The organism is Terrabacter sp. Soil810, from assembly GCF_001429645.1.
Classification (GTDB): Bacteria; Actinomycetota; Actinomycetes; order Actinomycetales; family Dermatophilaceae; genus Terrabacter.
Genome location: NZ_LMSW01000011.1, coordinates 1,139,765 through 1,196,354, shown reverse-complemented (window position 1 = coordinate 1,196,354; position 56,590 = coordinate 1,139,765). Strand labels below are relative to the sequence as shown.

The 56,590-nt window shown below is 71.4% G+C and carries 58 protein-coding genes and 1 pseudogene (2 of these 59 cut by a window edge); 29 read left to right on the top strand and 30 right to left on the bottom strand.

All coding sequences use genetic code 11. The features are described from left to right. The 4 genes from ASG96_RS11460 to ASG96_RS11445 all read right to left on the bottom strand — a co-directional run. Window positions 1-298, bottom strand: the 5' portion of a protein-coding gene (locus ASG96_RS11460; RefSeq protein ID WP_057587985.1) for an aldo/keto reductase. Its footprint begins 740 nt before the window's first position; 298 of the gene's 1,038 nt are visible here — the first part of the coding sequence; the start codon lies at window positions 296-298; its stop codon lies beyond the left edge, outside the window. A 65-nt stretch (window positions 299-363) separates the two neighbouring features. Next, window positions 364-759, bottom strand: coding sequence for a MerR family transcriptional regulator (locus ASG96_RS11455; protein WP_056758323.1), 396 nt, complete (start codon window positions 757-759; stop codon window positions 364-366). A 490-nt stretch (window positions 760-1,249) separates the two neighbouring features. Then, entirely contained in the window at window positions 1,250-2,464 is a 1,215-nt protein-coding gene (locus ASG96_RS11450; RefSeq protein WP_082591740.1) for an aromatic acid exporter family protein, read from the bottom strand. An 84-nt stretch (window positions 2,465-2,548) separates the two neighbouring features. Next, window positions 2,549-3,646, bottom strand: coding sequence for a YihY/virulence factor BrkB family protein (locus ASG96_RS11445; protein ID WP_056758329.1), 1,098 nt, complete (start codon window positions 3,644-3,646; stop codon window positions 2,549-2,551). Between the two features lie 202 nt (window positions 3,647-3,848). Here ASG96_RS11445 and ASG96_RS23795 point away from each other — a divergent pair, with 202 nt between their 5' ends. Then, entirely contained in the window at window positions 3,849-5,621 is a 1,773-nt protein-coding gene (locus tag ASG96_RS23795) for a serine/threonine-protein kinase (RefSeq protein WP_057587983.1), read from the top strand. A 137-nt stretch (window positions 5,622-5,758) separates the two neighbouring features. Here ASG96_RS23795 and ASG96_RS23235 read toward each other — a convergent pair whose 3' ends face one another. Next, window positions 5,759-5,941, bottom strand: a complete 183-nt coding sequence (locus ASG96_RS23235) for a hypothetical protein (RefSeq protein WP_157610805.1) — start codon at window positions 5,939-5,941, stop codon at window positions 5,759-5,761. 249 nt (window positions 5,942-6,190) lie between these two features. Here ASG96_RS23235 and ASG96_RS11435 point away from each other — a divergent pair, with 249 nt between their 5' ends. Further along, complete coding sequence (locus tag ASG96_RS11435; protein WP_056758926.1) at window positions 6,191-6,637, top strand: hypothetical protein; 447 nt, start codon at window positions 6,191-6,193, stop codon at window positions 6,635-6,637. Between the two features lie 39 nt (window positions 6,638-6,676). Beyond that, window positions 6,677-6,913, top strand: coding sequence for a hypothetical protein (locus ASG96_RS11430; RefSeq protein ID WP_056758334.1), 237 nt, complete (start codon window positions 6,677-6,679; stop codon window positions 6,911-6,913). Here ASG96_RS11430 and ASG96_RS11425 read toward each other — a convergent pair. From ASG96_RS11425 to ASG96_RS11415, 3 genes are all read right to left on the bottom strand, one after another. Continuing rightward, window positions 6,910-7,305, bottom strand: coding sequence for a nucleoside 2-deoxyribosyltransferase (locus ASG96_RS11425; protein WP_057587982.1), 396 nt, complete (start codon window positions 7,303-7,305; stop codon window positions 6,910-6,912). The two genes, ASG96_RS11430 and ASG96_RS11425, sit on opposite strands and share 4 nt — an antisense overlap. Then, complete coding sequence (locus ASG96_RS24220) at window positions 7,302-7,706, bottom strand: ANTAR domain-containing protein (protein ID WP_057587981.1); 405 nt, start codon at window positions 7,704-7,706, stop codon at window positions 7,302-7,304. Before ASG96_RS24220 ends, ASG96_RS11425 begins: the two co-directional genes overlap by 4 nt. A 64-nt stretch (window positions 7,707-7,770) precedes the next feature. Further along, window positions 7,771-8,547 carry a metalloregulator ArsR/SmtB family transcription factor gene (locus ASG96_RS11415; protein ID WP_157610801.1) on the bottom strand — a complete coding sequence of 259 codons (777 nt, stop codon included), beginning with the start codon at window positions 8,545-8,547 and terminating at the stop codon, window positions 7,771-7,773. A gap of 256 nt (window positions 8,548-8,803) precedes the next feature. Between ASG96_RS11415 and ASG96_RS11410 the strand changes: the two genes are divergently transcribed. The 6 genes from ASG96_RS11410 (at window position 8,804) to ASG96_RS11385 (ending at window position 19,730) form a co-directional block, all read left to right on the top strand. Next, window positions 8,804-12,580 (top strand): nitrate reductase subunit alpha, encoded by a 3,777-nt coding sequence (locus tag ASG96_RS11410; protein WP_056758345.1) that lies wholly within the window; start codon window positions 8,804-8,806, stop codon window positions 12,578-12,580. Continuing rightward, window positions 12,580-14,271: a nitrate reductase subunit beta gene (gene narH / locus ASG96_RS11405; protein ID WP_057587979.1), complete on the top strand. Its 1,692-nt coding sequence runs from the start codon at window positions 12,580-12,582 to the stop codon at window positions 14,269-14,271. Before ASG96_RS11410 ends, narH begins: the two co-directional genes overlap by 1 nt. After that, entirely contained in the window at window positions 14,268-14,957 is a 690-nt protein-coding gene (gene narJ / locus ASG96_RS11400) for a nitrate reductase molybdenum cofactor assembly chaperone (RefSeq protein WP_056758351.1), read from the top strand. The genes narH and narJ overlap by 4 nt, the downstream gene beginning before the upstream one ends. Further along, window positions 14,954-15,703: a respiratory nitrate reductase subunit gamma gene (narI, locus tag ASG96_RS11395; protein WP_057587978.1), complete on the top strand. Its 750-nt coding sequence runs from the start codon at window positions 14,954-14,956 to the stop codon at window positions 15,701-15,703. The genes narJ and narI overlap by 4 nt, the downstream gene beginning before the upstream one ends. Window positions 15,704-15,755: 52 nt before the next feature. Then, window positions 15,756-16,988, top strand: coding sequence for an MFS transporter (locus ASG96_RS11390; RefSeq protein WP_056758356.1), 1,233 nt, complete (start codon window positions 15,756-15,758; stop codon window positions 16,986-16,988). A gap of 447 nt (window positions 16,989-17,435) precedes the next feature. Beyond that, window positions 17,436-19,730, top strand: coding sequence for a fibronectin type III domain-containing protein (locus tag ASG96_RS11385; RefSeq protein ID WP_057587977.1), 2,295 nt, complete (start codon window positions 17,436-17,438; stop codon window positions 19,728-19,730). A gap of 138 nt (window positions 19,731-19,868) precedes the next feature. On the opposite strand, the gene ASG96_RS11380 is transcribed toward ASG96_RS11385, so the two are convergent. The 3 genes from ASG96_RS11380 to ASG96_RS11370 form a co-directional block, all read right to left on the bottom strand. Further along, the gene (locus tag ASG96_RS11380) at window positions 19,869-20,819 is read right to left on the bottom strand and encodes a hypothetical protein (RefSeq protein WP_157610799.1); all 951 of its coding nucleotides are present in this window, start codon (window positions 20,817-20,819) and stop codon (window positions 19,869-19,871) included. Between the two features lie 144 nt (window positions 20,820-20,963). After that, window positions 20,964-21,410, bottom strand: coding sequence for an SRPBCC family protein (locus ASG96_RS11375; RefSeq protein WP_056758364.1), 447 nt, complete (start codon window positions 21,408-21,410; stop codon window positions 20,964-20,966). Then, complete coding sequence (locus ASG96_RS11370) at window positions 21,407-23,005, bottom strand: NAD(P)/FAD-dependent oxidoreductase (protein WP_235509144.1); 1,599 nt, start codon at window positions 23,003-23,005, stop codon at window positions 21,407-21,409. Before ASG96_RS11370 ends, ASG96_RS11375 begins: the two co-directional genes overlap by 4 nt. Between ASG96_RS11370 and ASG96_RS24550 the strand changes: the two genes are divergently transcribed. Next, complete coding sequence (locus ASG96_RS24550) at window positions 22,917-23,456, top strand: helix-turn-helix transcriptional regulator (RefSeq protein ID WP_082591737.1); 540 nt, start codon at window positions 22,917-22,919, stop codon at window positions 23,454-23,456. The genes ASG96_RS11370 and ASG96_RS24550 overlap by 89 nt on opposite strands. A gap of 98 nt (window positions 23,457-23,554) precedes the next feature. Next, a complete protein-coding gene (locus tag ASG96_RS11365; RefSeq protein ID WP_056758368.1) occupies window positions 23,555-23,965 on the top strand; it encodes a hypothetical protein in 411 nt (136 codons plus the stop codon). A 27-nt stretch (window positions 23,966-23,992) separates the two neighbouring features. Here ASG96_RS11365 and ASG96_RS11360 read toward each other — a convergent pair whose 3' ends face one another. After that, window positions 23,993-24,604 (bottom strand): STAS domain-containing protein, encoded by a 612-nt coding sequence (locus tag ASG96_RS11360; RefSeq protein WP_057587975.1) that lies wholly within the window; start codon window positions 24,602-24,604, stop codon window positions 23,993-23,995. 278 nt (window positions 24,605-24,882) lie between these two features. Here ASG96_RS11360 and ASG96_RS11355 point away from each other — a divergent pair, with 278 nt between their 5' ends. The 4 genes from ASG96_RS11355 to ASG96_RS11340 all read left to right on the top strand — a co-directional run bounded on the left by ASG96_RS11355 (window position 24,883) and on the right by ASG96_RS11340 (window position 28,192). Further along, window positions 24,883-25,626, top strand: a complete 744-nt coding sequence (locus tag ASG96_RS11355) for a GAF and ANTAR domain-containing protein (RefSeq protein ID WP_200962675.1) — start codon at window positions 24,883-24,885, stop codon at window positions 25,624-25,626. A gap of 215 nt (window positions 25,627-25,841) precedes the next feature. Next, window positions 25,842-26,921 (top strand): acyl-CoA desaturase, encoded by a 1,080-nt coding sequence (locus ASG96_RS11350; protein WP_157610795.1) that lies wholly within the window; start codon window positions 25,842-25,844, stop codon window positions 26,919-26,921. Between the two features lie 106 nt (window positions 26,922-27,027). Continuing rightward, window positions 27,028-27,525, top strand: coding sequence for a pyridoxamine 5'-phosphate oxidase family protein (locus tag ASG96_RS11345; RefSeq protein ID WP_057587973.1), 498 nt, complete (start codon window positions 27,028-27,030; stop codon window positions 27,523-27,525). 52 nt (window positions 27,526-27,577) lie between these two features. Continuing rightward, window positions 27,578-28,192 carry a maleylpyruvate isomerase N-terminal domain-containing protein gene (locus ASG96_RS11340; RefSeq protein WP_057587972.1) on the top strand — a complete coding sequence of 205 codons (615 nt, stop codon included), beginning with the start codon at window positions 27,578-27,580 and terminating at the stop codon, window positions 28,190-28,192. Window positions 28,193-28,446: 254 nt separating this feature from the next. Here the strand turns inward: ASG96_RS11340 and ASG96_RS11335 are convergent, their stop codons facing one another. After that, a complete protein-coding gene (locus tag ASG96_RS11335) occupies window positions 28,447-29,610 on the bottom strand; it encodes an acyl-CoA desaturase (RefSeq protein WP_057587971.1) in 1,164 nt (387 codons plus the stop codon). 57 nt (window positions 29,611-29,667) lie between these two features. Next, entirely contained in the window at window positions 29,668-30,798 is a 1,131-nt protein-coding gene (locus tag ASG96_RS11330) for a ferredoxin reductase (protein WP_057587970.1), read from the bottom strand. Between the two features lie 85 nt (window positions 30,799-30,883). On the opposite strand from ASG96_RS11330, the gene ASG96_RS11325 reads away from it, so the two are divergent. Next, window positions 30,884-32,116, top strand: a complete 1,233-nt coding sequence (locus tag ASG96_RS11325; RefSeq protein ID WP_056758390.1) for a helix-turn-helix domain-containing protein — start codon at window positions 30,884-30,886, stop codon at window positions 32,114-32,116. A 22-nt stretch (window positions 32,117-32,138) separates the two neighbouring features. Here ASG96_RS11325 and serA read toward each other — a convergent pair whose 3' ends face one another. After that, on the bottom strand, window positions 32,139-33,338 hold the full coding sequence (serA, locus tag ASG96_RS11320) for a phosphoglycerate dehydrogenase (RefSeq protein WP_056758393.1): 1,200 nt from the start codon (window positions 33,336-33,338) through the stop codon (window positions 32,139-32,141). 268 nt (window positions 33,339-33,606) lie between these two features. On the opposite strand from serA, the gene ASG96_RS22665 reads away from it, so the two are divergent. The 11 genes and pseudogenes from ASG96_RS22665 to ASG96_RS24645 form a co-directional block, all read left to right on the top strand. Then, on the top strand, window positions 33,607-34,689 hold the full coding sequence (locus tag ASG96_RS22665; protein ID WP_082588767.1) for a sigma-70 family RNA polymerase sigma factor: 1,083 nt from the start codon (window positions 33,607-33,609) through the stop codon (window positions 34,687-34,689). Beyond that, the gene (locus tag ASG96_RS11310) at window positions 34,682-35,596 is read left to right on the top strand and encodes an STAS domain-containing protein (RefSeq protein ID WP_235506686.1); all 915 of its coding nucleotides are present in this window, start codon (window positions 34,682-34,684) and stop codon (window positions 35,594-35,596) included. Before ASG96_RS22665 ends, ASG96_RS11310 begins: the two co-directional genes overlap by 8 nt. 26 nt (window positions 35,597-35,622) lie before the next feature. After that, window positions 35,623-36,009 (top strand): STAS domain-containing protein, encoded by a 387-nt coding sequence (locus ASG96_RS11305; protein WP_056758933.1) that lies wholly within the window; start codon window positions 35,623-35,625, stop codon window positions 36,007-36,009. After that, a complete protein-coding gene (locus ASG96_RS11300) occupies window positions 36,006-36,311 on the top strand; it encodes a phosphatase RsbU N-terminal domain-containing protein (RefSeq protein WP_056758395.1) in 306 nt (101 codons plus the stop codon). The genes ASG96_RS11305 and ASG96_RS11300 overlap by 4 nt, the downstream gene beginning before the upstream one ends. 216 nt (window positions 36,312-36,527) lie before the next feature. Further along, on the top strand, window positions 36,528-37,079 hold the full coding sequence (locus tag ASG96_RS11295; RefSeq protein ID WP_200962674.1) for an ABC transporter substrate-binding protein: 552 nt from the start codon (window positions 36,528-36,530) through the stop codon (window positions 37,077-37,079). 161 nt (window positions 37,080-37,240) lie between these two features. Next, window positions 37,241-37,570 (top strand): hypothetical protein, encoded by a 330-nt coding sequence (locus ASG96_RS11290; RefSeq protein ID WP_057587969.1) that lies wholly within the window; start codon window positions 37,241-37,243, stop codon window positions 37,568-37,570. Between the two features lie 361 nt (window positions 37,571-37,931). Beyond that, window positions 37,932-38,996 (top strand): acyl-CoA/acyl-ACP dehydrogenase, encoded by a 1,065-nt coding sequence (locus tag ASG96_RS11285; RefSeq protein ID WP_056758401.1) that lies wholly within the window; start codon window positions 37,932-37,934, stop codon window positions 38,994-38,996. Beyond that, entirely contained in the window at window positions 38,993-40,342 is a 1,350-nt protein-coding gene (locus tag ASG96_RS11280) for a bifunctional PIG-L family deacetylase/class I SAM-dependent methyltransferase (protein ID WP_057587968.1), read from the top strand. Before ASG96_RS11285 ends, ASG96_RS11280 begins: the two co-directional genes overlap by 4 nt. A 35-nt stretch (window positions 40,343-40,377) precedes the next feature. After that, window positions 40,378-41,067: a glycosyltransferase family 2 protein gene (locus ASG96_RS11275; protein WP_235509142.1), complete on the top strand. Its 690-nt coding sequence runs from the start codon at window positions 40,378-40,380 to the stop codon at window positions 41,065-41,067. Window positions 41,068-41,226: 159 nt separating this feature from the next. Further along, on the top strand, window positions 41,227-41,724 hold the full coding sequence (locus tag ASG96_RS11270; protein ID WP_056758407.1) for a hemerythrin domain-containing protein: 498 nt from the start codon (window positions 41,227-41,229) through the stop codon (window positions 41,722-41,724). Between the two features lie 497 nt (window positions 41,725-42,221). Next, window positions 42,222-42,800: pseudogene (locus ASG96_RS24645) on the top strand (hypothetical protein); the annotation flags it as partial. Between the two features lie 36 nt (window positions 42,801-42,836). On the opposite strand, the gene ASG96_RS24210 reads toward ASG96_RS24645, so the two are convergent. The 9 genes from ASG96_RS24210 to ASG96_RS24200 form a co-directional block, all read right to left on the bottom strand. Continuing rightward, a complete protein-coding gene (locus ASG96_RS24210) occupies window positions 42,837-43,238 on the bottom strand; it encodes a hypothetical protein (protein ID WP_057587966.1) in 402 nt (133 codons plus the stop codon). Between the two features lie 508 nt (window positions 43,239-43,746). Next, the gene (locus tag ASG96_RS11245) at window positions 43,747-44,364 is read right to left on the bottom strand and encodes a DUF3618 domain-containing protein (protein WP_057587965.1); all 618 of its coding nucleotides are present in this window, start codon (window positions 44,362-44,364) and stop codon (window positions 43,747-43,749) included. Beyond that, a complete protein-coding gene (locus tag ASG96_RS24640; protein WP_082591735.1) occupies window positions 44,361-44,951 on the bottom strand; it encodes a phage holin family protein in 591 nt (196 codons plus the stop codon). The genes ASG96_RS11245 and ASG96_RS24640 overlap by 4 nt, the downstream gene beginning before the upstream one ends. Continuing rightward, window positions 44,951-45,769, bottom strand: a complete 819-nt coding sequence (locus ASG96_RS11235) for a hypothetical protein (RefSeq protein WP_057587964.1) — start codon at window positions 45,767-45,769, stop codon at window positions 44,951-44,953. The genes ASG96_RS24640 and ASG96_RS11235 overlap by 1 nt, the downstream gene beginning before the upstream one ends. A 297-nt stretch (window positions 45,770-46,066) precedes the next feature. Further along, window positions 46,067-46,747, bottom strand: coding sequence for a GPR1/FUN34/YaaH family transporter (locus tag ASG96_RS11230; RefSeq protein ID WP_056758425.1), 681 nt, complete (start codon window positions 46,745-46,747; stop codon window positions 46,067-46,069). Continuing rightward, window positions 46,744-47,226, bottom strand: a complete 483-nt coding sequence (locus tag ASG96_RS11225) for a hypothetical protein (RefSeq protein WP_057587963.1) — start codon at window positions 47,224-47,226, stop codon at window positions 46,744-46,746. Before ASG96_RS11225 ends, ASG96_RS11230 begins: the two co-directional genes overlap by 4 nt. Continuing rightward, window positions 47,223-49,637 (bottom strand): molybdopterin oxidoreductase family protein, encoded by a 2,415-nt coding sequence (locus tag ASG96_RS11220; RefSeq protein WP_057587962.1) that lies wholly within the window; start codon window positions 49,635-49,637, stop codon window positions 47,223-47,225. The genes ASG96_RS11225 and ASG96_RS11220 overlap by 4 nt, the downstream gene beginning before the upstream one ends. Window positions 49,638-49,767: 130 nt before the next feature. Beyond that, window positions 49,768-50,229, bottom strand: coding sequence for an HAD family hydrolase (locus ASG96_RS11215; protein WP_255359592.1), 462 nt, complete (start codon window positions 50,227-50,229; stop codon window positions 49,768-49,770). A gap of 15 nt (window positions 50,230-50,244) precedes the next feature. Further along, window positions 50,245-50,418, bottom strand: a complete 174-nt coding sequence (locus tag ASG96_RS24200) for an HAD family hydrolase (RefSeq protein WP_235509141.1) — start codon at window positions 50,416-50,418, stop codon at window positions 50,245-50,247. Between the two features lie 409 nt (window positions 50,419-50,827). Between ASG96_RS24200 and ASG96_RS11210 the strand changes: the two genes are divergently transcribed. Then, window positions 50,828-51,571 (top strand): GAF and ANTAR domain-containing protein, encoded by a 744-nt coding sequence (locus ASG96_RS11210; RefSeq protein WP_056758434.1) that lies wholly within the window; start codon window positions 50,828-50,830, stop codon window positions 51,569-51,571. A gap of 59 nt (window positions 51,572-51,630) precedes the next feature. On the opposite strand, the gene ASG96_RS11205 is transcribed toward ASG96_RS11210, so the two are convergent. The 4 genes from ASG96_RS11205 to ASG96_RS11190 all read right to left on the bottom strand — a co-directional run bounded on the left by ASG96_RS11205 (window position 51,631) and on the right by ASG96_RS11190 (window position 54,562). Then, window positions 51,631-52,545 (bottom strand): NAD(P)H-hydrate dehydratase, encoded by a 915-nt coding sequence (locus ASG96_RS11205; RefSeq protein ID WP_082591734.1) that lies wholly within the window; start codon window positions 52,543-52,545, stop codon window positions 51,631-51,633. Window position 52,546: 1 nt separating this feature from the next. Next, entirely contained in the window at window positions 52,547-53,329 is a 783-nt protein-coding gene (locus ASG96_RS11200) for a histidine phosphatase family protein (RefSeq protein WP_235509140.1), read from the bottom strand. Window positions 53,330-53,639: 310 nt separating this feature from the next. Beyond that, complete coding sequence (locus tag ASG96_RS11195; protein ID WP_056758440.1) at window positions 53,640-54,023, bottom strand: hypothetical protein; 384 nt, start codon at window positions 54,021-54,023, stop codon at window positions 53,640-53,642. Beyond that, complete coding sequence (locus ASG96_RS11190) at window positions 54,020-54,562, bottom strand: hypothetical protein (protein WP_057587961.1); 543 nt, start codon at window positions 54,560-54,562, stop codon at window positions 54,020-54,022. The genes ASG96_RS11195 and ASG96_RS11190 overlap by 4 nt, the downstream gene beginning before the upstream one ends. Window positions 54,563-54,779: 217 nt before the next feature. On the opposite strand from ASG96_RS11190, the gene ASG96_RS11185 reads away from it, so the two are divergent. Further along, window positions 54,780-56,024, top strand: coding sequence for a threonine/serine exporter ThrE family protein (locus tag ASG96_RS11185; RefSeq protein WP_057587960.1), 1,245 nt, complete (start codon window positions 54,780-54,782; stop codon window positions 56,022-56,024). Between the two features lie 27 nt (window positions 56,025-56,051). On the opposite strand, the gene ASG96_RS11180 is transcribed toward ASG96_RS11185, so the two are convergent. Both ASG96_RS11180 and ASG96_RS11175 read right to left on the bottom strand, forming a co-directional pair. Beyond that, window positions 56,052-56,417, bottom strand: a complete 366-nt coding sequence (locus ASG96_RS11180; RefSeq protein ID WP_057587959.1) for a hypothetical protein — start codon at window positions 56,415-56,417, stop codon at window positions 56,052-56,054. Between the two features lie 108 nt (window positions 56,418-56,525). Continuing rightward, window positions 56,526-56,590: the end of a hypothetical protein gene (locus tag ASG96_RS11175; protein ID WP_057587958.1), read on the bottom strand. 535 nt of this gene lie beyond the right edge of the window; the window shows 65 of its 600 coding nt (coding positions 536-600); its start codon lies off the right edge, out of view; its stop codon occupies window positions 56,526-56,528.

Here is a 56,590-nt window from a genome sequence, read left to right as displayed (position 1 = left end):
CGAACTTCGTGGCGAGGACGACGTCCTCGCGGCGACCGACGAGAGCCCGCCCGACGAGTTTCTCGTTGGTGAAGGGGCCGTACATGTCGGCCGTGTCGAGGAAGGTGACGCCGAGGTCGACAGCGCGGTGGATGGTCGCGACGGCGTCGCCCTCGTCACCGGTCCCGTAGAACTCGGACATCCCCATGCAGCCGAGGCCGATGGTCGAGACGACGAGCGGCGACGTCGTGCCGAGGGTGCGGGTGCCGAGCGGTGCTCGTGCTGCGCGGGTGGTGGTGGTCTCGTGTTCGTGGGTCATGTGACCGAGTCAAACCCTTCGAGCGCGCTCGAGGTCAAGACGTGGGGCGCCAGCAGGCGCCACGGTCAGGACTCGGTCCGCTCGAGCGTCGACTGGTAGATCCCGATCTTGTTGTCGATGGCACCGAGGTGCTCGGTCACCTCGGCGAGCTGCGCGAGGACCCGCGCCCGATGGTTCTGCAGCAGGGCGAGGCGCTCGGTCTCGTTCCCGTCCCCCTGCCGGCAGAGGGCGGCATACGCCTTGACCTCGCGGATCGGCATTCCCGTGGCGCGTAGGCGCGTCAGCATCCGGACCCAGGTGAGGTCGCGCTCGGTGTAGACGCGGTGACCCGAGCTCGTGCGGCCGACGCCGCGCAGCATCAGCCCGTCGCGCTCGTAGTAGCGCAAGGTGTGCGTCGTGAGGCCGGTGCGCTCGGAGGCCTCGGCGATGGTCAGGCCCTGGGGCGGTGCGATGACGGTCACTGCACCATGCTGACGCTTCGAGCGCACTCGAAGTCAAGCGGGAGGACTGCTGTCCTGCTCCCGGCCACCCGCCACCGGCCGGCAGACGGCCGCTCGGAGCAGCCGCTGCCGACGCCGGCCGACGCCGCGCGCCGGGGTGAGACGCCGCTGCTGTGCGGCCGGCCACGTCCAGCACTCCCAGCTGGAGCCGCTGCGCTCCGAGCACCCGTCGCGCCTCACCGGACACCCCCCGAAGAAGCGACGGGACGATGGTGTACGCGTGGGGTCGGCGTCCGCGTCGAAGCGGCGTCGGGTGGGAGGTCGGGTGGGAGGCCGGGGGCGAGCTGGGTCGCTGCAGGCACGGGGCGCTCCTCTCCTCGGCGGACGACCGGACGGTGGGTCCCCCGACCCCGCACGGGCCGCGGGCGACCGTGCTGGACGCGGACCTCGTGGCCACGTGCTCTGGGAACGAGACGACACCCCCGGGGGTTACGCGTCGGTAGCCCTGGTGTCAGGAGCGGTGCCCTGCCCCGCGTCGGAGTCGAGCCCATACGCCGGACCCGGACGCCGGGGGCCGCAGCGACGCGGTGTCGCCGGGGACGACCGCCGACTCCCGCGCCGACTCGAGCTCGTCGACGGCCCGCAGCGAGTCACTGATGAGCGAGCCGTAGACGGGCCACTGCTCGGGGTCCTCCAGGGGCGTCGTGCGCACCTGCTCGCGCAGCGTCGTGAGGACCTCGCGGGCCTTCGCCGTCCCCGCGTCGAACCTCGTGGTCGCGTCGTCGTCGTGTCGGCCGAGCTGCGAGACGGCCTGCGCCATGCCGTCGAGCGCCACGGCGTACTCCGCGACGAAGGTGTCGGACGGCGCCGGCCCGCGACGTCGCTCGTCCGCGGCGTCGACGAGGGTCCGTGCGATCCCCGTGACCTCCCAGACGGTCCGCCGCAGGGTCGTGACCGTGCGTTCGTAGCCGTCCCAGTCGACGTCCGCGGGACGGAGGTTCTCGCGCAGGTTGAAGCGCGTGCTCTCACGACCCGTGTGGATGTCGTCGACGACGTACGGCGCCTTGTCACCGATCTCGGTGCCCCGGCGGTACCACCGCCGAGCCGTCTGCTCGTCCCAGTCGCCACGCAGTCCCTCGGCCATCTCCTCGAGGAGCTCGCGCACCTGCCGAGCCAGGGCGGACACCCGCTGGCGCGGCTTGGTGAGGTGGAGCGGTGCGAACACGATCGCGTTGGTCGCGACGCCGATGACGCCTCCGGCGACCGTCTCGACGATCGTCAGGTAGGTGAACTGCTCGTCCGTGCCTCCGACCGTGATGAGCGACAGGAGGACCATGGCCGGCACCTGCATGCCGTGCTCCCCCAGTCGCGACCACCGCCCGATGACGAGCGCGACGAGGATGACCCCGAACATCGTCCACCACGTCACGCCGAAGACCGTCGCGACGACCCACGCGACGCTGAGCCCCAGCACGACGGCCGCGATCCGCTGGGCGCTGGCGGACAGGGAACGCACCATGGTGCGGTCGACGACGAGCAGGGCGGCCATCGGCGCGTAGAACGGGACCGGGCTGTCGAGCACCCGCACCGCGAACTGCCAGGCGAGAACGGTCGCGATCGCGGCCTTGACGAGGAGCAGGAGGGCGTCGCGCTCGGGGCCGGGCTGGTGGAACGCCCGTCGTAGGGCACGCACCCGCTGTCTCGTGTCGTCACGCCACTGGCTCATGCGGGATCACCCCTGCGGGGCGCCGGTCGGACGGCCGGGGGCGTGCGTCGTCTCCCACCCTTCGCACTCTACGGGGCAGGAGGTTCAGCTCGACCTGCGTTCGGAGGCCTCGGCCACGGCCCGCTTGTCGATGTCGTCCATGGCCCGGGTGTCTCGAGGTTCTGCAAACGGCTCGAGGTCCTCGGGCACGCCCTCGGCGATCGCCCGGCTCCGGTCGAGCTCGGCGTTGACCTCGGCACCGAGCAGGATCGCGATGTTGGTCAGCCACAGCCAGACGAGGAAGATGATCACGCCGGCGAGAGACCCGTAGGTCTTGTTGTAGGACGAGAAGAGGGCAACGTAGAGCGCGAAGAGACCGGAGACGACGAGCCAGATGACCACGGCGATGATGCCCCCGGGGCTGACCCACTTCACGCCACCCTGCTTCGCGTTCGGGCTGGCCCAGAAGAGCACGGCGAACAGCACTGAGACCAGGACGAGCAGCACGGGCCACTTGAGGACGCCCCAGACGACGAGGGCCGTGTCCCCCGCGCCGATGAGGTTGCCGACCTGCTCGGCGACCGGTCCGCTGACGACGACGATGACGGCGCTGACGACCATGACGACGACGGCGAAGAGGGTCACGCCGACACGGATCGGCACTGTCTTCCAGAGGGGGCGTCCCTCCGGGATGTCGTAGATGACGTTGGAGGCCCGCATGAAGGCCGAGACGTAGCCCGACGCCGACCAGAGGGCCACGAGCAGGCCGAGGACCGCGCCGAGCCCGGCGCTCGTCCGGTTCGCCTGGGCCTGGGCGATGAGCGTCTGCACGAACTGGGCACTCGACCCGGGTGCGATGGCCTGGACCTGCTTGACGACCTCTGACGTGGCGTCGCGTCCGAGCAGCCCCAGGGCTGCGACGAGCACCGCGAGGGCGGGCGCGATCGACAGCAGGCCGTAGTACGTCAGGGACGCCGCGAGGTCGGTGAGGTTGTCGCGCTTGAACTCCACCCGAGCCCGCTTGACGGCCGCCACGAGGGAGGCCCGCGGGAGGTCGGCTGGACCGGAGGGCCCGCTGGAGTGGTCCGGATCGTGCTCGCGTTCGTGGTCCGAGTCGTTCACGTCGCCGTGCGCGGCGTCGCCCGCGCTGGTTGGCTCGGCCTGGCCTCTGCTGCTGCGTGAGGGGTCGCTTGCTGGTGCCATGCCCGGTGCGTACCCAGTGAGCGGCGCGGCCGCACAGCGACGGGGGCCGGTCCCGGCACGTCGGGGCGCAATGGCAGCATGGGGCGCTGGTCTGGGTACGAACCACTGGGCGAACGTCCGGGACTGCCTGGGGTCGTCACCCCGGAGGCCCGCTGCACCCGACCGCAGCACGAGCCACACCAACCAGAGGGAGAGAGCCAGCATGGTGGGCCAGGAGCCTGACCTCATCGCCGGGCGCTACCGGCTCATGAACCGGATCGGCTCCGGTGGCATGGGACACGTGTGGCTGGCCTGGGACGAGCGCCTGAGCCGCGCCGTGGCCCTCAAGCAGCTCCACTCGCCGGTCGGTCTGGGCGAGGCCGACGCGCGCGTCGCACACGAGCGTGCGATGCGCGAGGCCCGCAACACCGCGCGTCTGCACCACCCGAACGCCGTGCCCGTCTTCGACGTCGTCGACCACGACGGCCAGCCCTGCCTCGTGATGCAGTACCTCCCGTCACGGAGCCTGCACGCCCTGCTTGTCGAGCGAGGACCCCTGCCGGTGCGCGAGGTCGCCAAGCTCGGCGCAGAGCTCGCGTCCGCGCTGGCCGCCGCCCACCGAGCGGACATCGTGCACCGCGACGTCAAGCCCGGCAACGTGCTCGTCGCCGAGGACGGCACGGCGCGCATCACTGACTTCGGCATCTCCCACGCCCTCGGCGACGCGTCCCTGACCTCGACCGGAATGGTGACCGGCACCCCGGCCTACCTGGCGCCCGAGGTCGCACGGGGAGGACCGTCGAGTCCGGCCTCGGACGTCTTCTCCCTCGGAGCCACGCTGTATGCGGCCGTCGAGGGCGCTCCTCCGTTCGGCACCGGCGACAACCCGATGGCCCTGCTGCACCGCGTTGCATCCGGTTCGATCACGCCGCCCGGTGACGGGCCCCTCGCCCCGGTCCTGCTCGCGATGCTCGCCGCCGCGCCCGACGACCGTCCGTCGATGCAGGAGGTGTCGGCGAACCTCGCCGAGGTCGCCGCGGGACGCCGGCCACCCAGCGGGGTGGCCCCGTCACCGGCCGACGCCCGCGAGGAGCGCGAGGACCGTGTCAGCCGGACCCGCGTCCTTCCCGTCGGTCCCCGGTCCCGGGAGGACGGAGTCGGCCGACCCGGCGTCGCCGGTGCGGCAGCGGGTGCCGCTGGGGGTGCCGCTGCGGGCAGCGCGCCGGCGGACGTCACCGACGACCTCGGCGGTGAGATCCCGAGCGCCCCTCGACCTGCCTCAGCCGCCCGGGTTGCCGTCGGCGCGCCGCCGAGGACTCCCGCGGCGGCACCCGCGGACGCCACCGGGGCCGACGATGACGGGAGCGAGGGCGAGGATCCTGCACGACGTCGGGCCGCGATCCTGGTGCTCCTCGCCCTCGTGGTGCTCGCCGGTGCGGGTCTCGCCGTCTGGGGCCTGCAGCGCGACGCCGGGAAGGCCGGCGACGTGGCCGCACCCCCCGTCGCCACGAGCAGCCCGAGGGCGCCGAGCACGACGCCGCGACCCACCACGACGGCTCCCACGACGTCGAAGGCCCAGGCCGCCTCGCCGAGCACGCCCCCCAGCCCCAGGCCGTCGACGTCGTCGCCGAGGCCCTCGACGGCTGCGCCGACCACGGCACCGGCCGGGACCACGGACGCTCAGCTGGCGCGCGCGGTGCGGGACTACTACGCGCTGCTCCCGGGTGACACGGACGCCGGGTGGGCACGCCTGACCGACCGCTACCGTTCGACGACCTCCGGCAGCCGTGCGACCTACGAGCGCTTCTGGAGCTCGATCACGTCCGTCGACGTGCGCCAGGCCACGGGGTCGGCTCCGGGTTCGGTGGTCGCGACCCTGCGCTACGTCTTCGACGACGGACGCCGCTACGAGGAGCGGACGTCCTACTCGCTCGTCGACGACGGCGGGACCCTCAAGATCGACCGCTCATCGGTGCTGAGCAGCCGCCGACTCTGATGTCGGGCCGACGGCCGGCGCCGGGGCGGGCCGAGCCCCCGCCGACCGCGTTCGGGTGGCCGTGCCTCAGATCTGGGGCGGGGCGCCGCGGACGACGGGGTGCTCGGGTGCGGCCCGGCGGCTGACGGGAGGACCCGTCAGGGGCAACGCCACATGACCAGTGAACGAGCGGAGTGCCCGACTCGGTTCCGCGCCGCGCCGACCGGGGCCACGACGCTCGTCGTGCATGCCTGCGCGAGACGCTCGAGCATCGCTGCCCGCTCGCTGCCGGTCATCACGGCCACGATGGTCTCGTCGTCGGCCGCCGTCACTGCGCTCATCGTGGTTCTCCCTGGTCGTGGCACCCGGCTCAACCCAGTGACCGGTGTCCCAGGAGTAGGTGTATCAGCCCCAATCGTCGGTTACGTCGCTAATGCCCCGATTTCCGCAAGAAAGTCTCAAGGAAAGTGCAAGAGATGGTCAGTTGACTCCGGTGACGCCGTCGGGCGGATCCGGATTGCCCTGCCCCAACGAGCCGATCGGTCGCGATGTCACGGCCACCTCGTCGATGCGCCCCTACCGTGGGACCCGTGCCCGGTCCGGAGCCTCGCCCGCCCCGCCCGACCGACGGGCGCGCCGCCGACGTCGTCGACGTCTTCGTCTACGTCGTCGTGCTCAACCTCTTCGTCGAGTACCTCCCTGCGGTCATCAGCGAGACCTTCACCCTGTCCCTGCTCACGGCCGTCCTCCTCAAGGCCGTGCTCGAGGTCGTCGTCGCGGTCAAGAAGCGTGCGAGGGGTCGGTTCAGGTCGGCCCGCAGCACCGCGGGCAAGGTCGCCGCGGGGCTCCTGCTGTGGGGCGTCCTCGTCGGGAGCAAGTTCGTCGTGCTGAAGACCATCGACGTCGTGTTCGGCGACAGCGTCAGCCTCGGCGGGTTCGTGTCGGTGACGCTGCTCATCCTCGCCCTCCTCGTCAGCCGTGCCGCGGTGCGCCGCCTGCTCGCACCCGCGCCCCGGGTGCTCGGCCCCGGCGACTGAGGCTCGACGGGCACGGTCGAGTGCTGCGACAGTGGTCCCATGTCCCTCGAGACGTGGTGGTCGGCGGTGCGGCCCGACACGCGCGACTGGCTCGTCGCGCACAACGGCGAGCCGCTCCCGATGCACGTCGTCGAGGACATCACCCGGGTCGACGGTCCCGTCGACCCCGAGGCCTCGTGGGTGGACGTCGACGAGGACGGAGTGCTGCGCCTCACGGACGCGGCCGTCGACTGGGTCGAGGCCGTGGCCAACGGCGAGACTCCACCGGCTCCCTAGGACACGTCGGCGAGCCACTCGTCGACGGCTCGCACCCGGCGCACGCGCGGGTGGAAGTGGAAGACGCTCTCGTGGACGATCTCTCCCACGACGACGACGTGGTCGAGCCGACCGAGCTCGGCGCGCGCCAGGGCCGCCCCCAGCTCGACGAACAGACCCCGCCCGGGCTCGGCGCTCGACGCCAGCACGACGACCGCGTCGGCCGTCATGACGCCGCTCAGGTCGGTCCGCGCGGTCTCCGCGGACCGCGCGGGCTGGTCGGCGTAGCCGTCGGAGAGTTCGAGGTCGTGGGTCCAGTCGTGCGTCAGCGTGTGTCCGGCGTGCTCGATCTCGCGCTGGACCGCCCTGACGGCCTGCGTGTCGCGCAGCTGACCAGCGACGTAGACCTTCACGGGCACCTCCAGGGATCGTCGGGGCGGGGACCACACACCCTGCCACGACGGCCCGACAGCCGGTCGGGCCACGCGGGCCGGTCGAGCCACGCGGGCCGCTCGAGCCACGCGGGCCGCTCGAACCACGCGGGCCGCTCGAGCCACGCGGGCCGCTCGAACCACGCGGGCCGGTCGAGCCACGCGGGCCGGTCGAGGCCGCTCGCCTCAGCGTGCGCCCGCAGCAGGTCGTGGGCCTCCTCGGCCGTCAGGCCGCGGTGGAGCATCACCAGGTCGACGGCCACGGCGACGTCGATGCCGTCGCTCGGGTGCCCGCGCCCGGGTCCCAGCCGTGCCCTGACCGCGGTCGACCGGGACGTTCCCTCGGGACGGCCCCGGTCGGGTCGGGACGACGACGTGCTCACGCCGGTGTCATACCCCGCATCCGTCCGGAGATCTCGCCGTGTCACGGTCCGCACCCACCTCGGATCAGGTCCGCTGCGGCGCCGCGCGATGGAAGGTGGCGGCCGTCGTGAGCCGCGCCGAGCAGGTGCGGTCGGTGACGAAGGGCCGCAGCTCGACGTCGGCGCCGTCCTCGCCGACCGCCGCCATGGTGCCGCGGATCAGACCCCGGTGGATGCCGCACACGATCTCGGGGTGGGCCCGGGCCATCGTCAGGAAGGGGCAGTCGTGGAGGGTCAGCTCGACGGTGCGGCCCCCGGCGGACGTGCCCAGCTCCGGCTGGTAGCCCCACTCGTCGAGCAGGTCGACGGCCATGCCGACCTTGCCGAGCCACGCTCCGCGGGTGCCCGCGACCGGCGGAGCCGGCTCCTCGGCGCGCTCCCGGACCCACCGTTCGCCGGCGCGCTCGGGGTCGCCGGGAGTGCCGTCCTCGGCAGCGGACCAGGCGCTGGTCAACAGCTCGGTGAAGGCCTGGAGGGCCTCGGCACTGGCGAGGCCGGGTCGCCGGCTCCGGGCGTCGACGTAGATCTTGCGCGGCCGGCCCACGGCGCCGCGACGCTGCAGGCTCTCCACGACCCCGACCGCCACGAGGCGCTCGAGGTGGAAGCGGGCCGTCGTGACGTGCAGGTCGAGGGCGGAACCCACCTCGGCGGCGCTGAGCCCGTGGCGCTCAGGACCGCGCTCCGCGCCCACGGCGCCCACGTCGCCCGTCGAGTCCGCGGTGTCGGCCGCGGCGGCGAGCAGGTCGATGATCGCTCGACGCGTGGACGACGCCATGACCTCACTCCGGGTGCTTGCTGCCACGTCGGTCCTCCATTTCGTTGATTTGGAGGATAGATGACGACCCGTCGCGCCGGGCGGCCGGGTGAGAAACCCACGCCTCAGCCCCGCGATTGCCGCGCCGAAACTGCTTGGGACCAGTAGCGTTGCGGACGTTCGGGGTCACCGGGGCGTCGCCACGGAGGCGCCCGGACGCGCCGCAGCCGATCGTTTTCGATGAACCCCGTCGTCGATTTGGAGGAGTCATGGATCTCCTGCCCCGTCACCGCCCCGGACCGGGGTGGCACCCGTGAGCGCGGCCTTCCGGAGCACCGGCACGGCCCCGGGCGGGGTGGACGGCCCGGCCTCGGCCGCCCTGCTCCGGGCGGGCCGCTTCTTCACCCGGTGGGAGGAGTCCGACGACGGGCGGGCCGTCTTCCGGGAGGGTGGTCGCGCCGGTGACGTCTTCTACCGCGACCGCTGGAGCCACGACAAGGTCGTCCGCTCGACGCACGGCGTCAACTGCACCGGGTCCTGCTCGTGGAAGGTCTACGTCAAGGACGGCATCATCACGTGGGAGACGCAGCAGACCGACTACCCCTCCGTCGGTCCTGACCGACCCGAGTACGAGCCGCGTGGCTGCCCCCGCGGTGCCGCCTTCTCCTGGTACACCTACTCCCCCACCAGGGTGCGCTACCCCTACGTCCGCGGCGTCCTGCTCGAGATGTACCGCGAGGCCAGGGCCCGCCTGGGCGACCCGGTCGACGCCTGGCACGAGATCACGACGGATCCGGACAAGCGGCGGCGCTACCAGAGCGCCCGCGGCAAGGGCGGGCTCGTGCGCGCGTCGTGGGGTGAGGCCGTCGAGATCGCGGCCGCCGCCCATGTCCACACGATCAAGGAGTACGGGCCCGACCGCGTCGCCGGCTTCTCGCCCATCCCCGCTATGTCGATGGTGTCGCACTGCGTGGGCACCCGCTTCATCCAGCTCATCGGCGGCGTCATGACGAGCTTCTACGACTGGTACGCCGATCTGCCCGTCGCGAGCCCGCAGGTCTTCGGCGACCAGACCGACGTGCCGGAGTCGGGCGACTGGTGGGACGCGACCTACCTCATGATGTGGGGCTCCAACGTCCCGGTCACCCGCACCCCCGACGCGCACTGGATGGCGGAGGTCCGCTACCGCGGCACCAAGGTCGTCACGGTCAGCCCCGACTACGCCGACAACACGAAGTTCGCCGACGAGTGGATGCCCGCACAGGCCGGCACCGATGCGGCGCTGGCGATGGCGATGGGCCACGTGCTCCTCACGGAGTTCTTCGTCGAGCGCGAGGTCCCCTTCTTCACCGACTACGTGCGCACCTACAGCGACCTCCCCTTCCTCGTCCGCCTCGAGGCCCCCGAGGAGGCGTATGCCGCCGCGTCGGGTGACGGGGCCGGCGCTCCCCTCGTGCCCGGCAAGTTCCTCACTGCCGCCGACCTGGCTGCCGAGGGCAGCACCGTTCCCGACGAGGACGCGTGGAAGACCGTGCTGCTCGACGGGACGACCGGCCAGCCGGTCGTGCCGAACGGCTCGATGGGCTTCCGCTACGCCGACTCCGGCAAGGGGCGGTGGAACCTCGACCTCGACGGAGTGACACCCGCCCTCACGATGGCGGGCGACGGCGCCGAGGCCGTCGAGGTGCTGCTGCCGGCCTTCGTCGAGCCCGACGGCACGGGGTCGGTCCTGCGTCGCGGCGTCCCCGCCCGCCGCGTCGGCGGACACCTCGTGACGACCGTCCACGACCTCATGCTCGCGCAGTACGGCGTCGCGCGGCCGGGACTGCCGGGCATCTGGCCGACGGGATACGACGACGTGACCGCCCCCTACACGCCCGCCTGGCAGGCCGAGATCACCGGCGTGCCGGCCGAGCAGTGCATCCGCATCGCCCGCGAGTTCGCCACGAACTCCGAGCAGTCGCAAGGCCGTTCGATGATCATCATGGGCGCGGGCATCTGCCAGTGGTTCCATGGAGACGCGACCTACCGTGCCATCCTCTCGCTCCTCGTCCTCACCGGCTGCATGGGCCGCAACGGCGGCGGGTGGGCGCACTACGTCGGGCAGGAGAAGTGCCGGCCGATCACGGGCTGGATCTCCCTCGCCAACGCCCTCGACTGGGGCCGTCCTCCGCGCACCATGACCGGTACGTCGTACTGGTACATGCACACCGACCAGTGGCGCAACGACGGCTACTCGGCCGACTCGCTCAACTCGCCTCTCGCCAGAGGGCATCTGGCCGGCAAGCACACGGCCGACACCATCGCGCAGTCCGCCCGGATGGGCTGGATGCCGTTCTACCCCCAGTTCGGCACCAACCCGCTCCAGGTCGCCGAGGACGCCGAGGCCGCCGTCGACGCGGGCACCGCTGCCAGCCCCGCGGCATACGTGGCCGGCGCCCTCCACGACGGCACGCTGACCTCGGCCATCGAGGACGTCGACGCCCCGGAGAACTGGCCGCGCACCCTCGTGCTCTGGCGCAGCAACCTCATGGGGTCCTCGGCCAAGGGCAACGAGTACTTCCTGCGCAACCTTCTGGGCACGCACCACAACGTCCTCGGCAGCGAGAACCCCCTGGCGCCGAGGCCGTCCGAGGTGACGTGGCACGACGAGGCGCCGGAGGGCAAGCTCGACCTGCTGCTCTCGGCCGACTTCCGCATGACGTCCACGACCCTGCTCTCCGACATCGTCCTGCCCGCGGCCACGTGGTACGAGAAGCACGACCTCAGCTCGACCGACATGCACCCGTTCGTGCACGCCTTCACCCCCGCCATCGACCCACCGTGGGAGGCCAAGAGCGACTTCGAGCTCTTCCACCTCCTCGCCGAGAAGCTCTCGGACCTCGCGCGCACCCACCTCGGCGTGCGCAAGGACCTCGTCAGCGTGCCGCTCATGCACGACACCCCCGGCGAGACGGCGCAGCCCGGTGGACGGGCCGTCGACTGGCGTGCGACCGGACAGCCCGGCGTGCCGGGCCGGACGATGCCGGTCTTCCAGCTCGTCGAGCGCGACTACACCGCGATCAGCGAGAAGCTCGCCACCGTCGGCCCGCTCGCCGACACCCTCGGCTTCACCGTCAAGAACGTCACCTACCGGGTCGAGGAGGAGGTCGCCCGGCTCGCCGCCAAGAACGGCGTCATGCTCGGCGGCGCCGGTGACGGCCGGCCGGCGATCGACACCGACGAGAAGCTCGCCGAGGCGATCCTCACCTTCTCGGGCACGACGAACGGCCACCTTGCCGTCCAGGGCTTCCGCACCCTCGAGGAGCGGGTCGGCAAGAAGCTCGTCGACCTCGCCGAGGGGTCGGAGGAGAAGCGGATCACCTTCGCCGACACGCAGGTCGCGCCCGTCGCCGTCATCACGTCACCGGAATGGTCGGGCTCCGAGACCGGCGGTCGGCGCTACGCGCCCTTCACCGTGAACATCGAGCGGCTCAAGCCCTTCCACACCCTGACCGGCCGGATGCACTTCTACCTCGACCACGACTGGATGCAGGACCTCGGCGAGGCACTGCCGATCTACCGTCCGCCGCTCGACATGCACCGGCTCTTCGGCGAGCCGAGGCTCGGGCCCGACGGCTCGAAGCAGGTCACCGTCCGCTACCTGACCCCGCACTCGAAGTGGTCGATCCACTCGGAGTACCAGGACAACCTGCTCATGCTCTCGCTCTCGCGCGGCGGCCCGACGGTGTGGATGAGCCCGCAGGACGCGGGGTCGATCGACGTCGCCGACAACGACTGGGTCGAGTGCCTCAACGCCAACGGCGTGCTCGTGGGGCGGGCCATCGTCAGCTCCCGTATGCCGGAGGGCGTGGTCTACGTCCACCACGCCCAGGAGCGCACCATCGACGTCCCGAAGTCGGAGGCCACCGGTCGCCGCGGCGGCATCCACAACTCGGTGACGCGGCTGCTCGTCAAGCCCACCCATCTCATCGGCGGCTACGCCCAGCTGTCCTACACGTTCAACTACCTCGGGCCGACGGGCAACCAACGCGACATGGTCTCGACGGTGCGCAAGCGCTCGCAGGAGGTGACGTACTGATGCGTGTCATGGCCCAGATGGGCATGGTGATGAACCTCGACAAGTGCATCGGGTGCCACACGTGCTCGGTCACGTGCAAGCAGGCGTGGACCAACCGCGCCGGCACCGAGTACGTCTGGTTCAACAACGTGGAGACGCGGCCCGGCCAGGGCTACCCGCGCCGCTATGAGGACCAGGAGACGTGGAAGGGCGGCTGGACGCTGACCCACCGCGGCAGCCTCAGGCTCAAGGCCGGCGGCCGGGTGCAGAAGCTGCTCGGCATCTTCGCCAGCCCCGTGCAGCCCAAGCTCGCCGACTACTACGAGCCGTGGACCTACGACTACCAGACCCTCATCGAGGCGCCCCTGGGTGACGACTTCCCCGTCGCCCGCCCCAAGTCGCTCATCACCGGCGAGAACACGAAGATCACGTGGTCGGCGAACTGGGACGACAACCTCGGCGGCTCGAGCGCGATGGGCCACCTCGACCCGATCGTGGCCAAGCTCAACGCCTCGGTCCGGCGCGAGTCCGAGGAGAAGGTCCGCTTCGAGCTCGAGAAGACCTTCATGTTCTACCTCCCCCGCATCTGCGAGCACTGCCTCAACCCGTCGTGCATGGCCTCGTGCCCCTCCGGCGCGATCTACAAGCGCGAGGAGGACGGCATCGTCCTCGTCGACCAGGACCGGTGCCGAGGCTGGCGGCAGTGCATCACCGGCTGCCCGTACAAGAAGATCTACTTCAACCACAAGAGCGGCAAGGCCGAGAAGTGCACCTTCTGCTACCCGCGGGTCGAGGTGGGCCTGCCGACGGTCTGCTCCGAGACGTGCGTGGGCCGGCTGCGCTACCTCGGGCTCTTCCTCTACGACGCCGACCGGGTCACGGCCGCGGCGGCGACACCTGACGAGGGCGACCTCTACGAGGCCCAGCTCGACCTTCTGCTCGACCCGAGCGACCCCGAGGTCGTCGCGGCGGCCCGGCGTGACGGCATACCGGACGACTGGATGGACGCGGCCCGGCGCTCGCCCGTCTACGCGCTGGCCAAGACCTATCGCGTCGCGCTGCCGCTCCACCCGGAGTACCGCACGATGCCGATGGTCTGGTACGTCCCGCCGCTGTCGCCGATCGTCGACGTGCTCTCGTCGCAGGGCCACGACGCCGAGGACCGCACCGTGCTCTTCGGCGCGATCGAGGCGCTGCGCATCCCCGTCGACTACCTCGCCGAGCTCTTCACGGCCGGGCGCACCGACATCATCACGGGTGTGCTGCAGAAGCTCGCCGCGATGCGCGCCTACATGCGCGACGTGTCGCTTGGCCGCGACGGCGACCCCGCGATCCCCGAGGCGGTCGGCATGACCGAGGAGACGCTCTACGAGATGTACCGCCTCATGGCGATCGCGAAGTACGCCGACCGCTACGTCATCCCGACCGCGCACGTCGAGCGCGCCCACGAGCTCGAGGAGATCGGCTGCTCGCTCGACTTCGACGAGGGGCCGGGGATGTACGAGTCCGGTCCGTTCGGTGAGGCGAGCGGCCGGCCGGCGCCCGTGGCGGTAGAGACGTTCAACGCCCTCAAGCAGCGGCAGACCTCCGACACGGCGATCTCGACGAGCCCGTCGGGTGCGCTGACCGGGCGGGTCAACCTGCTCAACTGGGACGGCAACGGCGCACCCCCGGGACTCTTCCCCGGCCGCACGGACGGCGACGCACCGTGATCGGCCGACGGCGCCGGGCGGCGGCACGCCGGGACGACCGCGTCGTCCACCTCGTGGCGGGGCGTTGCCTCGACTACCCGTCCGGCGACCTCCTCGCAGCGATCCCCTCTATGCGCGATGCACTTGCGGAGCAGGGCGACTCGCCGCCGGCCACGGGACTGTCGAGTCTCGTCGCCCACCTCGACGGAGCCGACCTGGCCGAGCTGCAGCGGGCCTACGTCGACACGTTCGACCTCAGCCGCAAGCACGCCCTCTACCTGTCCTACTGGACCGACGGCGACACCCGCAGACGCGGCGAGGTGCTGGGACGGTTCAAGACGGCATACCGCAGCAGTGGTGCGGTCGTCGACACGCACGGCGAGCTGCCGGACTACCTCCCGATGGTGCTCGAGTTCGCGGCACGCGTCGACGCGGCGGCCGGCGTCGCGCTGCTGCAGGAGTACCGCGCAAGCCTCGAGCTGCTGCGGATCGCCTTGCAGGAGAAGCAGAGTCCGTATGCCGCTGCTGTCGTCGCCGTGTGCGCGACCCTTCCCGGGGAGTCGCCACCCGACCGGGCTGCGGTCATGGAGATGGTCGGCATGACCGGTCCGCACCCGACGGAGTCGGTCGGGCTCGAGCCCTACGACCCCAGGCTGCTTCCGCTGCAAGCGGTCCCGTCTGGCACGACGACGGGAGGAGGCTCGTGAGCACCTTCCTCTGGGGCGTCCTGCCCTACCTCTGCGTCGCGAGCCTCGTCGGAGGGACGATCTGGCGCTACCGCTACGACAAGTTCGGCTGGACGACCCGGTCGTCGCAGCTCTACGAGTCGCGCCTGCTGCGCATCGGCTCGCCGCTCTTCCACTTCGGCATCCTGCTCGTCTTCGTCGGCCACGTCGGCGGACTCGTCATCCCCGAGTCGTGGACCGAGGCCGTCGGTGTCAGCGAGGGGCTCTACCACTTCAACGCGCTGCTCTTCGGCGGTCTCGCCGGGCTGTGCACGCTCGTCGGCATCCTCATCCTCGTCTACCGGCGCCGCACGACTGGACCCGTGTTCATGGCGACGACGAAGAACGACAAGCTGATGTACGTCCTGCTCGTCGCAGCCATCGTGCTCGGCCTCTGGACGACGCTCGTCAGCGTCGGCGCCGGATCCGAGGCGCACAACTACCGCGAGACGGTGTCGCCCTGGTTCCGGTCGGTCTTCCTGCTGAGCCCCGACGTCTCCGCGATGGCCGCGGCGCCGGTCCAGTTCCACGTCCACGCGATCGTCGGGATGCTGCTCTTCGCCCTGTGGCCGTTCACGCGGCTCGTGCACGCCTTCACCGCCCCGCTGCACTACCTGTTCCGGCCCTACATCGTCTACCGCTCGCGCGACGGCGGGACCTCCGGCAACCGCTCCAGCCGTCCCGGCTGGAGCGGGGTCGGCACCTCCGACCGCGACCGTCGCCCCTGAGGGCGCCCCGCACCTCGGCCTCCGTCCACCCACCCCTCGTCCAGGAGCCACCATGAGCCAGACCGCGGCCACGCCCCGAGCGGGCGCCGCACCCGACCTGACCGGGCAGAACCGCAACCTCGCGCTCGCGCTGTTCGCGTTCACCGTGACGTTCTGGGCGTGGAACATCATCGGTCCGCTCGGGGTCCGCTACACCGAGCAGATGGGGCTCAGCAGCAGCCAGAAGGCGCTGCTCGTCGCGACTCCCGTGCTCGTCGGCTCCGTCGGCCGCATCCTCGCCGGCGCCCTCACCGACCGCTTCGGCGGCCGCATCATGTTCCCGATCCTCACGCTCGCCAGCATCCCCTTCGTGCTCCTCGTCGCCGTCGCCGGCAACGCGGGCTCGTTCACCCTGATGCTCGTCTTCGGATTCTTCCTCGGCATCGCCGGCACGACGTTCGCCGTCGGCATCCCCTTCGTCAACGCGTGGTTCCAGGCCGACCGGCGCGGGTTCGCCACCGGCGTCTTCGGGGCCGGGATGGGCGGCACCGCGCTGTCGGCGTTCTTCACGCCGAGGTTCGTCACCTGGTTCGGCTACACGGCGACGCACGTCATCCTCGCCGTCGCCCTGGCCGCGACGGCGGCCATCTGCTGGACCTGGATGCGCAACTCGCCGCTCTGGCGGCCCAACACCGACCCCGTCGTGCCCAAGCTCGCAGCGGCGCTGCGCCTACCGATCACGTGGCAGATGTCGTTCCTGTATGCCGTCTGCTTCGGCGGCTTCGTCGCCTTCTCCACGTACCTGCCGACCTACCTCAAGGACGTCTACGCGTTCGACCTCACGGCAGCCGGCACGCGCACCGCGGGGTTTGCCATCGCGGCAGTCGTCGCCCGGCCGATCGGCGGCATCCTCAGCGACCGCATCGGGCCTCGTGCCGTCCTCGGCATCTCGCTCGCCGGGACGACGGCGCTCGCCGTCGTGCTCGCGCTCCGACCTCCGCTCGAGCTGCCCGCGGGCCTCTCGTTCGTCTCGATCGCCTTCTTCCTCGGTCTGGGCACCGGCGGCGTGTTCGCCTGGGTCGCCAAGGCCGCCCCCGTCGAGCGGGTCGGCAGCGTGACCGGTCTCGTCGGCGCCGCTGGAGGGCTCGGCGGCTACTTCCCGCCGCTCGTCCTCGGCGCCACCTACGACAAGGTCCTCCCCCAGTACGGTCTCGGGCTCGCCCTGCTCGCGTGCGTGGCCGGCACCGCGCTCGTCTTCTCCCAGCTCGGCATCCGCACTCCCGACCGTCGAAGCCGCACGGCCTGAGGCCGAGGACGCACCGGGCACCGGGGTCGCTCGACCACGGTGCCGGACCACCCGGCATACGGCAGCGGGCGCTCAGTCGTCGGCGTGGCCCAGGGCCGGCTCACTGATGGACGCGCGCCCCGTCTCGAGGTGACCGGCGAAGCCACGCAGGAAGGGCCCCTCCTCCGCGGCGACGGTGAGGTCAAGGTCGTTGCTGCCAGCGGGCCGGCCAGGGCCAGGCGGACGAGGAGACGGCGTACGTGCATGGGGGTGTCCTTCGCTCGGGTCCGGTCTGACCCCTCGACGCTAGGGACTGCGCTCGTGGTCGCGGTGCCCTCGACGTGGCGAGTCCGTGAACCCTCGTCGAACACGGATGAACCGGACACCGGCGCGCTTTCGCCGGAACCGGCATCTCGGTGCTGTCAGGCCGTATGCTGCGCTCGTTTCATTCGTCCGACAGGGGGACTCGTGTTCTCGTACGCCCACGCCCGTCGCCGGCTGGCAGCGCTCCTGGCCGTGGGAGTCGCGGCGACCACGGCCGCGACGACTGCAGCCGCTCCCGCTGCCTGGGCGGTCGACGACGTCGCCCCTCGGCTCGACTCGGTCGCGTTCACGTCGCCCGTGGACGTGGGACCGGGCGATCCCGTCACGATCTCGTACTCGGCTACGGACGCCTCTCCGACGGTCTCGATCGTCGCCTCGTTCGTCGACGCAGCGGGACGACGGACGGAGTGGGACTTCGGTGACCAGCTGCCGTTGACCGGCGTCGCGTCGACGACCGTGCCCGACGGCCTTGCCGACGTGCCCACCACGCTCTACACCCTGACCGTCCGCGACGAGTCGGGCAACACGACGACGTACTCGCCGACCACCATGACCTGCGTGCCCGAGTGCCCAGGCGCCGTGCACCAGCTCCCGTTGGACGTGTCGTTGGCCGTCACGGGCTCGACGCCCGACTCGGACGCGCCGCTGGTCACGTCGGTCACGCTCGCCTCACCGAGCGCCGCTGTCGGCTCGGAAGCCCGCCTCCGGCTGGGCCTCGACGAGGCGCACCCGCCCGTGACGTCCCTGGGCTCGATGGCGTATGCCGTCTTCACCGACGGGAGCCACACCTTCCGTCTCACGGGCGACCCGGCGGCATACGGCACCGTGGTCGGGGTCGTGCCGACGTCCGTGCCGAACGGGACGTACCGGCTCGACTCCGTCTATGTGCGCGACCTGGCGGGCAACAGCGCGACGTACCGCTCCTCGGGCGCCGTCCAGGTGTGGCCGCAGGGAAGCGCCAGTGGCCCCTCGACGCACACGCTCCCCTTCGCGGCGACGACCGTCACGGTGACCGGGTCGTCCGTCGACGTCGAGTCCCCCGTGCTCTCCCGCATCGCCTGGACGACACGTCCGACGACGAGCGGCTCGACCGCCACCCTGTCCTACGCGGCGGCCGACGAGTCCCTCGCCTCGGTCACGGTCCAGTACCGGGCGGCCACGGGCTTCCAGAGCCCCTCCTGGTGGGAGTTCGCGACCTCGGCGACCGGCTCCGGAGTCGCGTCCGGACGGGTACCAACGGTGAGCACCGGGACCTGGTACGTCGACGCGGTCGTGCTCCGCGACAGGGCAGGCAACTACAGCGAGTACCGCCACGACGGCACACTCACCTGCAACCGGTCGTGCCCGTCCACCCACACCGTGGGCATCGCAGCCCTCGACCTCTCGGTGGTCGCCGCGCCGACGGCGCCCTCCTTCCTTGCCGCAGTCCCGCTCGACCGGTCGGCCCGCGTGCAGTGGGATCCGCCCACCGACGTCGGCAACAGCGCGGTCACCGGCTACGCCGTGACCGTCTCACCCGGCGGCAGGACCTACACGGTCGGCGGGAGCGCCCGCACTCTCACCGTGACCGGGCTGGCGAACCACACGGCATACAGCTTCTCGGTGCGCGCCAGGAACGCGGCCGGCCTCGGCCCCGCGCGCGTCGCGACGGCGACGCCCCGCCCGCGGCAGCGACTCTTCATCACCGGTGACGTGAGCAACGACGGGCGCGCCGACATCATCGGCGTCAGCCACGGCAACGTCGCCTACCTCTACCGCGGCAACGGGATCGGTGGCATCACCGGCAGCGCCAAGGTCGGCTCGGGCCTCGGCGACGTGCGCACGCTGCTGCCCGCCCTCGCGAGGCCGGGCGACGACTTCTTCGGCGGCAACGTCCTGTCGGTGACCTACACGGGGTGGGACGAGTCGTGGTGGGCCTACAACGGCAACCGGCTCGTCGCGTTCAACTCGATCTCCCCCTCGACGTTCAACAGGTACCGCCACATCGTGACGCCCGGTGACTTCGACGGCAACGCCAAGGCCGACGTGCTGACGATCGCCGACAACGGCGACCTGTACCTCTGGGCCAACCGGGACTGGGCGCGCTTCTGGGGACCGAAGAAGATCGGCAGCGGTTGGCAGTCCTTCACCACCGTCGTCGGGGTCGGTGACCTCGACGGCGACCGGCACAACGACCTCGTCGCCCGGAGGAACGACGGGACCCTCTGGCTCTATGCCGGCAACGGCTCCGGCGGGTTCCGCTACCGCAAGCAGATCGGCACGAGCAAGGGCTGGAACGCCTTCACCCAGCTCGCCGGCATGGACGACTTCACGGGCGACGGCCGGAAGGACCTGCTGGCCCTCGCGCCCAACGGCTACCTCTACGTCTACACGGGCACCGGCACGGGCAGCTTCACGAGCCGGGTCCTCGTCTCCACGGGATTCGGCAGCTTCACCTGAGACCCGGCGTTCACCCCCACGGAGGGGCGCCGGCCACGGTGGAGCCCGCCGACGTGTCCGCCTTGGCCGGGCCCCTGCTCATCGCGTTCCTCTTCGGCATCGTCGGCATCGCGGGCTTCTGAGTCGTCGCCGCCCGCGTCACGGAGCCATGACGGCGTACCCGGAGGCGTCGTGGATCGCCAACCCGGCGTAGGTCGCGTAGCCGCTCGCGCCGGCGTTCACCTGGGCCAGCTGGGCCTCCATCGCCGTGCGGGTCCAGCCGAAGTACGTCTGCTTCGTGTCGACCGCGGTCGCGCCGAGGTAGTTCGTCTCCTGTCCGAGGCGCACCGGCTTGCCGAGCGACGCGCCGGCGGCGAGGGCGGGAGCGGCGACGCCGAGCGTCCCGTCGGTGCCGGTCGCCGTGTTGCGGTAGGACATGACCGTCACGCCGGCCGTGCGCTTGATGATCTCGCGGTCGAGTGTCGAGGCCGCGCCGGTGGTCGCGACGGCGGGAACCGTGTCGAACCAGAAGGGGATGTCGGCCTCGATCGGGTAGGTGCCGGCGTTCGCATGGAGCTTGTCGAGCAGGGTGAGGTACCTGCCGACGACGCTCGGCCGGTCGGTCGACCACGCGGAGGTGGAGTAGGGCTCGACGTCGACGTGGATGCCCGTGAAGAGACCCGAGCTCTTGGCCGGCTTGAGCCAGTAGGTGATGACCCACGTCGGGTTGTCGACCCAGCCGGGGTCGCCACCGAGGGCGTCCACGCGGATGCCCGCGGCGCGGGCCCGGTCGCTCAGCGCCCTGATGTTCGGCAGCTGGCCGGAGGTGGCGAGGTTCGGCGGGACGGCGACGAAGAGCTGGTCGATGCGGGTGCTCGCGGCGAGGTCGACGGTGGCCGCGGGAGTGCTCGTGTCCCACACCCACATCGCCCGGGTGTCCTGGGCTGAGGACGCCGGGGTGGCAAGCGCCGGGGTCACGGTCCTCACCGCCCTCGGCGTGGACGCCGCCGCGGCCCCGGGAGCCATCGCCAGCAGTGCGACGGCGGTGCCCGCCAGTGCAAGGGCCCCGGCGACGAGTCGGGGCGAGCGGGCACGAGGAGTGGTGAGCATGTGGGGACTCCGGGACGAGGGACGAGGACCAGCCCTCCGAATTGTCCGGATTGTTCAAGACTCGCGCAGGCGATTCGCAAGATTCCCGCAAAACCGTCCAGCCGGGCGGTGTGCACGCGTCGCCCCGGGGCTCGAGGGGCGTCGTCAGGCAGGATCTGGCTGGGCGCGCTCGACGAGGATCGCCAGACGCCGGAGCGCCTCCCGGTTGCGGCGGTCCAGCACGACGTCGCGCACCGGCTTCGGGACGAGCACCGCAGGCCCCTTGGTCGCGTCCTCCTCCATCGTCACCTCGGTGTCGGCGCCGTCCGCGCGACAGGTGATGCGCACGACCCCCTCACCGGACGGCCACGCGCGCACGGTCAGCTCGAGCAGCTCGGGCCGCTCAGACCGACGCACCGTCGTCGTGTCGTCGATGAGCAGGGGCCAGGCACCGACGGAGTGGTGGATGTGGGTGTCGGGCGCCGGCCAGCCCGGTGTGACGTCACGGACGCGCGAGGCGCCGACGACCCACTGGCTGTAGCTCCACCCGTCGGCGAGGACGTCGAACACCGCGTCCGGACTGCCGTGGATCGTGCGGGTCGTCGTGCTCACGTGCGCCTCCAAGGGAGTTGGATCGTGTGGTGGAACAAGGCAGCCCGTGCGGCATTCGCTCCGCACGCACCGTGCACGCCGCCGCCGGGATGGGCCGACGCGGACGCGAGGAAGAGGCCCTTGACCGGCGTCTCGGCGCGCCCGGATCCGGCGACCGGTCGGAAGACGAGCTGTTGGTGCAGCCCCGCCGTGCCGCCGTTGATCGCCCCGCCGACGAGGTTGCCGTCGAGCGCCTCCAGCTCGTGCGGGCCGAGGACCCGCCGGGCGGTGATGCGGTCGCGGAAGCCGGGCGCGCGGCTCTCGAGGCGCGCCTCGATCCGCTCGGCCATGGCGTCCAGGTCGCTCTCGTCCCACATGCCGCGCACCTCGCGGATGCCGGGTCGACCCGCGGCCGCGTCACCCCGAACCCGTTGGGGCACATGGGTGTAGGCCCACAGCGCCTCTCCCCCGGCCGGGACGCGCGTGGCGTCCGCCGCGCCCATCTGACCGACGAGCAGGAAGGGTCGGTCCGGCACGAGGCCGGCTGCCACCTGTGCCCCGGCCAACGTCATCTCGTCCATGGAGTCCGCGACGTGCACCGTGCCCGGGGCCGCCGCGGGTGCGCCCTCCCACGGCACCGGTCCGCCGAGGGCCCAGTCGACCTTGACGGTCGACGGGTCCCACTCGAAGCGCTCCATCCGATGGCGCAGCCGCGAGGGCAGGTCGGCCCACGGCACGAGTCCGCCGTAGAGGGCGGGCGCCGACACGTCCGCGAGCACGGCACGCCTGACCCGGATCTCGCGTCCGGCGGTGCGCACGGCGACCGCGCGACCTCGCTCGACGCGTACGCCCTCGGCCCGCTCTCCGAGGCTCAGCTCGCCACCATGGGTCTCCAGACGACGGACCATCGCGGTCGACAGCCGGCCGGCGCCACCGCGCGGGACGGGGAAGCCGACGGTCTGGCCGAGGAGCGCGAGCAGCAGACCCATGGCCGCCGAGCCCGGGGACTCGAGGCCGATGTCGGCGTGACCGGCGTTGCCCGCCACGAGCATGCGCGCCGCCTCTCCCCGGAAGAGCCGCTCCGTCAGGCTCCGGGCCGGCATCGCCATCTCGCGCAGCAGCTCCAGACCGCCGGAGCGGAGCATCTGGCGGGCGAGACCGGCGCCGCCCCGAACCGGTGGGAACGGACTCAGCAGGCCGCGCAGCACGTCGTCACCGACCCGGTCCCACGTGTCGCAGAGGGCGAGCCACGCGTCGCCGTCGCCGGGTGCGTCGTCGTCGAGAGCTGACGCGGTCGCCGCCCGGTCCCGGTGGAGCACGCCCCACCGGCCGTCGCCGAACGAGTGCCCGAGCACGGACGGGGCGTGAGCCCACGCGAGCCCGTGCTCCTCGAGACGGAGCCCGCGGATGGTCGGCGAGGCTGCGGCCAGGGGGTAGAAGGAGCTGAAGGTGTCGTGCACGTGCCCCGGCGCGACGGAGTCGTCGCTCCACACCGCCCCTCCGGGCCGGTCCTGCTCCTCGAGGACGATGACCGACCACCCGGCGTCGGCGAGGAGGTTGGCCGCCACGAGCCCGTTGGGTCCGCTGCCGATGACCACGGCGTCCGTCGTCGTCACGATGTCCCTCCGTCCGGTCGTGCTCGACGTACCCCGTCGACGACAGAACGAACCCGAGGCGGCACTCGCCGCCCCAGGTCGTCGGCTACGAGGGACTCGCGAGAGGGAGCACGGTTCGTCCGGGGTCGGGCCCGACCGCCGGTCGTCCGACGACACGGAAGCCGATGTGGCTCATGCCGGTGTCGACCATCTGGGGTCGCCGCGCGGGCAGGCGCACCGCCTGGGTGTCGCTCGAACGGGACGACAACGGCTCGGTCGCCGAGTCGCTGACGGACCGCGAGCTGTCGTCCTGCGCTGGCTCACGACGATGATGTCGGTGGCCGAGATCGCCGACGAGCTGTGCGTGTCCACCAACACGGTGAAGACGCACGTCGCCGCTGTCTACCGCAAGCTCGGTGTCGCGAAGCGACGTGACGCCGTGTCGCGGGGGCGCGAGCTCCGCCTGCTCTGAGGCACGAGCGGGCCGATCCGCGATCTCATGCCGTCAGGGTGACGACCACCGCTCTGCGCTCGTCGGACCATGGGGCATCGCCAGACACGGGAGGACGCATGACCAGCTCGCCCATCAGTACGCCGACGCGACCGCACGGTTGGAAGTACGGGACGGTGCTGTTCGTCGGGACCCTGTTGCTCATCTCCGGGGTCCTCGAGTTCCTCCGGGGCCTGTCCGCCCTCTTCGACAACACGCTCTACGTCAACACGCCGAAGTACATCCTCGCCTTCGATACGACGGCCTGGGGCTGGATCCACCTCGTCTGGGGCGTCGTCCTCGTCGTCATCGGCGGGCTGATCCTCGCCGAGCGGCCCATCGGTCGCATCCTCGCCCTCGTCCCGGTCTCGATCGCGATGGTGCTCAACTTCGCCTCGCTGCCGCTCTACCCGTTCTGGTCGATCGTGCTGCTCGCCCTGAACGGCCTCATCATCTGGGCGCTGTGCACCGCCGAGTTCGCCGAGCTCTGACCGACCTGGTCGTCCACGAACCGCCCCTCAGCGGGACCTGAGCTCCTCGAGCGCCGCGCGGTTCGTGCCGAACATCGCCGACCGTTCGTCGAGCCCGAAGTGGTGCAGACGGTCCGCGACAGCCGGGCGGACACGGCTGTAGTGCACCTGTGTGCCACGGCCCTGGAGCCAGGACCTGAGCTGCTCGAGTCCGTCGGCACCGGTCACGTCGATGTCGGTGACGCCATCCATGTCGAGCACCAGGTGTCGGACGGCGGGCGCGCCCGCCCCGTCGGACGCGCCCGACGGGGCAACCTGTGCCGCTTCGACGACGGCGTGCACGCGATCCCGCAGCAGGCCGACGTTGGCGAAGAAGATCGGCGCGGAGAAGCGCACGACGATGACCCCGGGCTCGCTCTCGGTGGCGTCGCCCAGCACGGGAAGGGCCTGGTCCGGGTCCTCGGTCGTGCCGAGCACGTCGACGGCGGGGTTCGCCGCGCGTCGGGTGAGGTTGACGAGGGCGAGGACGAAGGCGATGAGGATGCCGCGGATCGGTCCCAGGAGCAGGGCACCGAGGAAGCAGGCGGCAGCCACCCCGAACTCGAACCCGTCCTTGGCCCACAGCCCGCGCATCGTCGCGGGGAGCCCCGTGGTCGCCACGCCGACCCGTCCTCATACGCCCGGGGTGAGGCCCCGAACCGGGACCCGGACACGATCCAGGAAGACGTCCTCCGACACCGGGCCAGCACCCTGACCAACCGACCGTCGCCCTGACGAGCGCAGGCTGCGTACCGAACTCGGGCTCCGCGGCTCCCCCGCGACGCGTTCGTCCCGGTGACAATGGTCGTCAGACCGGGTGGCCGTGCGACTCCACGCCGGCGGGCACGTCAGGTCTGCCCGCTCCAGCACCCGGCACGGGACGACGGGAGCCGACGGCGATGGTGGAGAACGAGCAGCTGGCCGAGGTCTTCGTCGAGATCGCCGACACGCTCGTCGACGACTTCGACGTCATCGAGTTCCTCGGCCTGCTCGCCGAGCGCGCCGCACAGCTCAGCGCCTCGTCAGCGGGCGGTCTCGTGCTCGCGGACCCTCGGGGGCAGCTCCAGTTCGTCGCGGCCTCACCGGAGTCGGTCAACCTGCTCGAGCTCTTCGAGCTGCAGAGCCAGGAGGGTCCCTGCCTCGAGTGCTACCGCCTCGGGGTCCCCACGTACGCTCTCGACCTCGACACGGCCGAGGCGCGCACTCGGTGGCCGTCCTTCGCCGAGCGAGCCGTCCGTCTTGGACTGCGGTCGGCGCACGCCTTCCCCCTCCGGCACCGCCAGAAGGTCATCGGGGCTCTCAACGTGTGCTCCGCGGCACCGCGCAGTCTCGACGAGCCGGAGGCCACGATCGTGCAGGCCCTCGCCGACGTCGCGACCATCGGCATCCTGCAGGAGCGCACGATCCGCGCCGGGGAGGTGCTGACCGAACAGCTCCAGGCCGCCCTGGTCAGCCGGGTCAGCATCGAGCAGGCCAAGGGCGCCCTGGCCCGGAGCATGAACATCGACGTGGACCAGGCGTTCACGATGCTGCGCAACTACGCCCGCGCCAACAACCACAGGCTGAGCGAGCTGGCTCGAGGGGTCGTGTCCGATCCCGCTCGCTTCCCCGACCTGACCCGGGCGGACCCCCCGGGTCCGTGACCCGACGGTCCGGCGTCTCCGCACGCGTATAGTCGGGCTGGTAGGCGAGTCCCTGGACCCCGGTCGCGTCCCTCCCGTGAACGTGACCGCGCGCGTCGTCCGGCACCGCCGTCTCCGAGCCGGTCACTCCTCACCTGCCCGTGAAGCCTGTGTCGTTCTCGCCGTGAACGATCGGTGTCCACGGGAACCGCAGTGACACAAGGAGATCGATCGCCGTGAGCAGCACCTACCATGACCAGACGACCGGAAGCTCGTTCACCGCGCTCACCCGTCAGGTGCACGACCTCGGGCTGATGCGTCGACGGTATGCCTACTACTGGTCCAGGCTCATCGGCGCCGTCGTGGCGATGGCTGCATGGGTTCTCACCGTCGTGTGGATCGGGGACAGCTGGTGGCAGATCGCGCCCGCAGCGGTGCTCGCGGTGCTGATGACCCAGATCGCCTTCCTCGGCCACGACGCGGCCCACCGCCAGATGTTCCGTTCCGGCCGCATGAACGACTGGGTCAGCCTCATCGTGGCCAACCTGCTCGTGGGCATCAGCTACGGCTGGTGGCAGAGCAAGCACACCCGCCACCACGGCAACCCCAACAAGGTCGGCTCCGACCCCGACATCGCGTCGGGCGTCCTCGCCTTCACCCCCGAACAGGCGCACCGCTCCCACCGTCCACTGGTGCGCTGGCTCGTGGCTCACCAGGGCTGGTACTTCTTCCCGTTGCTGCTGCTCGAAGGACTGTCACTGCACTGGCAGGGCATCCACCGGGTCGCCGGCCGTCGTCGGGTCGACCGCCGGTGGCTGGAGCTGGCCTTCCTGACGATCCGTCTCGCGGGCCTGCCGGTGCTGCTGCTGCTCGTCATGTCACCGGCGAAGGTGGTCGCCGTCCTCGCTGTCCAGCTCGCTCTGTTCGGCCTCTACATGGGCCTCTCGTTCGCGCCGAACCACATCGGCATGCCTCTCGTCGCGCCGGGGCTCAAGCTCGACTTCCTCAACCGCCAGGTGCTCATGAGCCGCAACATCAGTGGCGGGCGGTGGATGTCCGTGCTCCTCGGTGGGCTGAACCACCAGACCGAGCACCACCTCTTCCCCTCGATGGCCCGCCCCGACCTGCGCCGGGTGCAGCCGCTCGTCGTCGCCTACTGCGCGGCCGAGGGCGTCCGCTACACGCAGACGACGCTCTGGACGGCATACGGCAGCGTCATCGCGCATCTGAACTCCGTCGGCCTCGGGCAGAACGACCCGTTCCTGTGCCCTCTCGTCGCGAGTCGACGAGCGGTGACCGTGACGGACGCTCGCTGACGGACGGGCGAGATCCCGGCCGGCCCGATGTCGAGACGCGCGAGGCGGCTCCGTCCCCCGGGTGACGGGCGTCCACTCCGGAGGCCCCGCGCCCAGGAGGACGACCGTGCACCCGAACGAGATCACCGAGGTCCTGAACCGGCCGGGCAGCCAGGAGCTGCTGGCCCGAGACGTGGCCCGCCTGGCCTACGTCGCCAAGGACGGCACGCCGCGCACCATCCCGATCGCCTTCACCTGGAACGGCACCGAGCTGGTCATGTGCACCAGCACGAACGCTCCGAAGCTCCCGTCCCTGCGCCGGGCCCCGGCGGTCGCACTCACGATCGACACCGAGGTGCACCCGCCGACGATCCTGCTCATCCGCGGCCGCGCCGAGCTGGACGTCGTCGAGGGCATCCCCGCGGAGTACCTCGAGATGAACGGCAGCTACACGATGACGCCGGAGCAGCGGGTCGAGTGGGAGGCGGAGGTGCGCTCGCTCTACGACGGGATGGTCCGGATCGTCGTCACGCCGACCTGGGCCAAGCTGATCGACTTCGAGACGACGCTGCCGAGCGCGGTCGAGGAGCTGGTCCGGGAGCGCGAGCGCCGGGAACGAGGGTGACTCCCCGTCATCCCGGTCGGGGACCGTCCGGATCCGGTGGCACCGTCCTGCCATGACCACCGTGACGACGCCCGGCGCGCTCACCGACCCGCGCCCGATCACCGACCTCCTCACGCCCGTAGCCGCCGAGTGCCGGCGTGTCCTCGAAGCGGCCGCCGACCACGACTGGAGCCCGCGGGCGGGCGACCTCGACTGGTCGTGCAGCCACACTGCCGGCCACGTCGCGGACGTCCTCTTCTCGTATGCCGTGCAGGTCGTGGCGCGACCGGTCGACTCCTACCTCCCGATGGAGGTGACCGTCGAGCCGTCGGCCACCCCGGACGGGCTCGTCCGGTCGGTCGTGACGTGTACGGAGCTCCTGCGCCTCGCGTGCGGCGCCGCGCCGGTCGGAGTCCGCGCGTGGCACCCCGCCGGCATGGCCGACGCGGAGGGCTTCGCCGCCATGGGCGTCGTCGAGGTGCTCGTCCACACCCACGACATCACGAGCGGCCTCGGCCTGGACTGGGCACCACCGCCCGACCTCAGCGCGCCCGTGGTGACGCGCCTCTTCCCCGACGCACCCGCTGGTGACCCGGCGCAGGTGCTGCTCTGGTGCTGCGGTCGCGCCGCCCTTCCGGACCGCCCGCGCCTCGAGACCTGGCGCTGGGACCCGACCGTCCGCCGGTGAGACGGCGGTGCCGCGGGAGCCGGCGCCGGACGCAGCTCGGGCGGGCAGCACAGAGCCCCCGCTCAGGTGGGCGAGCGGGGGCTCTGTTCGGTGCTGCCCGTCCCCGACGGGCCAGCCATGGGCGCCCCTCCACGAACACCCGGGCTGTTCCGGGCCGCCCGTGGGCGACCCGACACCCAGTAGACGATCGGGGTGCGCTTTCATGACACGATTTTTCGAGTCGGAAGCGATGACCTCGCGAGACGTGACCGGCCTCAGGCGGCGACGTGCTCCCGAGCGGGCTCCGACGCGGGCAGGTCGGTGACGGAAGCGCCCCGGCCCCGGCCCAGGAAGTCGTTGGGCAGCGACAGCCGGATGACCTTCTTCCACGCCGAGGCGACCTGACGCGGGAGCGAGCCCGTCGTGTACGTGAGGCCGTACCTCCGGAAGAGGTCCTGCACCTGCGGCGCGATCTGCTGGTAGCGGTTGCTCGGCAGGTCGGGGAAGAGGTGGTGCTCGATCTGGAAGCTGAGGTTGCCGGTCATGAAGTGCATGGCCTTGCTGCCGCTGATGTTGGCCGAGCCGAGCATCTGGCGCACGTACCACTCACCGCGGGTCTCCCCCACGATCGACTTGCGCTCGAAGGTCTCGACGCCCTCGGGGAAGTGGCCGCACATGATGACCGAGTGGGTCCAGAGGTTGCGGATGAGGTTGGCCGTGGCGTTGGCGGCCAGGGTGTTGAGGAACGACGGGCCCGACAGGAGCGGGTGGATGACGTAGTCCTTCGTCATCTGGTTGCGGATCTTCTTCAGCGTGACCTTGGCGCGCGCCCGGAAGTCGGGGTCCTGGCGGCGCTCCTTGGTCGCGAGGTTCTTGCCGAGCTCGAGGTCGTAGGCGGCGATGCCGTACTCGAAGAAGCACGCGTTGACGAAGTTCCACAGCGGCTGCGCGGCGTAAAGCGGGACCCACCGCTGGTCCTCGTCGACGCGCATGATGCCGTAGCCGAGGTCGTTGTCCTTGCCGATGACGTTCGTGTAGGTGTGGTGCAGCTCGTTGTGCGAGTGCTTCCACTGCTCCGAGGGGCTGGCGTTGTCCCACTCCCACGTCGTCGAGTGGATCTTGGGGTCACGCATCCAGTCCCACTGGCCGTGCATGACGTTGTGCCCGATCTCCATGTTCTCGATGATCTTGGCGACCGCCAGGCCGGCCGTGCCGACGAGCCAGGCAGGCGGGAACATCGACACGAGCAGGACGGCGCGGGAGCCGAGCTCGAGCTTGCGCTGGGTGGCGATGACCTTGCGGATGTAGGCGGCGTCGTCGGCTCCGCGTGTGTCGATCACCGACTGGCGGATCGCGTCGAGCTCGACGCCGAGCTGCTCGATGTCCTCGGGCGTGAGGTGCCCGATCGGGTTGTGGGCCTTCTTCTGCAGGACGGTCATGGTGACTCCTCTGGTCAGGGGGTCTGGAGGTCTGTGGGTCTGGTCTGTGGGGCTGGGTCAGTGGTCGATGACGCAGGCGCCGGCGGCTGCGGAGATGCAGGTCTGGATCGGGACGCCCTGGCCCTCGGTCTCGCCGGGCGTCGCGGTCGTGACGGCGCCGGTGCGCAGGTCGCGCACGGCGCCCTCGCGCAGGGGCAGGACACAGCCGAAGCAGATGCCCATGCGGCACCCGGACGGCATGAGGACGCCGGCGGCCTCGGCGGCGTCGAGGATGGGGGTCCCGCCGTCGGCGTCGACCGTCGTGCCGGAGCCGGTGAAGTCGACGGTGCCGCCCTCGCCGACGACGAGCGTCGTGACCCGGAACTGCTCGGTGAGCAGGTCGAGCCCACGCTCGTCGTGGTGGCGCTGGAGCGCGTCGAGCAGTCCGCCCGGACCGCACGCGAGGGTCTTTCGCTCGTGCAGGTCCGGCACGAGGGTGTCGAGGTCGGCGACGTCGAGGACCCCGTGCTCGTCGTCGTAGCGGGCGACCAGTCGGATCAGGCCGGCCTCGTCGAGGGCGCGGAGGTTGTCGATGAAGATCGAGTGGGGCTCGCTCGGGGCCACGTGGACGACGACGATGTCGTATGCCGTCGAGCGGGCCAGGCGCACCACACCGTCGTCAGCGACGGGGTAGAGGTTGCGGAGCATGCCGATGACCGGGGTGACGCCCGACCCCGCGGTGACGAAGAGGAGCTTCCCGCCGTCGGTGGGCAGCACGAACTCGCCCTGGGCCTGCTCGAGGTGCACGAGCGTCCCAGGCTGCGACTCGCGCACGAGGTGGGTACTGACGAGCCCGTCCGGCACGGCCTTGACGGTGATGGAGATGTTGCCGTCGGCGCGCGGGCCGTGGGTGAGGGAGTACGCCCGCCACTGGCGTATGCCGTTGACGTCGACGCCGATGCGGACGTACTGACCCGGCACGTGGCCCGCCCAGTCGGCGCCGGGGCGGATCACGATGGTGGCCGCGTCCGCCGTCTCGGGGTGGACGGCCACGATGCGCCCGCGCAGGTCGGCGCCGGGGCGCAGCGGGTCGAACAGGTCGAGGTAGTCGGCGGGCAGCAGCGGTGAGGTCGCACGCTCGGCGAGCTGGAGGAACCGTCGTCGCAGGGACGGTCGGGTGGCTCGAGTCGAGGGTGCGGTCAGGCTCATGCCCCCAGCATGACTGAGTGGCAAGGGTAAGATCCTGACCGTAGGGCGTGAAGTCTTCGGGAACTCTTGTTCGGAGGAAACAGCCATGGCGTCACAGGCCAGCAGCCCCACGGTCCGGGGCGCGGCCGACCTGCAGCTGGACCACGCGGTGCTCCGGGTCCTCCGGGAGCGACTGCCCGCCATCGCGTCGACGACGGTCACGGCGGTCGTCGACGAGGTCCCCGACTACCGCGGAGCCCTCGGCGGGTCCGCCGGCGACACGATCCAGCGCGCCGTCCAGATGGCCATCGCCGGCTTCCTCAAGCTCGCGGGCGGAGGACGCGACGTCGACGCGAGCACCCCGCTCGGCCCGACCCGGGAGGGGGCCTACGCCCTCGGACGCGGCGAGGCACGAGGTGGGCGTTCGATGGACAGCCTGCTCGCGGCATACCGTGTCGGTGCCCGGGTGTCGTGGCGCGAGCTCGCCCGGGCCGCCGACGAGGCCGGGCTCCCGGCGTCGACGATGGCGAAGTTCGCCGAGCTGCTCTTCGCCTACATCGACGAGCTGTCGGCCGCGAGCGTCGCCGGTCACACCGACGAGCTGACCACGAGCGGACGGGTGCGTGACCGCTATCGCGAGCGCCTGGGTCAGCACCTGCTCGCGCGGGCCGGCGTCGACGTCCTGACCGCGGCCGCAGCCCGGGCGGAATGGCCTGCCCCGACCACGCTGACGGCCGTGCTCCTGCCGGCCGCCCAGGGACGGCGCGCCCTGGCCTCCCTCGGGGCCGACACCCTCCAGGTCGGCGAGGACCTGCCGGGCACCGAGGACGCCGACCCCGACCATCCCCCGACGCTGCTGCTCGTGCCCGACGCCGACGGGCCGGGTCGGGTCCACCTGCTGCGCGTGCTCGCCGGACGCCATGCCGTCGTCGGTCCCCCGCGCCCCTGGGACGACGCGCGGTCGTCGTACGACCGTGCCGCGCGCACGGCGAGGCTGGCCCGGCCGTCGCGCGCCGGCGCCCCGGTCGACACCGAGCAGCACCTGGCCGACCTCGTGCTCACGGCCGACCCCGACGCGCTCGCCGACCTGCGAGCCCACGCCCTGGCTCCGCTCGCCGACCTGCCCCCGGGCACCCGGGACCGCCTCACCGAGACCCTCCTGTCGTGGCTGCTGCACCAGGGACGTCGCGACGCCGTCGCCGCAGAGCTGCACGTCCATGCCCAGACGGTGCGCTACCGCATGGGCCAGGTGCGCGAGCTCTACGGCGATCGCCTGCTCGACCCGGCCGTGGTGCGCGAGCTCGTGGTCGCCCTGTCGGCCGCTCAACCGCACCCCTGACGAGGACGGGCGACGTCTCTCGTCAGGTCGCCCAGGTCCGCAGCCAGACGGTCTCCTCCAGCTGGCGCAGACGGTCCAGGGTCTCCTCCGACAGCGCCACGTCCGTGTCGGTGATGACGTAGCCGAGCTCGCCACGCGTCGACAGCGACTGGCCGGTGATGTTCGCACCCGCCGCGGAGAGCGTCTGGTTGATGGAGGCCAGGACTCCACGCACGTTGTGGTGGAGGTAGCCGGCCCGGAAGCCGCTCTCGGCCGGCGGAGCCGACACCTCGGGCAGGTTCACGGACAGCGGCGTGACGCCCGTCTGCACGAAGCCGAGCAGCTTGGCCGCGACGAACGCCCCGATCTCCTCCTGGGCCTCCTGGGTCGAGCCTCCGACGTGCGGGGTCAGGATGACGTTGTCCAGGCCGCGCAGCGGCGACTCGAACGGGTCGCCCTGGGCCTTGGGCTCGCTGGGGAACACGTCTATGGCCGCGCCGGAGAGGTGTCCGGAGAGGATGTGCGCGCGCAGTGCCTGGTCGTCCACCACCATGCCCCGGGAGGCGTTGATGAAGACCGAACCGGGCTTCATCAGGGAGAACTGGTCGTCGCCGAAGAGGCCGGCGTTGCCGGGTCGACCGTCGACGTGGAGGCTGACGATGTCGGCCTCCCCGAGCAGCTCCTCCAGCGATCCGAGCCTCCGGGCGTTGCCGTGCGCCAGCCGGTCCGCGGTGTCGTAGAAGACGACGTGGAGCCCGATGGCCTCGGCGACGTTGGACAGCTGGGTGCCGATGTTGCCGTACCCGACGATCCCGAGGGTCTGACCCCGAGTCTCGTGGCTGCCGCGGGCGGACTTGTCCCAGATCCCGTCGTGCATCCGCTGGGTCTTCTCGGGCAGCCGGCGGGCCAGGGCCAGCATCTCGCCCAGCACCAGCTCGACGACACTCCTCGTGTTCGAGAAGGGAGCGTTGAACACCGGCACACCGTGCGCGGCCGCCGCCGTCAGGTCGACCTGGTTGGTGCCGATGCAGAAGCAGCCGACCGCCAGCAGGTCGTCGGCTGCGTCGAGGACGCGCTGCGTCACCTTGGTGTTGGACCGGATCCCCAGCAGGGACACGCCGACCAGGGCGTCCACGAGATCACCCTCGGTCAGGGACCCCGACCGGACCTCGACGTCGTGACCGTTGCGTCGAAAGGCCTCGACGGCGACGGGGTGCACGTTCTCCAGCAGCAGCACCTTCACGTGCGCCTCCTTGTCCGGGACAGGACGTTGTCATGCGAGCGGGTGGGTGGCCAGCGCCTCGTGAGACACGTCCACCGGGATCGACCGACCTGATGCTGCCATGCGGGTTCGGCTCGCCGCCAAACCACCCACGAGGTGGTCGGACCGATGCCTGCTCCAGTGACCTCAGGTCCCCCTCCGGGCCGAGACCACGGGTCGCGGCGACGGGTCGCGGCAGCGGGTCGCCGCACGGGGCTGGGGATCGGGGTCACTTGGGTACGTTGACGCCGTGAGCGCGACCGAGCGCGCCGGGGGTCCCCCCGGGCACAGCGCCGAGGACGTGGCGGACCTGCTTCCCATGGTCCGTCGGATCGTCCATGCCCGCGTCGGCTCGCACCCCTCCGCGGAGGACCTCGTCCAGGAGACGCTGACCCGCGTCCTTGCCGCCTCGGCCACCATCGAGCCGGGCATGCTCGAGCCCTACGCCATCGTGACGGCCCGCAACGTGGTGGCCTCCATGTGGCGCGACGCCGACCGCCGGCGGCGCAACCAGCACCGGGTCGTCGACCTCAGCACCCCCGACCTCCCGGACTCGCAGGTCGTCCTCGACGAGGAGCAGTCGGCGATGGCCACGGCTCTGGCCCGGCTGGGCGAGCGGGAACGTCGAACCCTGCTCGAGCACGAGGTCAGCGGCACCGACACCCACACCCTCGCTGCCCGGGCCGGCAGTACCGCCGGTGCCGTGGCTGCCCAGCTGAACCGCACCCGCGCCCGCCTGCGGGTCGAGTACGTACTCGCAGCTGAGCAGGCGGAGCTGCCGACCGACCAGTGCCGCGCGGTGCTCATCGCCCTCAGTGGCGGTGACCAGCGGCGGCAGCGTGAGGTGCGCGCGGCCCAGCACCTCCTCGAGTGCGAGCTGTGTGCTCGGTTGAGCGAGCCGCTCCTCGAACGCGGGCAGCAGCGGGACGACCGTCTCCGCATACCCGTCACGGCGGATCCCGACATCGTGTCGGCGCGGCGGGCCGCCCGTGAGCTCGCGTCCCGTCTGGACTTCGCGGCCACCGACCTGACGGTCATCGCCACGGCCGTGTCCGAGGTGTGCCGCAACATCGTGCGCTTCGCCGGGACGGGTGAGGTCGTGGTCGAGCTGCTCGAGGTCCCCCGCCGTGGGATCCAGGTCGTGGCCCGTGACGGCGGACCGGGCATCCCCGACATCGACCGTGCCCTCGACGACGGTTTCAGCACGTACGGCGGGCTGGGACTTGGACTGCCCGGGGTCCGCCGGCTGATGGACGAGTTCGCGATCGCGAGCGAGCCGGGCCACGGCACCACAGTGACCATGACCAAATGGGAGAGGACCCACGATGGATGAGCGACCGGAGGAGCACCCGCAGACGCGGGCCCTGCACGAGAGCCACTGGGCGGACCATGGCGGTGGCGAGCACCTGCTGTCGCAGCTGGTGGCCCATCTGCGCGAGCACCGGACCCGACTGCAGGAGGAGTGGTCCCAGCGCATCCAGCAGGCCCACCTGCTGACCGCCATGACCCCTCAGGAGATGGCCGCGGAGACCACGTCGGTCTACGACAACTACGTCGAGGTCCTCGAGACCGGCAACGTCGAGGCGCTCCAGCACTACGCGCGCGACCTCTCGGAGCGCATCATCCCGCGCGGGGTCGAGACGCACGAGGTCGTCGGGATCGTGCTGCTCCTCCGGGACGTGCTGGCCCGGTCGCTCTTCGAGAAGTACCAGCGCGACTTCTCGAGACTCAACGAGGTGCTCGACGCGTACGAGCCTGCCGCCAACCGCATCGCGAACACGGTCGCCGTCAGCTTCGTCGACGAGCGCGAGCGCATCATCCGCCAGCAGCAGGACGCGATCCGCGAGCTGTCGACCCCTGTCCTCCCGGTGCGCGAGCGTCTCCTCATCCTGCCGATCATCGGCGTGCTGGACAGCGAGCGCGCACGTCAGCTCACCGAGCAGCTGTTGTCCGGCATCCGCAAGCACCGCGCCAAGGTCGTCGTCATCGACATCACCGGCTCACCGGACGTCGACGAGGCCGTGGCGAACCACCTCGTGCAGACGGTCGACGCGTCACGCCTCATGGGCGCGAGCGTCATCATCACTGGACTATCCCCCAAGATCGCCCAGACGCTCGTGACGATCGGCGTCGACCTGAGCAAGATGAACACGATCGGCGACCTGCAGGGCGGCCTGGAAGAGGCCGAACGTCTCCTCGGCTACACCGTGACCCGGAAGGAGGGCAGCACCAGCTCGTGAACGGCGGACCGGCTCTGGTGTCCATCATGCGACAGGGATCGACCCTGATCGCATCGGTGCACACTGCCCTCGACGACTCCGAGCTGGTCCGGTTCGAGCACGACCTCATCCACCAGATCGGCGAGCACCGGTCACGTGGCGTCATCATCGACGTCGCCGCCCTGGACGTCATCGACTCGTTCGCGGCGCTGACGCTGCGGCGCATCGCCGAGATGGCGCGCCTGCGCGGGGCCCTGACGGTCCTGGTCGGCATCCAGCCCGAGGTGGCCTTCACGATGGTCCGCCTCGGCATGGGCACCGGCCAGGTCCCGACCGCGCTCGACCTCGAGGAGGGGCTGGCCCTGCTCGCCGCCCACCCCGGGGCTGGCACCGACTCGACCGAACGGGACGCCCGACCCGGATCCACGCCGTGACCGGCCCCACCGGCCGCACCGTCCTCGACGACCTGACGCAGGACTACCGCATGACCTTGCGCCGCTTCCTCCCCCGCCGTGACGAGGTCGTCCGCGAGTCTGCCTACGAGCTGGGCCGCCGAGCGTTCACGGCGGGCGTCAGCCTGCTCGACGTCTGCCGCATCCACCACGACGTGTGCCTCGAGGTCCTGCGGGCGACGGGGGCCGACGACCTGATCGGTGTCGTCGACGGCGCCGGCGAGCTGCTGCTGGAGGTCCTGGCGGCGTACGACATGACCCACCGCAGCGTGCTCGATCCCTGAGCGCGGGCACGGACGCCTTGGGCGTCCGCGCATGACGCGGGCATGTCGCACATCCGTTCGGGGCGCGGTGCTCCGCCGTGCTCGCACGGGCTGCACGGTGCGGGAGGACCCGAGCACGTGCTGTCGACTCCCGCGTCATCCGGATGGGCCGACGGCCTCTTCAGGGGTGACCGACGGCCCACGAAGCCGCCCTCACACCGATCAAGGAGTCACCCCATGAAGCTCACCACCAAGCTGTGCGCCACCGGAGTCACCCTCGCCACGACCGCAGCCCTGGGCCTGATGCCCGCCGCTGCCGCGTCGGCTGCCCCGTCCGCCGCTCCCTCGGCCGCCCAGGCAGCCAGCACCCCCCGGACCACCGCCTCCTCGACGATCAACCAGGTCATCGCCGGCGTCGGCACGTTCGCCGGTTCCTTCACGCCGACCTCGTTCACGAACCAGAACGGCCAGCTCGCCGTCACCGGTCTCGTCACCGGCACCCTGACCACCCTGACGGGGACGGTCATCCCGGTCAGCCAGACCGTCACCACCACGGTGGCGAGCGCGACCACAGCGGGCTCGTGCGACATCCTCAACCTCGTGCTCGGGCCGCTGCACCTCGACGTCCTGGGCCTGGTCATCGACCTCAACCAGGTGGTCCTGAACATCACCGCGCAGTCCGGCGCCGGCAACCTGCTCGGCAACCTGCTCTGCGCCGTCGCGGGCCTGCTCGACGGCAACGGCATCAACGGGCTGGCCACCCTGCTCAACCGACTCCTCGGCCTCTGACCGCAGAGGCTTGCCCCGCTGCACACCCCCGGGCCTGATCTCACCCGGGTGCGGACGGCGCCGGTCCCACACGACCGGCGCCGTCCGCGCGGCCAGCCGCTGACGACACGGACGACACGGACGACACCATCTCGGGACAGACCGACCGACCCAGGAGAACCATGCGCCCCCTCACCGCCTCAGACCCCGTCGGCACGCACGTCCTCTACGTCGGACGAGCCGACCCGACGGCCTCCGTCGACGTCGACCGGGACGCCGGTCGCGGCCTGCAGGAGAACCACCCCGGCACCGTGACGGCGGTCGACGAGCAGCACGGAGTCCGCATCGCCTTTCTGGGTCTGGAGCACGAGCCGATGGCCGAGCGGCGCTTCCGGGCGGACGACACTGGCGTCTACCCGGGGCTCGTCGCCGTCGGCCTCGACGACTGGGAGGCCGCACGGTCGATCGGCTGGTGGGCGGGACTGTGCCGCGACGCGCGCGAAGCCGGCTGACGCTCGAGTACTGCACGGCGCGGGGTGCACCCGTCGACGTGTCGCCGCCCTCCCCCGACGGGTACGTCACAGACCTCGGGGACGACACGCTCTCTGGTCGGGCCGGGGAGTGCGACACCGCCATCACCTCTGGAAGACCACCATGATCGTTCTGACACTCGCCGCTCCCATCGTCGGCTTCGCCCTGATGCTCGTCATGCAACGCCTCGAGGACCGCATCATCACCGGCGATCCTCGTCCCGGTTCGCGAACGGAGCGCTGACCGCCTCAGCGGCCACCGCGGCCCGTCGCCGGGTGGGTATGTGCAGCTCGTGAGCCGACCGACCTCCCATCCTCCCGCACCCACTCAGCGGACCGCCCGGTGACCGGGTCCGTCCGGCTCTCCGACGACACGGGATCCGGCTCGCCCATCGAGTGGCACCACGACGGGCCCACGGCCGGGTTCGAGGATGTCCGCGACCCAGGTGCGGCGCTTCGGCTCGTCCGTGACCGTCCCGAGGCGTTCCCGCTTCCTGGAACGGGCTCCACGCCGGCGCTCTGGGAGTCATTGGCCTCTGTCGCCGCGGTCAGCCTGACTGCCGCTCGCGCCATCGAGCCCCACCTCGACGCCCTGGCGATCCTCGCGGAGGCCCGCCGGGCCGGGCACCAGGTCCCCATGGCCGGGACCGAGGACGCGACGTGGGGCGTCTTCGCTGCAGAGGGACCAGGCATGCGTCTCGAGGCGCGCGGCGACGACAGCCCGGTCGAGCTGACCGGGACGAAGCCGTGGTGCTCGCTGGCGGGCTCGCTCTCGCATGCGCTCGTCACCGCTTGGGATGGCGAATCGACACGACGGTTGTATGCCGTCCGGCTCGGCTCCGGGAACTCCGTGACGGTCCAGCCCGCCTCCTGGTTCGCACGGGGTCTCGCGTCTGTGCCGAGCGGACCCGTGGTCTTCGACGGGGCCGAGGCAGCTCCCGTGGGCCCGAGGGGTTGGTATCTCGAGCGGAGCGGGTTCGCCTACGGCGCCATGGGCGTCGCCGCGATCTGGTACGGCGGCGCGGTCGGCGTCGCGCGCCGGCTCATGCGCCCGGGCAGGGAGCCCGACCAGATCGCGCAGATGCATCTCGGCGCCGTCGACGCGTCCCTCTGGGCCGCCCGCGCCGTGCTGGCCGACGCGGCCGCACGCGTCGACGCTGGGCGAGCCACGGGGCCGGATGGATCAGCCTTGGCGCTGCGCGTCCGGCACGTCGTCTCGCGCGCCGCCGAGACGGTGCTGCTGAGAGTCGGGCACGCGACCGGCCCGGCTCCGCTGGCCCTCGAGGACGACCACGCCCAGCGGGTGGCCGACCTCGAGCTCTATCTCCGTCAGGAGCACGCCGAGCGCGACGAGGCGGCGCTCGGCCGTCACGTCCTCGAAGGGCAGCCCGCGGGGCGGGCGAGGTGACGGATCACCCGACGTTCACGCACACCGAAACGGGCACGGCCGAGTCCAGGTGGCGCGAACGCCCGGAATGGGAGCAGGTCGCGCCGGTCCAGCTGGCGACGACCGCGGCTCGTCGGCTCGTCGTCGTCGCGGCTCACCCCGACGACGAGACGCTCGGCGCGGGTGGCTTGACGGCGCAGGCTGCCCGAGCCGGTCTCGACGTCGTGGTCGTCCTGGTCACGGACGGGGAGGCATCCCACCCCAAATCCCCCACGTCGGCTCGGGAGGCCCTCGCGCGCGAACGGGTCGAGGAGTCCCGCGCTGCGCTGGCCCGGATTGCGCCGTCGGGGACCCTCGTGCGCCTCGGCGTGCCGGACGGCGCCGTGGTCGACCACGCCACAGAGGTCGTCGACCACCTCGTCGACCTCATCGGTGAGCGCGGTGAGGCCACCCTCGTCGTCGCGCCCTGGCGGCACGACGGCCACGCGGACCACGACGCGACCGGACGGGCCGCGGGAGTGGCGTGCCGGCGTACCGATGCCCTCTTGTGGGAGTACCCGGTCTGGCTCTGGCACTGGTGCGAGCCCGCGGACGCGCCGTGGGCGCAGCTTCGGACGCTCGCGGTGCCTGCCGACGTGCAGGACCTCAAGCGAGAGGCCGTCAGCCTCCACCGCACCCAGGTCGCGCCGCTCTCGGACCGGCCGGGTGACGAGACCGTCCTGCACGCTCACATGCTCACCCACTTCGACAGGTCCTACGAGGTGTTCCTCCCTCTCGACGCACCGTCCGACGACGCCCTCGACGACCTGCACGAGTCGTCGGCCGACCCGTGGAAGGTGCGCACGAGCTGGTACGAGAAGCGCAAGCGAGCCGTGACCCTCGCCTCCCTCCCCGGCGAGCGTTACTCCCGGGCGCTGGAGGTCGGCGGCTCCGTGGGCGCACTGGCGGCCGAGCTGGCCGGACGGGTCGATCACCTCGTCGTCATCGACGAGAGCCGGGCGGCGACGAACGCGGCGCGTTCCTCGCTCGGCTCCCTCGTCGCCGTGGAGGTCGTGCAGGGCAGCGTCCCCGAGGACTGGCCCGCCGGGCAGTTCGACCTCGTGGTGGTCTCCGAGGTCGGCTACTTCCTGAGCCCCTCGAGGCTGAGGCGGCTCGTCGTCCGGGTCGAGTCGTGCCTGACGGACGACGGCGCCGTCGTGCTCTGCCACTGGCGCCATCCCGTACGCGGGTGGCCGATGGACGGTCCCGCCGTGCACAGGCACTGGAGCGAGTGGTCGGACGTCCCCCGCGTTGCCACCCATGTCGAGGACGACTTCCGGCTCGACGTGTTCTCCCGCACCGGGGCGCACCGGGCGGGGGCGTCGTGACGGTCCCGGCGACCCGGCCCCTGAGCCGCGTACACGTGGTCATACCCGCCAACGACGAGGAGGAGCTCCTCCCCGCGGCCCTGCGCTCCGTCGCCGACGCCGTGACGCAGCTCGGCCGGTTCAGGCCAGAGATCCACGCCAGCGTCACCGTCGTGCTCGATGCCTGCGTCGACGGCTCGCGTCGAGTGGCCGAACAGTTTCCACAGGTCGCCCTGAGCGAGATCGAGCGGCGCTCGGTGGGTGCCGCCCGCGCGCACGGGGTCGTCGTCGCGACGGCCGGCGAGCCGGCGTCGGAGCTCGACCGTCTCTGGCTGGCCAGCACGGACGCGGACTGCGTGGTGCCGAGTGACTGGCTCGTGCGCCAGGTCGTGCTCGCCGACGTCGGCGTGGATCTCGTGATCGGCACCGTGGAGCCCGACGACGCCCTGGACTCGGCGACCCTCGCCCGGTGGTGGCGGCTGCACCACCTGCGTGACGGGCACCCGCACGTCCACGGCGCCAACCTGGGGGTCCGCCTGTCGGCGTACGTCGACTGCGGCGGCTTCGAGCCGGTCGCCGTCCACGAGGACGTCCGTCTCGTCGAGCGGATTCGGAGGTCCGGTGCTGCCTGCCTCGCCTCTTCGGCGGTCCACGTGCGCACCTCCGGTCGGACGCGAGGGCGCACAGCCGGAGGGTTTGCCGACTACCTCGGGGCCTTGTCCGAGCAGGAGTCGCTCACCGGGTGACGGCCACGACGTGACACCCGAACCGTCCCCGGTCCATGACGTCAGGGTTCGGCGTACGGGGCCCGAGTGTTGGGCGTCGGCGCACTGGGTACGACAGAGGTGGACGCCCCAGGGGCGACCCCCTCGTCTGCTGCCACGACCCCACTCGAAGGAGTGCTTATGTCCACCGATGCCATCGTGCTGCTCAAGCAGGACCACCAGGAGGTGCGCCAGCAGTTCCGCGCCTTCCGCAAGCCCGACCAGACTCCGGTCCAGAAGCAGAAGATCGTCGACACGATCCTCGAGCTGCTCACCGTGCACACGTACATCGAGAACGAGGTCATGTACCCGCGGGTCCGCGAGCTGCTGCCCGACCTCGAGGACGACGTGCTCGAGTCCTACGAGGAGCACCACGTCGCCGACGTGCTCTGCATGGAGCTCGCCGCGATGGACGCCACCGACGAGCGCTTCGACGCCAAGACGACCGTGCTGATCGAGAACGTCGAGCACCACATGTCCGAGGAGGAGCAGGACTGGTTCCCCAAGGTGCGCGAGGGGCTCGGTCGCAAGCAGCTGCAGGGGCTCGGCGAGGAGCTGCTCGAGGCGAAGAAGGCGGCGCCACGTCGGCCCGAGCAGCCGAGCGCGATGAAGAAGGCTGTGGACGCGGTCATCTCCTGACGGGCGCCGTCCACGACACGATCACGACATCTCCGAAGGAGACCGCCATGAGTGGCCAGATCCCTGCCGTCCCCATCGAGACGGAGCCGCAGAGCCCGTGCGACTGCGAGAACTGCCCGGACGGCTGTACCTGTGACACGTGCGCCTGCGGGGACTGCACCTGCTCGAGCTGCAGCCATTCCGCCTGACGCCCCTCCGCTGCGGACCGGGCGGCGCCAGGAGGCGAGACCCACACATCACTCCGGCGCGGGCCTCGCTCTCCCGCACCCGCGTCTCGCCGGCATCGTCCACACGCGGCCGCCGAACGCGTCGCCGGGACTTCTCACACGGCTGGTTACGCCAAAGACTCCTCGGAGCTCTGGCGCTGCCGGCGGGCGGCCAGCTCGGCCAGTAGCACCCGCTCACGCCGACGCAAGGCCGCCTCACGGCTCACCTGGCCGGGAAGGGGCCGCGGACCAGCGTGGTGTGCGTCCTCGCGCAGCCGGTCCTCGACCCGTGTGAGCTCGGCTACCAGCTCCCGGACGGTGAGCTGTGTGAGGGACTGGGAGTCATCGGCGATCACGTCGTGCGCATACCCGCTCCCGGCGGGCACAAACGCCTCGCCTGGCTTCTCGACGACGGACGACCGGGCAGCCCGACGCGGCGTCAGCCTGCATGCCATCGGGCTCAACGCCCCGCGCGCTGGGTGTGTTGTAGCCCGCGCTAGTAGTGGCACGGTTCAAGGGTCAGAGCGGTCCAACACAGCGCCGACTCCGTCATCCCGTCCCAGGGGAGATGAGTCATGGCGTAGCCGACTAACCGCCCGCGACGTGTCGTCACCGAACGCGACGTGCAGACATCCGTCCTCTTCGACCGCCTCTTCAGCGCACGCGACGACTCCGAGCGTGAGAGCGTCGTCGCGCAGATCGTCACCCCCTACCTCGACCTGTGCACGACGACGGCCGGCCGCTACGACGGCCAGCCCGCCTGCGGTGGTGCGCGAGGAGCTCGAGCAGGGACTGGGTGCAACCCCGTCGGAGGACGATCTCGCCGCGGCCGTCGACGCGTCGGTCGACGAGCTGCGAGAGGTTGCACGTGCGACGACCGCGTTCCGCCCGCTGTCGATCGACTGCTCACCGGTGGACGACGACCGTCCGAGCCTCGCCACCGTTCTCTCGCGCCCGGACGGCGAGCTCGAGCGCGCGGAGGACCGAGCCGACCTCGCCGGCGCCCTCACCGTGCTGGACGACGACGACCGCGAGCTGCTGCTCCTGCGTTACGTCGACGGCCTGACTGAAACGCGAGATCGGCGAGCTGCGTGGGGTGAGCCAGATGCACGTGTCCCGATGCCTGCGACGCATCGTGGCGGGCCTGCACGAGCACATCGCCGGTGTGGCGCACACCGGTATCCCGAACGAGCTGAGCTCCGCCTCCTGACGCGCCCGGCGCATGACCAGCGGCTCACCGAGACGACCATGGCGGGGACGCAGGTTCGCGCTCCCGGTGATCGTCGTCTTCGCGTCTGTCAGCGCCACGTCCTGGAAGGTCTCGCAACGACGGCCCGTCAGGCTGAGTGCGCGTTTCGAAGCGTCCGGGTGGGGGTACCGGCCGAGAGAGACACCGGCTCACGAAGGAGTGGACACCATGGGCGTGTGCGACCTGTGCGGCAACGACTACGACCGCAGCTTCACGATCACCCGGGGCGACCGCTCCCGGACCTACGACAGCCTGGAGTGCGCGGTCACCGACTGGGCGCCCGCCTGCGGACACTGCGGGTGCCGCGTCCTGGGCCATGGGGTGGAGAAGGGCGGAATCGTGTTCTGCTGCTCCCACTGCGCTGAGTCCCCGGTGCACGCCACGCGGACCGACCGCCCCGCCACCGGGCCGTGAGACGTCACCGATGACGGTGCTCGTGGACCGTTCCTGAGCTGACACGCTGATGGACCCGACCGTGTGGTCGGGTCCATCAGTGCAGGTGGCACGAAGTGGGGCCGGTCCACGAGTCTCGGCCGGCCTCTCACGTCGGCTGAGCGTCCGGGACGGTCAGCCCTGTGACTGGTTCCTGACGCTCTCGGCGGAGTCGGACACGCTCTCCCGCACGTCCGTCGCTGCCTGCTGCCCTTCCGCCTTGACGTCCTGGGCTGCTGACTGCGCCGTCTCCTTCACCGACTGGACGGCGTCCTGCGCAGGCTCCTTGAGGTGCTCCGCAGATTCGCTCGCCACGTCCTTGGCCACGGCCTGTGCCTGCTGCACCACAGGCTCGGCCTTGTCCTTGACCGTCTGGGACAGCTGGCGCTCCTTCTCGGAGGCGGGCAGGAGCGAGCCGAGGAGCCACCCGGCCCCCAGCGCGATGAGGCCGGCCGCCAGGGGGTTGCCCTGCGTCTTGCTCTGGACCGTCTGACTTGCCTGGCTGGCGGCATCACCGACGCTGTGGGCCATGTCTGTGGTCCGGTCTCCCGCCTCGGACGCGGACCCCATGACGCGGTCCCGCACGGCGTAGGCTCGTCCCCTGACCTTCTCGGCCTGCCGGTGCGCGACGTGTCCCGGGCTGACGGACTCACCCAGGGCGTTGACATCGCGACTCAGCTCCTCACGGGTCCGCTCGATGTCTGCCCGGATCGCGTCCGGGTCGTTGCTGGTGGTCGTGTAGTTGGTGCTCATCGTTCCTCGTTTCCCTTCAGCGCGTCCGGGACCCGCTTCGCGGTCTCCATCGTGCGCGGCAGTCCTTGGATTTCCTTGGTGGTGCGTCGTCCCATCGCCGCAAGGACCGCGGCGATGCCGGCCCACACGGCCATGACGATGACGGCGGCCCAGCCACGACTGTCAAGGGCTCGAGACAGCCACTCCCAGACGGCGACCGAGAGGAAGAGCAGCGCCATCCAGCCCGCGAGGGCAGCACCGCCGAACATGCCGGCGGCCTTGCCGGCGCGCGTCGTGGACTCCCGGACCTCGGCCTTGGCCAGCTCCACCTCCTGGCGCAGCAGGGTGCTGAGCCCTTCGCTGATGTCGGCAACCAGCTCCCCGATGGAGGCGTGCTCCGCCTTGTCCTGGGAGCTCTCGTACGAACTGTCGTACGAACTGTCGTGCCGACCCGCGGAACTGGCGTATGCCGTGCCGGCCGGCTGACCTCTCCCGGACGGGTCCGTGGTGGTGACCGCCGGGTCGGCCCCGGCATACGGGCCGGCCGCGGGTGCCCCGGGGGTGGCCGCAGCAGCCCTTCCGGTGGTGCCTTCAGGCCAGCTGCTCATCAGAGCACCCCGCTCCGGCCTTCGGTGAGGTCCCCGTCGATCGGGTCGGACGCCACGCCCCCCGTCATCGAGGTCACGGCGTGCGTGTCACTGTCGCGCACGCCCACCGTGTAGGGCTCGCTCCGCACGGGAGACTCGGACGGTGGCACCGTTGCCGGCGCAGGACCTCCCGTGCCGAGCGGCGTCGTCGCGGGACCGGCACTGCTCGCCGACCGCAGCGACGCCGGGGTGCCGGAGCTGCCACTGCCGTCGCCGGTCAGCCCACGGGTCAGTCGTCCCCCGACGACGCCGAGCACCGCAGCGCCGAGCAGGAAGGCGCCGGGCCGACGCCGCGCGAGGGAGCGCAGCTCCTCGATCATGTCCCCCGGCTGGCGGTTCTCGATCCAGTCGGCGGCGGAGCTCGCGCGGTGAGCCGCCTGTCCCACGACCTCCCCTGCGACACCCGGCTGCGAGGAGCTCGAGGCCATCTGACGCAGCTCGTCCGCGAGCGACCGGAGTCCACCCACGGCGCGCTGTCCCTGGGACGATGCCTGGTCGTCGAGCTCACCGCGTACCTGCTCGAAGAGCTGGCGCAGCTGGGTGGTGGCCTCCGACATGACGTCCTTGGCGCCCGAGGCTGCGGTCTCCGCGACGTGCCGGCTGCTGTCTGCCGCATCGGACGCGACGGACTTCGCCTCGGTCCCCACAGTCGTGCCGCCATTGGCGCCCTGCGACGGGGACGTCGAGGCCGAGGTGTAGTAGCTGTCCCCGGTCGAAGACGATCCCGGGCCGACGGTCACGTCGTCGGGCACGGTCGTCTCGTACGGTCGTTCGGTCATGGTCTGTTCCTTCCGTGGTCGCACGTCCGGGCATGCCCCTGTCTCGAGCCGCCCGCCGAGCTGGTGTTGCTAGTCACCGGGTACCCAGCCGGAGAACGTCCAAGCAGGTCCGACACAACTGGGTGTGACGGTGCGAGAACGGGTATGGCATGTGGTTACATGCTGTGACCCCAAGCGTTTTGGCGTCCTCCAGCACCGAGCCACCAGCCACGTGAGCGCATGTCGAAGAGGCCTGCGCGACCCTGCTCTCGTCGCCCCCGCTCCTCGCCCGAGGACGACGATCGTCCGGTGACCGAGCTAGACCTGCTTCCGGACGCCGGCCTCGTGGGCCACGGTGGCGAGCTCCTCACGCGTCGACGCCGTCATCGTGTCGGCGCCGGGTCCACGTCGTCCGACAGGCAGCACGGTCACGTGCTGCACGTCCTCGAGCTCGAAGGCCAGAGCGGCATACGCCGCGAGGAGGCCGAGGGCCACACCGAGCCAACCGGCGCCGGTGAGCCAGACGGGCGAGCCGGTCAGCTGACCGACGCCGGTGACGGCGAAGCGGGCGGCGCTCAGTCCCATGACGGACAGACCCGCCAGCTTGCCCGTCGCAGCCACCGTGGGCACGACCATCGCCACGGCCGAGCACACGAGCAGCACCCCGAGGGCTGGTGACGTCGCACCGGGCGGCGCGCCGAGCATCGTGAAGCCCACGGCCGCCCACGTGCCGGCCAGGACGCCCATGCCCGTCCCCGCCACCGGGTCTCGCGCCAGGAAGCCGAGGACGCTGGCAATGGCCTGGAGCGGCACGGTGAGCACGAGCACGCCGAGCGCGACGACATGGCCCTGCTCGGGTCCGATCACGCCGAGCTGGAGCATCGCGACCGTGGTCGTGGCGACCATGAGCGCGAGGAAGCCGAGCGGGAGCGGGTTGCCGACCGGCCGCACGACGACGCGGGTCTGGATCTCGTCCGGGGCCGCGGTCCGGGTGCTCATACGACCAGAGCCTGCGTCGAGGACTCCTTGATCTTGGCGTTGGCCCACGTGGCCTGCCGCTTCGTCTCCGCCTGGCAGCGCGTCGCCAGCTCGAGGAGCTCGTCGTGGACGATCGCCTGGGCGGCCTGGCCGATCATCTCCCAGTCGGTCAACACGCTCGACGCCCGGAGGTAGACGTCGCGCAGGTCACGGACCATGACCAGCTCGCTCTCAGGAGACCTGCCACCGCGCTCCGACATCCAGCGACGTGCCTCCTCGACGAGGGTCGGCGTCCCGTCCGGCGTCGGGTCCAGGTTCTCGCCGAATGATCCTGCGATGGCGGCGATCTCGCGCACGTGGCGCCAGGACCACTCGGCCAGGTGCACACCCATCTGGTGGACCTCGTGGTCAGCCCGGTGCTCATCGGCCACGCGCAACAGCGTGCGCGCCAGCTCGTTCTCGTCATGGTGCAGGTCGCGGAGGACCGTGCCGATCCTCATCGCTCCACTCCTTCTGCCGTTGCCGCGGCCACGGGGGCCGAGGCGGTGTTGTCGGGGGCGGGCGACGGTGTGCCGTCACCATCGGCCACCTTGCGCACGGCGCACGCCGCCGTCTTGAAGATGGGCTGCTTCGACGCGGGGTCCCAGTCGGTCCGGGTCAGCTCGTTGGCCGCTCGCCCGTGGTCACCCGGGCGCCACCCCTCCCCCGTGTCCCAGTAGCCGTAGTGGAACGGGAGGAAGACCACCCCGGGGCGTATGCCGCTGACCCGCACGCGCGCCCGCACCTCCCCTCTCGCCGTGGTGACCTCGGCGAGGTCGCCCTCGGCCAGGCCATACGTCTGGGCATCGGTCACCGACACCTCCACCCAGACGTCGGGCGCCGCCGCCTGCAGCTCGGGCGCCCGGGCGGTCCGGGTGCGGGTGTGGAAGTGATAGACGGTCCGACCCGTGATGAGCTGGAGCGGGTGATCCTCGTCGGGTATCTCGTGTGGAGGCCGGTAGTCGGACGACTTGATGACGGCCCGTCCGAAGGGATTGAGCGCGCGGTACTCCTGCTCCTCGACGGGCGCGCCGGTCTCGAGGTCGCGGCCGAAGGTCTCGCACTCCTCGGGTGACGCCCAGAAGGTGCCTCCGGCATACAGCCGCTCCGTGCCGTCGGGTGACTCGTCGGTGCAGGGCCACTGGATGCCGCTGCCACCACGGAGCTTGTCGTAGCTCAGGCCGCTGTAGTCGCACGGTCGACCACGGCTGCACTCACGCCAGGCGTCGAAGGCCTCTTCCGCGGTCGACCACTTCACGAGCGGCTGACCGTCCTTGTCCTGCAAGCCCATCCGTGTCGCGAAGTCGACGAAGATGTCGAGGTCGGACCGTGCCTCCCCGGGTGGGTCGACCGCCTTCTCGGAGAGGTGCACGGTGCGATCGACGTTGGTGAACGCGCCGGTCTTCTCGCCCCAGGCGGCCGCAGGCAGCACGACGTCGGCGAGCTGCGCCGTCTCGGTGAGGAAGATGTCCTGCACGACGAGGAAGAGCCGCTCCTGCGAGAGGATCGATCGCATCCGCGCCAGCTCGGGCATCGAGACGACGGGGTTGGTGCCCGAGACCCAGAGCATCCGGATGGAGCCGTCCTCGACATAGCGCATGATCTGCATGGCGTGCGTGGGCGGGGTGGCGTGCGGGATCTGCTTCGGCTCGATGTTCCAGACCCGCGCGAGGTCCTCGACGTGGGAGCGGTTGCTCCAGTTGCGGAAGCCGGCCATGTCGCCGTCGGCACCGCACTCACGGGTGTTCTGCGCGCTCGGCTGGCCGTTCATCTGCAGGATCCCGCACCCGGGTCGGCCGATCATGCCGCGCATCAGGTGGAGGTTGTTGACCTGCACTGCCGCCGCGGTCGCCTGGTGTGACTGGTAGAAGCCCTGCAGCACCGTCGAGAGCAGCGCCTCGGCCTCGCCGATGATCCGGGCTGCGGTGCGGATGTCCGCGGCCCGCACGTCGCAGATGGTGCTGACGACCTCGGGCGTGTAGCGGGTGACCGTCTTCTCGAGGTCGGCGTAGCCGACGGTGTGGGCGGTGACCCAGGCCTCGTCGACGTGTCCGTTCGCGACGATCTCGTGCAGCAGGGCGTTCATGAGCGCGACGTTCGTGCCGGGACGAGGCGCGAGGTGCACGGTCGCGGCCCGGGCCACGGGGGTGGGCCGGGGATCGACGCAGATGACCTCCGGTGGGTCGTCGCCGGCCAGCCGGTCGAGGATCCTCATCCACAGCACCGTCTGGGTCTCGGCGACGTTGTGGCCGAACAGGGCGATGACGTCGGCGTGGTCGACGTCCGTGTAGGAGCCGGGTTGCCCGTCGCTGCCGAACGACTCCTTGAGCGCCTCGGCCGCCGTGGCGGTGCAGAGGCGCGTGTTTCCGTCCACGTGGTTGGTCCGGATACCGCCGTGGGCGACGAGCGCCAGCGTGTAGTACTCCTCGAGGAAGAGCTGACCCGTCGTGTAGAAACCGACGGCACTGGGGCCCTGCTCCTCGAGCAGCGCTTGCGTCCGGCCCACCACGACGTCCATCGCCTCGTCCCACGAGCACTCGACGAGCCGGCCGTCGCGGCGCACCAGTGGACGCGTCAGCCGGTCGGGTGACTGGATCGCCTGCCAGCCGAAGAGGTCCTTGGGACCCAGCCGTCCCCGGTTGACGCGGTCGTCCGGGCGTCCCCTGACGCCCACCATCCGACCGTCGCGGACGGCGACGTCGAAGGCGTCCCCGTTCGAGTGCAGGGTCGATGCCGTCTGCACCCACCGGTCGACCTCACCGGGGCTCAGGTCGGCGGCGAGGTGTGCATCGACCCTCACGGGCCAGTCACCACCGCGTGGGTACGGTGTGCGATCCCCCCAGACATCGGCGATGCGGTCTTCGGTCGGCACAGGTGTCTCCTCGTCGGCAGGGCCGTCGGCGAGCGGCGCGGGTCAGGGCCAGAGGCCCTTCGGCCGTTGCTTACCCCGCGGGCCCTGGCTCAGTCGGAGCGGCCGACGTGCCGCGCCGACCGTCGCACGGTCAGGAGGACAGGCGTTCCACGAGACCAGCCGAGAGGGCCGCGGCCAGGGCGGCCGGCCCCTCGAAGACCTCGGTCGCGCCGGCGTCCCGGAGCTCGGCCTCGCTGAAGCCCCCGGTCAGCACTCCCACCGACGGCATGCCCGCGGCCTGAGCCGCACGGGCGTCCCATGTGGCATCACCCACCATGACGCCGGCAGACCCACCGACGCGACTCAAGGCGACCTCGAGCAGGTCGGCGGCAGGCTTGCTCTCTTCGGCGTCGTCGGCCGTCGTCCACGCATCCGCGAGAGACTCACCGTCGAAGAGGCGCAGGAAGGTCTCGACGTGCTGGGGCTGCCCGGAGCTCGCCAGCACGAGGTGGTGTCCGCGCAGCTTGACCTCCTCGAGCAGCGTCCGAGCTCCGTCGAACGGCCTGACCTCCTCGATGAGCCGGTCGAACTCGCGAGTCCACTGGTCGCGCAGCGCCTCCCCGAGACGCTACTCGGCGGCGTCCCCCGCCACGTGGGCGACGAGCTTGTCGCCTCCCATGCCGATCGCACGGTGGATCCGCCAGAGCGGCACGGTCAGGTCGTACTGCGCGAACGCTCGCGCCCACGCCACAGCGTGGTGGTAGTTGCTGTCGACCAGAGTGCCGTCCACGTCGAGGATCACGGTGTCAGCCCAGGGACGGTCTGGCGGGCCTCCGCGGTCAGGCGCTGGAGGTCCTGGCGTAGGTCGACGTCGCCATAGCGCTCCAGCTCCATCAGCGCCTCGTCTGTCTCGGGTATCGGTTCCACCGTCTCTCCATCGGCGCGTCTCGGGTACGGGTCGCCTGGGTCAGGCGCGCCCAGCGGCAGGTAGCCCCTACCTCGACACGTGTGCCCCCGGGGCCGGGTTTCGAAACAGCACGGGCCGAGTCGCAATGGCGGTCGCAGGATGGATCGAGGCCCGGTGGGTACGTGCACGTGGAGTCGGCACCAGCCGCTCGTGACCGACGCGACGGTGATTCGAACCGGAGTTGCCGCCCCTGACCCGTCTCGGCGCGCAGAGCGTGACCGCAGACTGACGGGAGCCCACCCGGATGAACGACACGACGACCACGAACCCGAACGTGCCCGGCTACCTCCGGGGGGTGGCCGAGGACTTCGACCGCCTCGGCCGTCAGCTTGCCCGGGCAAGCGCGAAGAACGCGTTCGCGGCGGTGACGCGCATCGCCGTCGAGCGGGTGCCCAGCGCGAGATCCGCCAGCATCACGACGTTGAGCCACAACCGGTTCGCCACGGCGGCCTCCTCCGACGACGTGGCCCGCGAGGCGGACGCGATCCAGTACGAGCTGGGTTCGGGCCCGTGCGTCGACGCCATCGTCGAGCACACGATCTACCAGCCCAAGGACCTCGCCACAGACGAGCGGTGGCCGGAGTACGGCAGGCGCGTGGCGGACGAGCTCGGCTTGAGGAGCATGTTGTCCTTCCGGATGAACCTCGAGGAGACGACCCTCATCGCAGGGCTCAACTTCTACGCCGACGAGCCGAACGCGTTCGACGAGCAGGATCTCGCCGAGGGCCTGCTGCTCACCACCCATGCCGCGCAGTCCGTCATGGTTGCCCATCTGCGCGAGCGCGTCGACAACCTCGAGCGGGCGCTGACCTCCAACCGCGACATCGGGACGGCCGTGGGCGTGCTCGTCGCGCAGCACAAGCTGACCCGCGACCAGGCGTTCGACCTGCTGCGCATCGCGAGCCAGAACACCAACCGGAAGCTGCACGACGTCGCTCTCGACGTCATCGACACCGGCGCCCTCGACGTCACCCCCCACGGACGGTAGGAGGACGTCCCTGCGGGCCATCCGGCATACGACAGCCCTTCTCCTGGACCACGTCAGGGTCAACCGGCCGGGCGCACGGCCTCGGTGGAGCTCGAGTCCCGCTCGACGCGGTCGATCTCTCCCGGAATGGCACGCGGCACGTCGCGGGCCAGGAAGCCGGGGCGGTCCTCGCGCAGCCGCGCGCCCGCATGGGCGTGCAGCCACGACGTCCACACGGCGGCCTGCGCCGGCGACGCACCCTTGGCCATGAGGCCGGCAGCACATCCGGCCTTCACGTCACCCGAACCGGCCGTCGCCAGGTCCGAGGGGCCCGAGTCGCACGACCACGCCTCACCCTCGGGCGAGACGATGTAGGAGACCTCTCCCCCGCTCAGGACGACCGCGCCGGTCCGGTCGGCGACCGTGCCCGTCGCGCGGAGCTGCGCGCGCGTGACCTCCTCCTCAGACCGCTCGAGGAGGGCGGCCACCTCGGTGACGTTGGGGGTGAGCAGCACCCGCCCGTCCAGATGTCGCACTCCGTCACGGTGACCCGTCAGGTAGGCGGTGCCCAGAGCGTCCAGCACGAGGCCTGCGTCAAGATGCGGAACGATTTGCGCTGCAAAGAGGCTCGCATCGCGGGGCTTGCCCAGACCGGGCCCGAGGACGACGACGTCGGCGCCCGCTGCCAGCTCGAGCACGCGGTCGGCACCGGCCACTGCCAGCTCACCGTCGTGCAGGACGGGAAGACCCTCGACGAAGGCCTCGGGCAGCGCGACGGCCAGGGCCGCGGCGGTGTCGGCGGCCGTGGCCACCTGCACCTTGCCGGCGCCCACCCGTAGCGCAGCCTCCGCGACGAGCAGGACCGCGCCCGGTGTCTGGCGTGCCCCGCCGACGACCAGGACGGTGCCGTGGTCGGACTTGTCCCCATCCGGATCGGGCAGAGGCCACCCACGCAGCAGCTCACGGTCCACGCGTACGGGACGCTCGACGGCCACGTCACCCCCTCCTCTCGTGCACCTCGAGGGCGGGCGGCTCCTCGGCAGCCTCCTCGTGCGTCTCCTCGACGGCGGCCCCCTCGAGGTGGCGGGTGTCGGCGAAGGACTCGAGCTCGAGCTGTCCGTCCGAGCCTCGCCGGTAGCGCGTCACGGAGCAGTTGCCGAGAGGTTGGGTCCGGTCCACGTCGAGGAGCGTCGTCTCGTCGAGCCCTTCCAGGGCGAGGCGAAAGCTCATGATGACCGCCTGGTGGGTGAAGATCCAGACCCGACGACCTGCGTGGGCCTGAGCCAGGTCGAGCAGGACATGACGCACTCGCAGGGCGACGTCGGTCCAGCTCTCACCACCCGGCGGCCGGTAGTAGAACTTGCCGAGCCGCGTCCTCCTGTCGGCCTCCTCGGGGTAGCTCTCGCGGATCCCCACCCCGGTGAGGCCGTCGAAGACCCCGAGGTCACGCTCGCGCAGACGCTCGTCCCACACCGGCGCCATGCCGACGGCCTCGGCGACGATGCGCGCCGTGCTCGCCGCCCTCAGGTACGGCGAGCTCATCATGACGTCCGGTCGCGGCCTCTCCGCCTTCGCGACGTGCCGAGCCAGTACCGTGGCCTGTCGCTCACCGCGCTCGGACAGGGGCGTGTCCGGGTCCCGGGTGCCGAGCTCCAGGCGGCCGGCACCGGCACGCCGCGCCTGCGCGTCGGCGAGGTTGCCCACGCTCTCGCCGTGACGCACCAGGACGAGCGACTCGACCTGGGCGGACGTCGTCCGAGCGCCGACGTCCGTCAGCACCGGGACCGGCTTCCCGCGCGGCGGGGTGTCGCCCGGGCAGGTGCTGTGTCGCTCAGGTCTCTGCATGCCCGACAGGTACCCGCGGTCGCCGGCGCAAAACACCCGCCTCGGCCGCAACCGCCTTGTTGGACGTTGGACAGATCGCTTCCGTGGCGGCGACCCGGTGGGAGTTTCGGAGGTGCGGTTCCGGCCTTGAAGACACAGGGCCGGCGCCGCCGCGATCGTGTCGGCCCGGGACGCGTTCGTCGCGGCCATCGAGAGGACGGCCACAGACGGACGGCGACAGACGGACGGCGACAGACGGACGGCGTCAGTGCCGTAGTGCCGCGGCGAGCGCCTCCGGGTCGGCGACCGTCACCGTCGCGGCCGGGTGACGAAGCAGGCCCGTGGGCTCGATCGCACGGACCTTCTCGACGAACGAGATGCACAGCCCCCGCCGCGAGTTCGTCGCGAACGTGACGCCACGGTCGGCGAGCGACAGGTGGGCCGGACCCGCCGTCCGCACGAGGGAGTACCCCGTCGTGACCTGCGTGCCCGCGACGTTGGCGAGGGGCGTCCTGAGTCGCCAGGGGCCGAACCGGACGAGCAACTCGTCGTCGGTGACGACGACCCGCGCCGTGGCCGGTCTGATCCCGAAGACCATGCCCGGTAGGCGGTAGCGGCCTTCGAAGGCGAAGTCGAACTCGCGCGTCACGCCCGTTCCCCCGGGCGGGACGGGTTGTCGAGCAGGCCGGGGACGCCGCGCTGCTGCTCACCCAGGTAGGCGTCGAGCACGAGGAGACCGGCGGTGGTCACGGGTGTGGCCCATCGCAGCCAGGCCATGCGCTGCCCGAGGGTTCGCGCCGCTTGCCGTGACGCCGGATCCGACTCCGCGCGCTCGAGCGCATCGCTGAGCTCCGCGTCGGAGCGGTACGCCTCGGCGCTCACCGCGAGCGCGGCACCCGTCAGTGCCGTCTTGAGGACGACGGCGACCGCGGTCGGGCGGTGCGCGACGACGCGACGCCTGTTGTCGACGACGACGGCGACCCCGCTCAGCAGGTGAAGGCCGATGGCCAGCCCCTGGGCCGGACCCCACCGCCGCCGTGCTGCTTCGGCCATCGCGAGCCCCCCACGTGCCTCGTCGTCCTCCCGCGAGACCTCGTCGAGCGCCACCGCGCTGGCCAGTGAGCCGCCGAACCACGCCGCGTTGGTGAGCACGTGCGTCGAGCGGACAAGAGTGCTGTATGCCGTCATGCGGAGTCCTTGGTCCGGTGCCGCCGTGCCGGCGACGCGTTGCGGGGTGGGACTCTGCCGTACCCGCTTCGCGCCGCAGGAGACCCGAGCGGTGCGGCAATTCGCGACGTGCTCGCCATGCGCGTCTCCAGCCGCGGACGTCTCGCTGCCTCGGTGGGTGGACCTTTGACATGATGGCGAGCGTGAGTGGACCGTGGCAGCGACGCGTTGAGCTGTGATGCTGCCACCGGGTGATGCCGATGGGGACCGGACAACCGCGACCCGTGCCCTCCTGGCAGAGCTCGGCACGGCCATGATCGCGACCGGGCAGCCGGTCCAGGAGATCGAGGAGGAGCTGGCGGAGGTCGGCTCCCGGCTGGGCTTCCCGGACGTCCAGACCGCAGTCGGCCCCACAGGACTGCTCGTCACCCTGAAGGCGGGAGACCCCGCCACGTATCGTTCGGCTCCCGCTGGCCTGCGCCTCCACCAGTCCGCGAGCGTCCGCCTCATCCGCCATCAGCTGGTCCACGGCGGCCTGGCGACCGGCGCCGCCCGGGAGCAGCTCGCGGCGGTCGCTCGGCGTCCAGTCGGACAGCCGTTGTGGCTGGTCGCGCTGGCGTGGCCCGTGCTGGCCGTCGGCATCTCGCTGATCCTGCAACCGGGTTGGGCCAACATCGTTGCGGCCGCGGCGGGGTCGGTCCTCGTCTTTGCGCTCGTCCAGCTGGCCGAGCGGTACGAGGTCGTCAGGGCGCTGCTCCCCACCCTTGCCGCGTTCGTGGTGTCGCTGGCCATCTTCGGCGCCGCTGACGCCGGACTGCTCGAGGGTCCGTTGCGCACGGTCCTGCCCCCGCTGGCGGTCCTTCTCCCCGGAGCGCTCGTCGTCAACGGCTTGTCGGAGCTCGCCGCCGGGCACATGCAGGCGGGCTCGGCCCGGCTGACCTACGGGCTGGCCCAGCTCGGGTTGTTCGCGCTGGGACTGCTCATGGCCACCGCCCTGCTGCGCGTGCCCGCCTCCACCCTGGTCAACCTCCGGGTGGACGAGATCGGCTGGGCCGGCGCTGCCGTGGGTCTGGTGCTCATCGGATCGAGCATCTGCCTGATGGAGGGCGTTCCCCTCCGCATGCAGGGGTGGGTCCTGCTGGTGCTCAGTCTCGCCTTCGGCGCCCAGCTCGTCGGGCAGGAGGTGGGCTCGATCGGGCTCGGTGGCTTCCTGGGGGCCATCGCGGCCAGCCTCGGAGCGAGCGTGGTCGAGTTGCGACGCCCACAGCTGCCCCGCCTCGTGCTCTTCCTCCCGGCATTCTGGCTGCTCGTGCCCGGGAGCCTGGGCCTGGTCGGTGTGACCGAGCTCGCGGCGGGTCGCGAGTCGGCCACCGACGTCGCCCTCGGGCTGCTGGGCGTTGCCATCGCGATCTCGCTCGGCCTGCTGGTGGGCTCCTCCGTGGGCCGGGCCCTGCGTGGGCGTCGCGCCGCGCCCGCAGCATAGACGTCAGTCCGTCAGTCCGTCAGTCCGTCAGTCCGTCAGGGGCGTCAGCGTCACCATCGGTGAGGCGCTCACCCAGTCGTCGATGGAGTACGCCTGCGCCGCGTACCACGGCTGAATCCGCCACGCCTGCTCGACGACATGTCGCCGCGTGGCCGGATCCGTCACCTCGTCCGCCACGACCTGCAGGTCGCTCACCGGCTCACCCAGATGCAGCACCGCCTCTCGGTGGCCGCGCAGGTTGGCCAGCCAGTGCCTCGAGCCGGGAGTGCCGGTCAGGACGATCTGCGCGTCGACGACGACGTACCAGATCTCGATCCTGCTGACCCTGCCGCTACGGCGCCCGAGCGTGCTGATCTCGCACGTACCTGTCGGGGGCAGCTCCGCCACATCCATTCTCGAAGGCTAGGGACCATCCCGGCATCCGTGGCTCGCAACGCGTCCACTCGGCGCGTCCCGTCTGATCTGGAGTGGGCGTCCGTCCCTTCGCGCCGGGCTGCGGCGTCAGGTCCGCGCCTGCCGATCCGCCAGGACCAGACCCGCGGCCCACCCCGGCGCCCGGCCTCCGG

Coding starts and splice junctions, on each gene's coding strand:
- ASG96_RS11310 (WP_235506686.1), top strand. CDS start 34,682: ATGGATGAGCGACCGGAGGAGCACCCGCAGACGCGGGCCCTGCACGAG.
- ASG96_RS11290 (WP_057587969.1), top strand. CDS start 37,241: ATGCGCCCCCTCACCGCCTCAGACCCCGTCGGCACGCACGTCCTCTAC.
- ASG96_RS24640 (WP_082591735.1), bottom strand. CDS start 44,951: ATGAGCAGCTGGCCTGAAGGCACCACCGGAAGGGCTGCTGCGGCCACC.
- ASG96_RS11190 (WP_057587961.1), bottom strand. CDS start 54,562: ATGACGGCATACAGCACTCTTGTCCGCTCGACGCACGTGCTCACCAAC.
- ASG96_RS11335 (WP_057587971.1), bottom strand. CDS start 29,610: ATGACCGTCCTGCAGAAGAAGGCCCACAACCCGATCGGGCACCTCACG.
- ASG96_RS11355 (WP_200962675.1), top strand. CDS start 24,883: ATGGTGGAGAACGAGCAGCTGGCCGAGGTCTTCGTCGAGATCGCCGAC.
- ASG96_RS11270 (WP_056758407.1), top strand. CDS start 41,227: ATGTCCACCGATGCCATCGTGCTGCTCAAGCAGGACCACCAGGAGGTG.
- ASG96_RS11340 (WP_057587972.1), top strand. CDS start 27,578: ATGACCACCGTGACGACGCCCGGCGCGCTCACCGACCCGCGCCCGATC.
- ASG96_RS23795 (WP_057587983.1), top strand. CDS start 3,849: ATGGTGGGCCAGGAGCCTGACCTCATCGCCGGGCGCTACCGGCTCATG.
- ASG96_RS11230 (WP_056758425.1), bottom strand. CDS start 46,747: ATGAGCACCCGGACCGCGGCCCCGGACGAGATCCAGACCCGCGTCGTC.
- ASG96_RS11235 (WP_057587964.1), bottom strand. CDS start 45,769: ATGACCGAACGACCGTACGAGACGACCGTGCCCGACGACGTGACCGTC.
- ASG96_RS23235 (WP_157610805.1), bottom strand. CDS start 5,941: ATGAGCGCAGTGACGGCGGCCGACGACGAGACCATCGTGGCCGTGATG.
- ASG96_RS11245 (WP_057587965.1), bottom strand. CDS start 44,364: ATGAGCACCAACTACACGACCACCAGCAACGACCCGGACGCGATCCGG.
- narH (WP_057587979.1), top strand. CDS start 12,580: ATGCGTGTCATGGCCCAGATGGGCATGGTGATGAACCTCGACAAGTGC.
- ASG96_RS11450 (WP_082591740.1), bottom strand. CDS start 2,464: ATGAGCCAGTGGCGTGACGACACGAGACAGCGGGTGCGTGCCCTACGA.
- ASG96_RS11330 (WP_057587970.1), bottom strand. CDS start 30,798: ATGAGCCTGACCGCACCCTCGACTCGAGCCACCCGACCGTCCCTGCGA.
- ASG96_RS11180 (WP_057587959.1), bottom strand. CDS start 56,417: ATGGATGTGGCGGAGCTGCCCCCGACAGGTACGTGCGAGATCAGCACG.
- ASG96_RS11225 (WP_057587963.1), bottom strand. CDS start 47,226: ATGAGGATCGGCACGGTCCTCCGCGACCTGCACCATGACGAGAACGAG.
- ASG96_RS11325 (WP_056758390.1), top strand. CDS start 30,884: ATGGCGTCACAGGCCAGCAGCCCCACGGTCCGGGGCGCGGCCGACCTG.
- ASG96_RS11365 (WP_056758368.1), top strand. CDS start 23,555: ATGACCAGCTCGCCCATCAGTACGCCGACGCGACCGCACGGTTGGAAG.
- ASG96_RS11430 (WP_056758334.1), top strand. CDS start 6,677: ATGTCCCTCGAGACGTGGTGGTCGGCGGTGCGGCCCGACACGCGCGAC.
- ASG96_RS11185 (WP_057587960.1), top strand. CDS start 54,780: ATGCTGCCACCGGGTGATGCCGATGGGGACCGGACAACCGCGACCCGT.
- ASG96_RS11390 (WP_056758356.1), top strand. CDS start 15,756: ATGAGCCAGACCGCGGCCACGCCCCGAGCGGGCGCCGCACCCGACCTG.
- ASG96_RS11210 (WP_056758434.1), top strand. CDS start 50,828: ATGAACGACACGACGACCACGAACCCGAACGTGCCCGGCTACCTCCGG.
- ASG96_RS11380 (WP_157610799.1), bottom strand. CDS start 20,819: ATGCTCACCACTCCTCGTGCCCGCTCGCCCCGACTCGTCGCCGGGGCC.
- ASG96_RS11305 (WP_056758933.1), top strand. CDS start 35,623: ATGCGACAGGGATCGACCCTGATCGCATCGGTGCACACTGCCCTCGAC.
- ASG96_RS24550 (WP_082591737.1), top strand. CDS start 22,917: ATGACCGACCACCCGGCGTCGGCGAGGAGGTTGGCCGCCACGAGCCCG.
- ASG96_RS11445 (WP_056758329.1), bottom strand. CDS start 3,646: ATGGCACCAGCAAGCGACCCCTCACGCAGCAGCAGAGGCCAGGCCGAG.
- ASG96_RS11295 (WP_200962674.1), top strand. CDS start 36,528: ATGAAGCTCACCACCAAGCTGTGCGCCACCGGAGTCACCCTCGCCACG.